This is a genomic window from Paludisphaera soli, from assembly GCF_011064595.1.
GTDB classification, from domain to species: domain Bacteria; phylum Planctomycetota; class Planctomycetia; order Isosphaerales; family Isosphaeraceae; genus Paludisphaera; species Paludisphaera soli.
In genome coordinates, this window is the sequence record NZ_JAALJI010000002.1 from 57,522 (window position 1) to 113,974 (window position 56,453).

50 protein-coding genes (2 of these 50 cut by a window edge) are annotated in these 56,453 nt (G+C 69.8%); 28 read left to right on the plus strand and 22 right to left on the minus strand.

Annotated elements, in window-relative coordinates; genetic code table 11:
• Together G6O68_RS03130 and G6O68_RS03135 are read right to left on the minus strand one after the other, a co-directional pair.
• A protein-coding gene (locus tag G6O68_RS03130; protein ID WP_165244739.1) for a hypothetical protein crosses the window boundary here: on the minus strand, window positions 1-117 show its start. 591 nt of this gene lie to the left of the window's left edge; only the first 117 of its 708 coding nucleotides appear in the window; its start codon is at window positions 115-117; the stop codon falls past the left edge of the window.
• A 37-nt stretch (window positions 118-154) separates the two neighbouring features.
• A complete protein-coding gene (locus G6O68_RS03135) occupies window positions 155-1,528 on the minus strand; it encodes an alpha-L-fucosidase (RefSeq protein WP_165244741.1) in 1,374 nt (457 codons plus the stop codon).
• Window positions 1,529-1,762: 234 nt separating this feature from the next.
• Here G6O68_RS03135 and G6O68_RS03140 point away from each other — a divergent pair, with 234 nt between their 5' ends.
• The 3 genes from G6O68_RS03140 to G6O68_RS03150 all read left to right on the plus strand — a co-directional run bounded on the left by G6O68_RS03140 (window position 1,763) and on the right by G6O68_RS03150 (window position 4,250).
• A complete protein-coding gene (locus G6O68_RS03140) occupies window positions 1,763-3,004 on the plus strand; it encodes a DNA polymerase Y family protein (protein ID WP_165244743.1) in 1,242 nt (413 codons plus the stop codon).
• A gap of 88 nt (window positions 3,005-3,092) precedes the next feature.
• Complete coding sequence (locus G6O68_RS03145) at window positions 3,093-3,515, plus strand: hypothetical protein (RefSeq protein WP_240911016.1); 423 nt, start codon at window positions 3,093-3,095, stop codon at window positions 3,513-3,515.
• 93 nt (window positions 3,516-3,608) lie between these two features.
• The gene (locus G6O68_RS03150) at window positions 3,609-4,250 is read left to right on the plus strand and encodes a hypothetical protein (RefSeq protein ID WP_165244747.1); all 642 of its coding nucleotides are present in this window, start codon (window positions 3,609-3,611) and stop codon (window positions 4,248-4,250) included.
• Window positions 4,251-4,273: 23 nt separating this feature from the next.
• Here the strand turns inward: G6O68_RS03150 and G6O68_RS03155 are convergent, their stop codons facing one another.
• Window positions 4,274-5,110 (minus strand): YHS domain-containing protein, encoded by an 837-nt coding sequence (locus G6O68_RS03155; RefSeq protein ID WP_165244749.1) that lies wholly within the window; start codon window positions 5,108-5,110, stop codon window positions 4,274-4,276.
• Between the two features lie 14 nt (window positions 5,111-5,124).
• Entirely contained in the window at window positions 5,125-7,086 is a 1,962-nt protein-coding gene (locus tag G6O68_RS03160; protein WP_240911017.1) for a redoxin domain-containing protein, read from the minus strand.
• Between the two features lie 295 nt (window positions 7,087-7,381).
• On the opposite strand from G6O68_RS03160, the gene G6O68_RS03165 reads away from it, so the two are divergent.
• From G6O68_RS03165 to G6O68_RS03195, 7 genes are all read left to right on the plus strand, one after another.
• On the plus strand, window positions 7,382-8,986 hold the full coding sequence (locus tag G6O68_RS03165) for a hypothetical protein (protein ID WP_165244751.1): 1,605 nt from the start codon (window positions 7,382-7,384) through the stop codon (window positions 8,984-8,986).
• Entirely contained in the window at window positions 8,983-10,671 is a 1,689-nt protein-coding gene (locus G6O68_RS03170) for a hypothetical protein (RefSeq protein ID WP_165244753.1), read from the plus strand. The genes G6O68_RS03165 and G6O68_RS03170 overlap by 4 nt, the downstream gene beginning before the upstream one ends.
• A gap of 124 nt (window positions 10,672-10,795) precedes the next feature.
• Window positions 10,796-11,128, plus strand: a complete 333-nt coding sequence (locus tag G6O68_RS03175) for a biotin/lipoyl-containing protein (protein ID WP_240911018.1) — start codon at window positions 10,796-10,798, stop codon at window positions 11,126-11,128.
• 17 nt (window positions 11,129-11,145) lie between these two features.
• Complete coding sequence (locus G6O68_RS03180) at window positions 11,146-11,661, plus strand: NUDIX domain-containing protein (RefSeq protein ID WP_165244755.1); 516 nt, start codon at window positions 11,146-11,148, stop codon at window positions 11,659-11,661.
• A gap of 90 nt (window positions 11,662-11,751) precedes the next feature.
• Window positions 11,752-12,444 carry a dTMP kinase gene (gene tmk, locus G6O68_RS03185; RefSeq protein ID WP_240911019.1) on the plus strand — a complete coding sequence of 231 codons (693 nt, stop codon included), beginning with the start codon at window positions 11,752-11,754 and terminating at the stop codon, window positions 12,442-12,444.
• Window positions 12,416-13,453 (plus strand): DNA polymerase III subunit delta', encoded by a 1,038-nt coding sequence (gene holB, locus G6O68_RS03190; protein ID WP_165244757.1) that lies wholly within the window; start codon window positions 12,416-12,418, stop codon window positions 13,451-13,453. Before tmk ends, holB begins: the two co-directional genes overlap by 29 nt.
• 128 nt (window positions 13,454-13,581) lie before the next feature.
• Complete coding sequence (locus G6O68_RS03195) at window positions 13,582-15,258, plus strand: alpha-keto acid decarboxylase family protein (RefSeq protein ID WP_165244759.1); 1,677 nt, start codon at window positions 13,582-13,584, stop codon at window positions 15,256-15,258.
• 104 nt (window positions 15,259-15,362) lie between these two features.
• Here the strand turns inward: G6O68_RS03195 and G6O68_RS03200 are convergent, their stop codons facing one another.
• A complete protein-coding gene (locus tag G6O68_RS03200; protein ID WP_165244761.1) occupies window positions 15,363-18,005 on the minus strand; it encodes a beta strand repeat-containing protein in 2,643 nt (880 codons plus the stop codon).
• A 444-nt stretch (window positions 18,006-18,449) separates the two neighbouring features.
• Between G6O68_RS03200 and G6O68_RS03205 the strand changes: the two genes are divergently transcribed.
• The 5 genes from G6O68_RS03205 (at window position 18,450) to greA (ending at window position 25,957) form a co-directional block, all read left to right on the plus strand.
• Window positions 18,450-21,167: a TolC family protein gene (locus tag G6O68_RS03205; RefSeq protein ID WP_165244763.1), complete on the plus strand. Its 2,718-nt coding sequence runs from the start codon at window positions 18,450-18,452 to the stop codon at window positions 21,165-21,167.
• Entirely contained in the window at window positions 21,073-22,944 is a 1,872-nt protein-coding gene (locus G6O68_RS03210) for an efflux RND transporter periplasmic adaptor subunit (protein WP_165244765.1), read from the plus strand. Before G6O68_RS03205 ends, G6O68_RS03210 begins: the two co-directional genes overlap by 95 nt.
• Before the next feature lie 80 nt (window positions 22,945-23,024).
• On the plus strand, window positions 23,025-23,777 hold the full coding sequence (locus G6O68_RS03215) for an ABC transporter ATP-binding protein (RefSeq protein ID WP_165245563.1): 753 nt from the start codon (window positions 23,025-23,027) through the stop codon (window positions 23,775-23,777).
• Window positions 23,778-23,830: 53 nt separating this feature from the next.
• Entirely contained in the window at window positions 23,831-25,108 is a 1,278-nt protein-coding gene (locus tag G6O68_RS03220; RefSeq protein ID WP_165244767.1) for an ABC transporter permease, read from the plus strand.
• Window positions 25,109-25,477: 369 nt separating this feature from the next.
• Window positions 25,478-25,957, plus strand: a complete 480-nt coding sequence (gene greA, locus G6O68_RS03225; RefSeq protein WP_165244769.1) for a transcription elongation factor GreA — start codon at window positions 25,478-25,480, stop codon at window positions 25,955-25,957.
• A 51-nt stretch (window positions 25,958-26,008) separates the two neighbouring features.
• On the opposite strand, the gene G6O68_RS03230 is transcribed toward greA, so the two are convergent.
• From G6O68_RS03230 to G6O68_RS03245, 4 genes are all read right to left on the minus strand, one after another.
• Window positions 26,009-26,743, minus strand: coding sequence for an RluA family pseudouridine synthase (locus G6O68_RS03230; RefSeq protein WP_165244771.1), 735 nt, complete (start codon window positions 26,741-26,743; stop codon window positions 26,009-26,011).
• Window positions 26,740-27,210, minus strand: a complete 471-nt coding sequence (locus G6O68_RS03235; protein ID WP_165244773.1) for a hypothetical protein — start codon at window positions 27,208-27,210, stop codon at window positions 26,740-26,742. Before G6O68_RS03235 ends, G6O68_RS03230 begins: the two co-directional genes overlap by 4 nt.
• 122 nt (window positions 27,211-27,332) lie before the next feature.
• Entirely contained in the window at window positions 27,333-27,953 is a 621-nt protein-coding gene (locus G6O68_RS03240) for a superoxide dismutase (RefSeq protein WP_165244775.1), read from the minus strand.
• A 186-nt stretch (window positions 27,954-28,139) separates the two neighbouring features.
• Window positions 28,140-29,690: a matrixin family metalloprotease gene (locus tag G6O68_RS03245; protein ID WP_165244777.1), complete on the minus strand. Its 1,551-nt coding sequence runs from the start codon at window positions 29,688-29,690 to the stop codon at window positions 28,140-28,142.
• Window positions 29,691-30,519: 829 nt separating this feature from the next.
• Between G6O68_RS03245 and G6O68_RS03250 the strand changes: the two genes are divergently transcribed.
• A complete protein-coding gene (locus G6O68_RS03250; RefSeq protein ID WP_165244779.1) occupies window positions 30,520-32,577 on the plus strand; it encodes an alpha/beta hydrolase family protein in 2,058 nt (685 codons plus the stop codon).
• A gap of 260 nt (window positions 32,578-32,837) precedes the next feature.
• The gene (locus G6O68_RS03255) at window positions 32,838-34,793 is read left to right on the plus strand and encodes an efflux RND transporter periplasmic adaptor subunit (protein WP_206108005.1); all 1,956 of its coding nucleotides are present in this window, start codon (window positions 32,838-32,840) and stop codon (window positions 34,791-34,793) included.
• On the opposite strand, the gene G6O68_RS03260 is transcribed toward G6O68_RS03255, so the two are convergent.
• A complete protein-coding gene (locus tag G6O68_RS03260; protein WP_165244781.1) occupies window positions 34,790-35,710 on the minus strand; it encodes an NAD-dependent epimerase/dehydratase family protein in 921 nt (306 codons plus the stop codon). The genes G6O68_RS03255 and G6O68_RS03260 overlap by 4 nt on opposite strands.
• Window positions 35,711-35,810: 100 nt before the next feature.
• Here G6O68_RS03260 and G6O68_RS03265 point away from each other — a divergent pair, with 100 nt between their 5' ends.
• The gene (locus tag G6O68_RS03265) at window positions 35,811-37,142 is read left to right on the plus strand and encodes an SGNH/GDSL hydrolase family protein (RefSeq protein WP_165244783.1); all 1,332 of its coding nucleotides are present in this window, start codon (window positions 35,811-35,813) and stop codon (window positions 37,140-37,142) included.
• On the opposite strand, the gene G6O68_RS03270 is transcribed toward G6O68_RS03265, so the two are convergent.
• Entirely contained in the window at window positions 37,105-38,127 is a 1,023-nt protein-coding gene (locus G6O68_RS03270; RefSeq protein ID WP_240911021.1) for an N-acetylmuramoyl-L-alanine amidase, read from the minus strand. The genes G6O68_RS03265 and G6O68_RS03270 overlap by 38 nt on opposite strands.
• 136 nt (window positions 38,128-38,263) lie before the next feature.
• Between G6O68_RS03270 and G6O68_RS03275 the strand changes: the two genes are divergently transcribed.
• Window positions 38,264-39,283 (plus strand): serine hydrolase, encoded by a 1,020-nt coding sequence (locus G6O68_RS03275; protein WP_240911022.1) that lies wholly within the window; start codon window positions 38,264-38,266, stop codon window positions 39,281-39,283.
• Window positions 39,284-39,356: 73 nt separating this feature from the next.
• On the plus strand, window positions 39,357-39,851 hold the full coding sequence (locus tag G6O68_RS03280; protein ID WP_165244787.1) for a hypothetical protein: 495 nt from the start codon (window positions 39,357-39,359) through the stop codon (window positions 39,849-39,851).
• A 26-nt stretch (window positions 39,852-39,877) separates the two neighbouring features.
• Here the strand turns inward: G6O68_RS03280 and G6O68_RS03285 are convergent, their stop codons facing one another.
• From G6O68_RS03285 to G6O68_RS03300, 4 genes are all read right to left on the minus strand, one after another.
• Window positions 39,878-40,264, minus strand: a complete 387-nt coding sequence (locus G6O68_RS03285; RefSeq protein WP_165244789.1) for an acyl-CoA thioesterase — start codon at window positions 40,262-40,264, stop codon at window positions 39,878-39,880.
• Between the two features lie 50 nt (window positions 40,265-40,314).
• The gene (locus G6O68_RS03290; protein ID WP_240911023.1) at window positions 40,315-40,908 is read right to left on the minus strand and encodes a phosphatase domain-containing putative toxin; all 594 of its coding nucleotides are present in this window, start codon (window positions 40,906-40,908) and stop codon (window positions 40,315-40,317) included.
• A complete protein-coding gene (locus G6O68_RS03295; RefSeq protein WP_165244793.1) occupies window positions 40,874-41,659 on the minus strand; it encodes a protein-tyrosine phosphatase family protein in 786 nt (261 codons plus the stop codon). Before G6O68_RS03295 ends, G6O68_RS03290 begins: the two co-directional genes overlap by 35 nt.
• A gap of 304 nt (window positions 41,660-41,963) precedes the next feature.
• Window positions 41,964-42,455 (minus strand): helix-turn-helix domain-containing protein, encoded by a 492-nt coding sequence (locus tag G6O68_RS03300; protein ID WP_165244795.1) that lies wholly within the window; start codon window positions 42,453-42,455, stop codon window positions 41,964-41,966.
• Window positions 42,456-43,332: 877 nt separating this feature from the next.
• Here G6O68_RS03300 and G6O68_RS03305 point away from each other — a divergent pair.
• Window positions 43,333-43,947 carry a hypothetical protein gene (locus G6O68_RS03305; RefSeq protein ID WP_165244797.1) on the plus strand — a complete coding sequence of 205 codons (615 nt, stop codon included), beginning with the start codon at window positions 43,333-43,335 and terminating at the stop codon, window positions 43,945-43,947.
• A gap of 31 nt (window positions 43,948-43,978) precedes the next feature.
• Here G6O68_RS03305 and G6O68_RS03310 read toward each other — a convergent pair whose 3' ends face one another.
• A complete protein-coding gene (locus tag G6O68_RS03310) occupies window positions 43,979-45,145 on the minus strand; it encodes a glycosyltransferase (protein ID WP_165244799.1) in 1,167 nt (388 codons plus the stop codon).
• A 96-nt stretch (window positions 45,146-45,241) separates the two neighbouring features.
• Between G6O68_RS03310 and queA the strand changes: the two genes are divergently transcribed.
• Complete coding sequence (gene queA, locus G6O68_RS03315) at window positions 45,242-46,288, plus strand: tRNA preQ1(34) S-adenosylmethionine ribosyltransferase-isomerase QueA (protein WP_165244801.1); 1,047 nt, start codon at window positions 45,242-45,244, stop codon at window positions 46,286-46,288.
• Between the two features lie 23 nt (window positions 46,289-46,311).
• On the opposite strand, the gene G6O68_RS03320 is transcribed toward queA, so the two are convergent.
• A complete protein-coding gene (locus G6O68_RS03320; protein ID WP_165244803.1) occupies window positions 46,312-47,169 on the minus strand; it encodes a sigma-70 family RNA polymerase sigma factor in 858 nt (285 codons plus the stop codon).
• 410 nt (window positions 47,170-47,579) lie between these two features.
• Here G6O68_RS03320 and G6O68_RS03325 point away from each other — a divergent pair, with 410 nt between their 5' ends.
• From G6O68_RS03325 to G6O68_RS03345, 5 genes are all read left to right on the plus strand, one after another.
• Window positions 47,580-47,951 (plus strand): hypothetical protein, encoded by a 372-nt coding sequence (locus G6O68_RS03325; protein WP_165244806.1) that lies wholly within the window; start codon window positions 47,580-47,582, stop codon window positions 47,949-47,951.
• A 19-nt stretch (window positions 47,952-47,970) separates the two neighbouring features.
• Window positions 47,971-48,141 carry a hypothetical protein gene (locus G6O68_RS03330; RefSeq protein ID WP_165244808.1) on the plus strand — a complete coding sequence of 57 codons (171 nt, stop codon included), beginning with the start codon at window positions 47,971-47,973 and terminating at the stop codon, window positions 48,139-48,141.
• Window positions 48,142-48,304: 163 nt separating this feature from the next.
• Window positions 48,305-48,652 (plus strand): P-II family nitrogen regulator, encoded by a 348-nt coding sequence (locus G6O68_RS03335; RefSeq protein ID WP_165071046.1) that lies wholly within the window; start codon window positions 48,305-48,307, stop codon window positions 48,650-48,652.
• A gap of 88 nt (window positions 48,653-48,740) precedes the next feature.
• On the plus strand, window positions 48,741-49,442 hold the full coding sequence (locus tag G6O68_RS03340; RefSeq protein ID WP_165244810.1) for an HAD family hydrolase: 702 nt from the start codon (window positions 48,741-48,743) through the stop codon (window positions 49,440-49,442).
• Between the two features lie 19 nt (window positions 49,443-49,461).
• Complete coding sequence (locus tag G6O68_RS03345) at window positions 49,462-49,866, plus strand: response regulator (protein ID WP_165244812.1); 405 nt, start codon at window positions 49,462-49,464, stop codon at window positions 49,864-49,866.
• A gap of 266 nt (window positions 49,867-50,132) precedes the next feature.
• On the opposite strand, the gene G6O68_RS03350 is transcribed toward G6O68_RS03345, so the two are convergent.
• The 5 genes from G6O68_RS03350 to G6O68_RS03370 form a co-directional block, all read right to left on the minus strand.
• Entirely contained in the window at window positions 50,133-50,936 is an 804-nt protein-coding gene (locus G6O68_RS03350) for a HEAT repeat domain-containing protein (RefSeq protein ID WP_165244814.1), read from the minus strand.
• Window positions 50,937-51,184: 248 nt separating this feature from the next.
• Window positions 51,185-51,793: a class I SAM-dependent DNA methyltransferase gene (locus tag G6O68_RS03355; RefSeq protein ID WP_240911024.1), complete on the minus strand. Its 609-nt coding sequence runs from the start codon at window positions 51,791-51,793 to the stop codon at window positions 51,185-51,187.
• Between the two features lie 265 nt (window positions 51,794-52,058).
• Window positions 52,059-53,204, minus strand: coding sequence for a protease modulator HflC (gene hflC / locus G6O68_RS03360; protein ID WP_165244818.1), 1,146 nt, complete (start codon window positions 53,202-53,204; stop codon window positions 52,059-52,061).
• Window positions 53,201-54,256: an FtsH protease activity modulator HflK gene (gene hflK, locus G6O68_RS03365; RefSeq protein WP_165244820.1), complete on the minus strand. Its 1,056-nt coding sequence runs from the start codon at window positions 54,254-54,256 to the stop codon at window positions 53,201-53,203. Before hflK ends, hflC begins: the two co-directional genes overlap by 4 nt.
• A 188-nt stretch (window positions 54,257-54,444) precedes the next feature.
• Complete coding sequence (locus G6O68_RS03370) at window positions 54,445-55,851, minus strand: MFS transporter (RefSeq protein WP_165244822.1); 1,407 nt, start codon at window positions 55,849-55,851, stop codon at window positions 54,445-54,447.
• Window positions 55,852-56,077: 226 nt separating this feature from the next.
• On the opposite strand from G6O68_RS03370, the gene G6O68_RS03375 reads away from it, so the two are divergent.
• Window positions 56,078-56,453, plus strand: partial view of a hypothetical protein gene (locus G6O68_RS03375; RefSeq protein ID WP_165244824.1) — the start only. It continues 1,124 nt past the right edge of the window; 376 of the gene's 1,500 nt are visible here — the first part of the coding sequence; the start codon lies at window positions 56,078-56,080; its stop codon lies off the right edge, out of view.

Consider the following 56,453-nt stretch of genomic DNA (forward strand, 5'->3'; position numbering starts at 1 on the left):
CACCAAGGCGACCGTCACGACGGCCAGGACGAGGCTCACCCGGTCGGGACTTCGGCCCTCGGGCTCGCCGCCGGTCCCGGCTTCGTCGTCGTCGGCCCACTCGGGAGCGTTCGCCATGGTCGGACTCCTCGGGCGCGGTTCGGCCTCGTCGTCGTCACTCGACCGGCATCGGCATCGGCACCGTCACCGTGAGGATCGTGTCGAACGGATCGCGGGCGTCTTCCGGGATCGTCAGCTTCACGCCGTCTTCCGCGGCGGTCGTCATCAGCGGGGTCATCCCTCCCAGCGGGAGGACGACGGAAGTCGCCAGGGCCTCGGGGAGCGTCAGGTCCTTCGCGTCGGATCGGAGGACGTGCAGGTAGATCGTCGGCACCTGGCCCTCCGACGCGTCCCGGGCCGTGGTCACGCCCCAGGGTTGCGGGGCGATCGGCCCCTTGCGGGTGCCGTAAATCGCCTTGCCGTGGCCTTCGAGCCAGCGCCCCACCTCCAGCAGCGGGCCGGCGAACTCCGGCCCGATGGTCCCGTCGGGCTTCGGCCCGACGTTGAGCAGCAGGTTCGCCCCCCGGCCGGCCGCCCCCGCGAGGGCCCGGACGACCTGTTCGGGCGTCTTGAAGTGGACGTCCCTGGAATTGTACCCCCACGAGTCGTTCATGGTCAGGCAGGTTTCCAGCGGCAGGGCCGTCGCGGCCTCGGCCTTGTTGAAGCCGGCCGAGTTCTCGCCGGGGAGGTCCTGCTCGAACATCTGGAAGTCCTCGCCCGGGAACGGCGCGACGTGGTGGTTGTTGCCCACCAGCGCGCCGGGCTGGAGTTCGTGGATGAGCTTATACGTCCCTTCCAGGTCCCAGGCGGCCTCGGGGGCGTCCCACCAGCCGTCGAACCAGAGGCCGCCGATCTCCCCGTAGTTGGTGCACAATTCGCGCACCTGCCCCTGGTAATAGGCGACGTACCTCGACCAGTCGCCCTTCTTCTCGCGGCCCGCGTCGTGGCCGGTCTTGCCCAGGGGGAAATAGTCGGGGTGATGCCAGTCGAGCAGCGAGTAGTAGAAAAACAGCTTGATCCGATTCTTGCGGCAGGCGTCGGCCAGCGCCTTGATCGGATCCCTGGCGTAGGGCGTGCCGTCCACCACGTCGTAGTCGGTCAGCTTGCTGTCGTACATGCAGAAGCCGTCGTGGTGCTTCGTGGTGACCGTGATGTAGCGAGCGCCGGCCGACTTGGCGAGCTTCACCCACTCCTCGGCGTCGAACTTGACCGGGTTGAACTGGGGGGGGAGCTTGCGGTACTCGGCGAGGGGGATCTTGTCGTTGTTCATGACCCATTCGCCCTTGCCCAGGAGCGAATAGACGCCCCAGTGGACGAACAGCCCGAACTTGGCGTCCTCGAACCAGCGTCGGGCGCGGGCGTTGGGGGATTCCTCCGGCCTCGGGGCGGGCTCCTCGGCCCGGGCCCTCGGGGCCGCAAGCAGGCCCGCGAACGCCGCCCCGATCACGAACGCCCGCCGGAAGCCGCCGATCCCGGATCGATTCGTCATGGCCGTTCCTCCTGACTCGAAGGCCCCCGCCGGTTCGGAAGGTCGAAGGCGGGAGGCCGCCGACGCTCGCCCATGATAACCCGCGCCGGGCGGCGAGTCGCGAGGCCGCCGACGGCCGCAGACTCGCCCCATCCGTCGCGACCCGCATCCCCGGGCGGCGGTCGCCCTCGTTTCGCGGCTTGTGGGGGGCTTTCCCGCTTGACCTGTTCAAACGTGCAAACTATGGTTTTGTCCATGAGCAAGGAAGGGCGAGAGACGGCGATCGGCCACCTCGACGCGGACTGTTTCTACGTGTCCGCGGAGCGGGTGCGGGACGCGTTCCTGAACGACAAGCCGGTGGGCGTGCTGGGGAACCAGGGGGCGTGCGTCATCGCCAAGAGCTACGAGATGAAGGGCCTGGGAGTGAAGACGGGCGAGCCGATCTGGGAGGCGATGGTGAAGTGCCCGGAGGGGATCTACATCAAGCGCGACTTCCGGTGGTACGAGGTCCTGAGCCGGATGATGCTCGACCTGATGCGCGACGCCTCGCGGAGGGTGGAGTACTACTCGATCGACGAGTTCTTCTTCCGGGCCGAGGTGGGGCGGGGCGAGACGTTCGAGGGCCTGGCGAGGTCGCTCCGGGATCGCATCCAGGAATGCGTCGGCGTTCCGGTGACGGTGGGGATCGCGCGGTCGCGGACGCTGGCCAAGCTGATCTCGGACGCGTCCAAGCCGCACGGCGCCCGCGCCGTGCTCGACGCGGCCGGCGAGGAGCGGCTGCTGGCCGACCTGCCGGTGACCGAGATCACCGGGATCGCCGGCCGTCGGGCGGAGCGTCTGTCGGCCTGGGGTATCACCACCTGCCTCCACCTGGCGCGGGCCGACCGGGCGCTGGTGCGCCGCCTCTTGACGGCCTCGGGCGAGGCGCTCTGGTGGGAGATCAACGGCGACCCGGTGCAGGCGATCAACTGCCGGCGGCCGGCGCACAAGACCCTCTCGCGCGGGGGGAGCCTGGGCGAGGCGACCGACGACCCGACGCTCCTCTACGCCTGGCTGGTGCGGAACGTGGAGCGGCTGATCGAGGAGCTGCGGTACCACCGGGTCGCCGCGGGGCGGTTGAAGCTCGTCGTCCTGTACAAGACCGGCCACTCCGCGGTCGGGCAGCGGACGCTGGCCCTCCCCAGCGATCGGTTCGACGTCCTGCTGGACGCGGCCCGCCCCTGCCTCCGCCAGGCCTGGGCGCGGGGGGCGACGGCCACGCACATGCACCTGATCGCCGAGGACCTCGCCCCCCCCGGCCAGGCCGCCCTGGCCTACTTCGACCCGCCCGACCGTCGCCTCCGCGCCGAGGCCGTCGCCCGGGTCAAGGAGCGGATCAACGGCAAGGTCGGCCGGTTCGCCGTCCGGAGCGCCGCCACCCTCTACCTGCCGGCGATCTACGCCGACGCGGCCAACGCCTACGACATCTGCGACGTCCGCGACAAGATGTGTTTCTGAACCCACCTTCCCGGAAGCCTTTCCCGATCGGTCGTACATCCCCGTGTGCGTCGGAATCTCCCTGGCATGGAGCGAGCTGCCCACGGAAATGATCGGGCGCCACGGACTGGAGCGCCGCCTCCACGAGCGCGGGGGCGAACGCGAGGTCCGCTTCCTGTACCGCGACCGCCGGCCCCGGATCCCGGTCTGGCGCGACGGCCGGCTCCAGGTCGTGCGCTGGGGGAACGGCCGTCGCCAGAGCCGCTTCCTGCCGGCGACCGGCTGGACCTGGCAGGCGACCGTCGAGCAGGGCTACTGGCGGAATATCGGCGCCGTCCGGGTCGAGATCCCCGCCACCCTCGGCTGCGACCGCGGGGTCTGGTTCCGCATCCGCCAGGGCATCCGCGGCATCCTGGTCCCGGACGAGCGCGGGATCGCGGTCGCCTACATGGTCTGCGTCCCGTCCACGCATTATTACCAGGTCATGACCCGCTCGCCGCGCATGCCTCTTTTGATCGACGAGCACATCTGAGCCGCCGGGCGTATCGAGCGCGGTCGTCGCCGGATAGGATGATGGGCGAACCGCGGCCGGGCCGGCCGGGGACACTTCATCGAGGGGCCGGACATGGCGGAATCAGCGGCGGATCAGGGCGGGGGCCGACCGGGCCCGACGAAGAGCGCACCCGTCGGCATGGCGGTCTCGGCGACGCCCGGCCCAGGGGGCCTCGTCACGGCGCGCCGGGCCGGCGAACTGCGCGACATGGGCCTGGACGTCGACCCCCGCAAGGTCGGCGTCCGCGGGGCGCTCCAGCACCTGGCCAAGGCGGTGAACATCGCCTTCCAGACCGACTACGGCGAGAACTACCTGGAGGCGGTCTACCAGGCGGCCGTCGTCAAGCGCGGCGAACTCCACATCATCCACCGCGAGTACTTCGGCTTCGGCGACACTTGGTTCGGCCAGTTCGGCCGCCTGCTCCGCTCGATGGGCCTGACCCTGGAAGGCCCCGACCCCGCCTCGCCCGAGGGCCGGGCGGCGATCATCGAGAAAGGCCCGTCGACGATCCGGGGGATCTTCAACCTCATCAACCGCAAGCTCGACCTCACCGCCGAATACGAGGACCGCGTCCCCGCCTACGTCGAGCAGATGTTCGACCGCCTGGAAGGCTCCGGCATCATCGTCGGCTGGAACCGAGATGACTGGGAGATCTGGACGACCCGCGTCGGCCTCGACATCCGCATCGCCCCTCGCGAGGCCGAGGCAGGCTGACCCGACCGCGCCATGGGGGAGGCTCAGGGCTTCGCCTTCGGCTCCTCCACGTCGCCGGCGAAAGCGTCGTCGTCGCCTCGAGGCCGCCGGGCGGGGGGGCTCGGCTTCTTATTCGCGTTCGCGTCCGGCGCGGGGGCGGCGGCCAGCTTCTTGAGGTACTTGTCGGGAGCGTCCAGGAACTCGTCGCGGCAGCCCGAGCAGCAGATGGGGAAGGTCCGCCCCTCGTACGAGACGGTCTGGGTCGCCGCGCCGCCGGTCACGACGCACTTCGGGGCCTCCGTCGCCGCCGAGCCCGCGGCGAACGTCTCCCCCTCCTTCGTCAGGCCGACCTCCATGGAGCGTGCGAAGGTGCCGCCCCGGGACGCCCGCCGCTCGAAGCCGAGGGTGTAGCGGACGTAATTGCTGTTGGCGCGGAGCGTCAGGCGCTCGGCCGGGCGTCCGGCCGGGACGCCGGTCCGATCCAGCGTCAGGAGCTTGCCCGAGCCGTCGAGCGTCCCCTCGAAAGCGATCGTCCCGCCCCCCGACGCGACGGGGTCCGCCTTGAGGACGTACTTCTTGCGGGCTTCGTCATACCCGAGCGACGCGGACTTGATCTGCTTGTTCTTCTCAAGCTTGACGGTCATCCCGGCCGGCTTGCCGTCGACGAAGCTCCAGGCCCAGGCGTGGGTCTCGGTCCACCCCCGGACGCGCTGCGTGGGATCGTCGAGCGACACCCCCTGCCCCTTCCAACTCCCTACGAGATACTCCAGTGGGGCGTAGGCCGGCGGGATCTCCCGGCCCTCGCCCCCGCGCGACGGCGACGCGAGGGCGACCAGGACGGAGAGGCCGGCGAGGACGAGGGGGGGGAGGGGGCGTCGCATCGTCATCGGTCTCCTCACGGGGTGGGCTTCGCCTCCGGGGTCTTCGCCCGAGGGCCTCGACCCAGGAGGGCCTGCAGGAGGCCGCCGCCGGGACGCGGCTCTTCGCGGAAGGTGCGGCGGTCGAGCGAGTCGCCGACGGGGACGTCGACGTCAATGTAGCCGATCATCATCTCCTCGAACGTCTGGTCGCCCCAGCGCACGGCCTTGGTCGGGTCGGGGTTGCTGGGGTTGTCGGCCGAGTTGTCGAAGTGGGCCAGGCAGTCGATCTTGGTCCCCTTCGGCAGGATCGTCGGCTCCTTCAGGGTGTAGTAGCTCTGCCACCCGAAATCATAGGCCGGGACCGAGAGCGCGACCTCGGGCTCGCCCCCCGGCTTGGTGATCGTGTACGAGAAGTCCTTGCCACGGACGTGCATGTGGGGCATGAAGCTGAGGAGCCGCACCTCCTTCGGCAGGGTCATCGAGGAGGAGACCGGCACGGCGGGCTCGCCGGGAGGGATCACGAAGCGAGGGTTGACGATCGGCAGGGTGAACGCCTCGCGGACGACGGGCTCCTTGGCGAACGAGAGGCCGAGCTTCGAACGATCCTGCCGCACCCGGCCGTTGGGCGTGTAGTGCAGCTCGAAGATCAGGTCGGAGCCGGCGGGGATCTTCTTGGCGGTCCCCGGCGGGAAGACCGACGGCATGTCCCCCGGCGCGTAGCCGCAGAGGTGCGAGCCGCCCAACCCCAGCCGACGCTCCTTCTTATGGTCGTCGACGTACATGAGGATGTGGTGGACGACCGACCGGTCGCCCGGCATGGCTTCGCCGCCACGGATCCAGACGTCCTCGGTGAAGTTGGTGGGGACGCGAAAGCGGACGTATTCGAGCACGCCCTGGGCCGGCACGGTGTAGGTCTCGGGGATCTCGAAGACGACGTCGGGCTCGCCGATCGACCAACCCTCGGGGAAAGTCTTCGGGGCCGGCACGTCCTTCGGGTCGCCCAGCGGGGCCCCCTGGTCGATCCAGGCCAGGAGCGTGGCCCGCTCCTTGGCGGAGAGGCTGCGGTCGTTGGAGAACGAGCCGTGGCGGGGGTCGGCGTGCCAGGGGGGCATGCGGCGGACGTCGACGACTTCGCGGATCATCGCCGAATGCTTGCGGGCGTCGTCGTAGCCGAGGAGCGAGAACGGCGCCACCTGCTTGGGGCGATGGCAGGACTGGCACTTCTCCTGGATGATGACGGCGGCCGAGGCGTAGGTCACCTGGCCGACCTCTTCCACCTTCCCCTCAATCGCCTCGCGCGCCGAGCGGATCTCGGCCGACGGGGCCCGGACGCGGGAGACGTTGGCCTTCTGCGCGGCCTTGGGCTCCGCCTTCTGGATCAGGCAGCCGGCGACCTCCGTGGCCGCGACCTCGATCGGCCCCTTGGCGACGACGGCGTCGAGCGCCTCGCGGAGGTAGTTGCGCTCGGGGGCCGGCTTCCGCGAGCCGACGACGTACTGGTCGTCGATCGCTCCCCGATAGCGGATCCGCGCCATGCCGTCGAGCACGAGGACCTCGGGGGTGCGCTCGGCCAGGGCGGAGTCGGCCACGACGTTGTCGCGATCCTTCAGGATCGGGAAGTCGACGTGGAACTCGCGGGCGTGGGCCGCGATCGACTCGGCGGAGTCGCCGGCGTTGGAATTGATCCCGAGGAAGACGATGCCCTTGGGGCCGTATTCCTTGTTCAACTCGACCAGGCGGGGGAGGTAGAGGTCGCCGACCGGGCACTCGGTGCCCAGGAAGACGAGGACCGCGCCGGGCTTGCCCGCGAAGCCGTAGAGGCGGTAGTCGCGCTGGGAGAGGAGGTCTGGGAGGGTGAAATCCGCCATCCGTTGGCCGACCAGGCGGTCGACGGCCAGGGTCGCGGGGGCCTCGTCGAAGGCGACGGCGGGCGACGCCGCGAGGGCGGCGAAGATCGCGAGGAAGGCCCCCGCCAGAACCCGATCGGAACGCAGCATCGATGACTCCCCAGGTACTTCGCGGCGGTCCCCGGCTCGGGACGATCGTAGTGGAGGATAGCCGGAAACGCCCTTGTGCGAAATCGTAATTCCCTATACATGCTTGAGGTGAACGCCCCCGGGAGGGTCCCGCGGGCGCCGTCGTCGCGATCGAACGAGCCGAATCGAGCCGAGCCGGATGGAACCGGAAAGGTCCCCCCGACAGACCGACGCCCCTCGTCCCCCGGCAGACGCCGGGCCGCCCCGGCCCCGCCTTCGCCGGCTCGTCGACGAGCCCCGGAGCGAGACGTCCCGGGTGCTGGGCCCGGTCGGCCGCCTGCTGGCGAGCCGGGCCGTCGGGACTTTCGTCGTCCTGGGCCTGGCCGCCCGCATCGTCCGCTACGCCCAGGGTCTACCCTTCTGGTCGGACGAATGTTTCCTGGCGGTGAATTTCATCCGGCGAGGCTACCTCGACCTGATGAAGCCGCTGGAGAACGGCCAGATCTGCCCCCTGCTCTTCCTCTGGATCGAGCGGACGGCGGCTTCCTGGCTGGGCTTCTCGGAGTGGTCGCTCCGGCTCTTCCCGCTGCTCTGCGGGCTGACTTCCGTGGTCCTCTTCGAACGCGTCGCCCGGCTTCACCTGCGCGGGACGTCGCTGGCGGCGGCCGTGGGGATCTTCGCCGTGAGCGTCCACCCGATCCGCCACGCGGCCGAGGCCAAGCCGTACGCGTCGGACCTCCTCGCCGCGCTGGTGCTGCTCGCGCCGGCGGCCGCCTGGCTGGCAGAACGCGACCGCTCGAGATGTCTCTGGGTCCTGTTGATGGCGCTCCCCCCCGCCCTGGCGGTTTCGAACCCGGCGCTCTTCGCGGCGGGCGGGCTGCTGCTCGCCCTGGCGTGGCCGGTCTGGAAGACGGGGCGCTGGGCGGACCGGACCGCGTTCGTCTGCTGCGGGGTGATGACCGGGGGCCTCTTCCTGGCGCTGCACGTCGGCTTCGGCTCGATCCAGGGGGCGGCGGCGATGGACGGCCTCCGCCGCTACTGGGCCGCCGGCTTCCCGCCGCTGGACGCCCCGACGAACCTCCCCGGATGGCTGCTCTCGGCCCTGACGGGGAGCGTTTTCGCCTATCCCGGAGGGGGTGCCCGAGGGGCGAGCGCGGCGACCTTCCTGACGTGCCTGGCCGGCGCCGCGGCGCTCCGGCGTCGAGGCCGGGCCGCCGTGGCGGCCGCCCTGGCGGCCCCGATCGGCCTAAACCTGATCGCCGCCGCCCTTCACCGTTATCCGTTCGGCCCCGAGGCGCGGCTGGCCCAGTATGCGGCCCCGGCGATCTGCCTCCTGGCCGGGGCCGGCTTCGGCTCGATCCTCGACGCCGTCCGCCGGCCGAGGCTTCGAACCGGCCTGACCTACGCCGGCGTCTCGGCGCTCCTCGCCTGCGCGGCGGCTCCGCAGATCGCGAGTTGGCGCCACCCGTACCGGATGCCCCACGACCGCGAGGCGCGCGAGTTCGCCCGGACCTTCTGGACCGAGGTCGGCCGGGATGCGGTGGCGGCTTGCGCCCATCTCGACTACAACCTCGATCGGCCGGGCTCCTGGCAAGGGCGGAGGGCCTGGTATCTCTGCAACCAGGCCGCGCACTCGCCCCAGCGCCGCGAGGCCGGCGGCCCCCGATTCGAAGAGGTGTCCGAAGCCCGTCCGCTCCGCTGCGTCGTCTTCGACGAGGACCCCTCGACCCCTCACGTCGCGTCGTGGCTGGCCCGGATGCGCTCGGAATACAACCTGCGCTCGATCAGGCCGGTGCCGACCCGATCGACGTTCGGCGACGATTCGAGGCCCGTGGTCGAGACCTACTGGATCTATGAGTTCACGCCGCTCCGCCCGCGGATCGGACGACTCGCACCGATGAACGGAGACCTCCCAGGATGAGCACGGAAGCTCGACGCCTCCCCTTCGAAGCACCGCTGACCCCCTTTCGCATCGGCGGAGGCGATGGCGCGGAGGCGGACGACCGCTGGTTCGAGCGCGTGAGTTGGATTCTAGTCGCGCTCGGGGTCCTGGTCCGACTGGTCCGGTATCTGGTCGACTATCCCATCTGGCACGACGAGGCGTTCCTGGCGGCCAGCCTCTGGGATCGGAGCTTCGCCGACCTCGCGAAGCCGCTGGAATACGGCCAGGTCGCCCCCTGGATGTTCCTGGCGATCGAGCGGCTGTTCGTGCTCGGGCTGGGCTACTCGGAAATGACGCTACGCCTGTTCCCCACGCTATGCAGCATCGCGAGCGTGGTCGTCTTCCGCCACCTGGCCTCGCGCGTGGTCCGGGGCTGGGGCCTCGTCCTGGCGACCGGCGTCCTGGCCTGTGCGTTCTACCCGATCCGCCACGGCAACGAGATCAAGCCCTACGGCTCCGACCTGCTGGCCGCGCTGCTGATCCTCACCTTCGCGGTCGAATACCTCCGAAGGCCGGAATCGAGCCGATGGTGGTGGATCGGCGCGGCGGCGATGCCCGTCCTTCTCGGCGTGTCGTATCCGGCGGTTTTCGTGGCCGGCGGCGTCTGCGCCGCGACGGCCCCCGCGGCGCTGCTCAGGGGGAACAACCGGGTCCGCGCGGGCTTCCTCGCCTACGGGCTGGCGTTGTCGGCGTCGTTCCTGACGATCTACCTGGCGGCGACGGTCTCCCAGCAACGGGCCATGGGGGAGCATTATCGGGTCGGCTACTGGCGCGAGTCGTTCCCGCCGCTCGATCGACCGGCCTGGATCCCGGTCTGGCTGCTCGACCAGCACGCAGGGAACATGATGGCGTATCCGGTCGGCGAGCGCCGGGGCGGGAGCGCGGCGACCCTGGTCTGCGCGATCGCCGGGGCGGCGGCCCTGTGGCGGAGCGGGCGGCGGACCCTGGCGGCGGCGCTTGCGGCGCCGTTCGGCCTGGGGTTGGTCGCCGCCTTCCTCGGGCGATATCCCTACGGCGGCGAGGCGCGAATCATGCAGTACGTCGCCCCCTCGGCCTGCCTGACGGCCGGACTGGGGATGGCGGTGCTCGCGAGCCGGATCCGGCGGCCGGGGCTGGCCCCTCGGATCCCCCGGCTCCTGCTGACGGCTCTGATCCTCCTGGGAGTCGGCCTGATCGCCAAGGACCTGGCCATGCCTTACCGGGTCTTCAAGGACGTCCGGACCCGCGAGTTCGCGCGCTCGTTCTGGACCGAGCAGGCGCGCGGCGCCGACCTGGCCTGTGCCAAGGCGGACCTGGGGCTGGAGATCGACCCGCATACGTGGGAGGCGGGGATGTCGGCCGTCTACCTGTTCCACCAACGGCTCTACTCGACACGACACCGGGCCAAGCAGCCTTTCCGGCTGGAGCCGGGCCGGCAATCGGAAGACCGCCCCCTTCGGCTGGTGCTCTTCCGCGACTACGAGGCCGACGAGCCGGCCGTGCAGTCCTGGCTGGCCGAGATGGGGCGGGACTGGACGCTCCGGTCCTCCCGGTCGTTCGTCGTCGACCCGGCCCCGTCGAAAGAGTCGTGGCTCCGCGACGCCTACGGGGTCTTCGACTTCGTCCCCCGCGGCCCCTCGGCGGCGAGTCGAGATGAAGGACCGGAGGTCGGCCGAAGGTTGTAATTGTGAACGGAACGGTCTGGCCAACGGGCTGACGCAAAGATAAGCTAGAGGATGAAGTGAGCGTGCGGCCGACTCCGCAAGGGGACGGCCTCGCGACTCGGGGCCGACGATATTAAAATTCGACGTGACGGGGTTCGCCATGCGTTTGGCGGCAGTGATCCTGCCCGAGCTGGGGACCGATCCGGACATGCCGATCATCGTCAGCCACTGGTACGCCGGGAGGGGTGACGACGTGTGGGAGGGGGACCGGCTGGTCGAGATATCGGCCGGCCCGCTGACCTTCGACGTCGCCGCGCCCGCGACCGGGCGCCTCGTGGAGATTCGCGGCCGAGAAGACGACCCGGTGACCCCGGGCTCGATCCTCGGCTACGTGGCTCCGAGTGAGGAGCAGGACGGTGGCGACGAGGATTCGGGCCGTAACCGGGGGACCGGCGGTCAGGGCGATGTCACGCGCTAGTCAGGTCGCCGCCGGTCATGACCACGTTTCACGAACGATCCGCCGGAGTCATCCCCTACCATCGCGGTGGGGACGGGACGTATACGTTCCTCGTCCTCCACTCGGCGACGGTGCGGAACCCGCGCGCCAAGTGGGAATTCCCCAAGGGGGGCGTCGAGGCCGGCGAGACGCCCCGGCAGGCCGCCGGCCGGGAGTTCCAGGAAGAGACCAGCCTCTCGGACTGGAGCTTCCGCGACGGCTTCGAGCGGAGCCTGTCGTACACGTACATCCGTCGCGGCCGCAAGGTCGTCAAGACGGTGACCTACTACGTCGTCGAGGTCCGCGAGCCGATCCTCCCCACCCCCTCCCTGGAGCATGTGGAGGACCCCCACGGCCACTGGTTCCACTGGGGGACCTTCGAGGAGATCAACCGCCTCCTCTACCACACCAAGATTCGCCAGGTCTTCGCCGAAGCCGAGGCGTGGCTCCAGGGCGTCGACCACCCCGCCCCGGCGGCCGAGCCCGAGGCCGAGCCCGCCCCCCCCTCCTCCTGAACGGCCAGAGGCCGGCCCGCGCTGCGAGGGCGGCGGGGGCTCGCGATCCGATCGGCGGGGCGTTAGGATCCTGTCAGGAGGACCCCCGACGTGACGACCCTGGACCCCGGCGACGCCACCCCCCCCAGGCCCCATCCCGGCTTCTTCCTCGTGTTCGAAGGCCCGGACGGCGGCGGCAAGTCGACCCAGGCGGCGCGGGTGGGCGACTGGCTCCGTGAAGAAGGCTTCGACGTCGTCGCCTGCCGCGACCCCGGCGGGACACCCCTCGGCGAGCGTCTCCGCTCCGTGATCCTCGCCGACGAGAGCGTCCACCCCTCCATGAGGGCCGAGATGCTCCTCTACATGGCCAGCCGCGCCCAACTGGTCGAGGAGGTGATCCGGCCCTCGCTGCAGGCGGGTCGCGTCGTGGTCTGCGACCGCTTCCTGCTCTCCAATCTCGTGTACCAGGGGGTGGCGGGGGGCCTGCCCCTGGACGAGATCGCCCGCGTCGGCGGCGTGGCGACCGGCGGGTTGCTCCCCGACCTGACCCTGATCCTCGACGTCCCCCCGGACGTCGCCCGCCGACGAACCGGCCCGGCCCGCGATCGGATCGAGAAGCGGCCGGCGGAATATCAGAAACAGGTCCGCTCCGGGTTCCTCGCGGCCGCCCGTCGGGAGGCCGGCCAAACAGCCTTCTATGGCGGCTCAACCGCCTTGATCGACGGCGGGGACGAGGCCGACGCGGTCTTCGCCCGGATCCGGAAGGAGGTGGAGGATGCCCTGGCGCTCGGTCCGAGGTCATGACCGCGTCGTCGATTCGCTGCGGTCGACGGTCCGGTCGGGACGCCTGCCGCACGCCCTGCTCTTCGTGGGCCCCGAGGGGGTCGGCAAGAAGACGTTCGCCCTGACTCTGGCCCAGGCGCTGTTGTGCGAGGAGCGGCCCGAGTCCGACCTCGAACCGTGCGGCACCTGCCCCGGCTGCGTCCAGGTCGAGGCCGGCACCCATCCCGACCTGCTGGTCGTCGGACGTCCCGAGGACAAGCAGGAGCTGCCCATCAAGGTCATCCGGGACCTCTGCGACGAGTTCGGCCTCAAGCCGGCGCGGGGTCTTCGCAAGGTCGCCGTCGTCGACGACGTGGACGCGATGAACGACGAGGCCGCCAACGCCTTCCTGAAGACCCTGGAGGAGCCCCCCCCGGGCGCGGTCCTGATCCTCATCGGCACGTCTCCCGAGCAGCAGCTGGAGACGATCGTCTCGCGCTGCCAGGTGGTCCGATTCGAGCCGCTGCCGCCGGAAGAGCTGGCCTCGTTGCTCCTGGAGAAGGGGGTGACGTCGGAGCCGGCCGAGGCCCTGAAGCTGGCGGCGCTGGCCGACGGCAGCGTCGGCCGCGCGGTGGGACTGGCCGACCCGGAGCTGGGCCGCTATCGCCGCGACCTGATCGACGGCCTGTGCAGCGAGCGCGGCTTCGACCCCGGGGAGCAGGTCAAACGGCTCGACGCGTTCGCGAAGCAGGCGGGCAAGGAGTCGTCCGCACAGCGTCGTCGCGTCCGCCTGATGGTCTGGGAGCTGGCGCGTCTCTTCCGGGGCGTGCTCTGGCAGACCGCCGGCCTGGAGCCCCCCTCGCCCGACCCCGAGGACCGTCGCGCGATCGCCAGGCTGGCCGAGCGCCTGGAGCCGGAAGACGTCTTCGTGCTGGCGGACCGCGCGATGGAGGCCGATTTCCACCTCCAGCGCAACCTCTACATGGCCCTCATCCTGGAGTCGCTCTTCCACGACCTGGCGAAGGTCATCAACCCCAGGGCGCAGTCCTGAGCCGCGGCGGATTTCCGGGCTCGCCGCGATCCGCCGCCTCGTCGGCGGCGTACGAAGCATGTAGCGAAGGCGGACCACCCCCTTCCGGTCGCGCCGACCTTTCCGATCCCGATCCGAGGAGACTCGACATGGCCGAGCCGCCCCTCCCGACGACCAGCGTCGGGCGTTACCTGGTCGACCGGATCGCCGGCCTGGGGGTCGAGCACGTCTTCGGGATCCCCGGCGACTACGTGCTGGGCCTCTACAAGATGCTCGAAGAGAGCCCGATGAAACTGATCGGGACCACGCGGGAGGACAACGCCGGGTTCGCGGCCGACGCCTATGCGCGGGTTCGAGGCCTGGGCTGCGTCTGCGTGACGTACTGCGTGGGCGGCCTCTCGACCGCCAACAGCATTGCGGGGGCCTACGCGGAGAAGTCGCCGGTGATCGTGCTCAGCGGCTCGCCAGGCATGGGCGAACGGGCGCGGAACCCGCTGCTGCATCACAAGGTGAAGACGTTCGAGACCCAGTTCGACGTCTTCCAGCACCTCACCGTCGCCTCGGCCGTGCTCGACCGCCCCGAGACGGCCTTCGCCGAGATCGACCGGGTCCTGGACGCAGCCCTCCGGTTCAAGCGGCCGGTCTACCTGGAGATCCCGCGCGACCAGCTGCACGTCGTCCCGGGCGCTCTCCACCACCGCCGCTCCACAGCCCATCCCAGCGATCCCGACGCGCTCCGCGAGGCCCTCGACGAGACCGAGGCGCTGCTGACCTCGGCGCGGCGGCCGATGATCCTGGCCGACGTCGAGATCCACCGCTTCCACCTCCAGGCCGAGCTGATGGAGCTGGCCGAGGCGACCGGGATGCCGATCGCCACGACGATCCTGGGCAAGAGCGTCGTCGCCGAGACCCACCCGCTGTTCGCGGGCGTCTACGAGGGCGGCATGGGTCGTCCCGAGGTCACCGAGCTGGTCGAATCGTCCGACTGCCTGCTGATGCTCGGCTGCTTCCTCACCGACATCAACCTCGGGATCTTCACCGCCAAGCTCGACCCGTCCCGCTGCATCGACGCGACCAGCGAGGATTTGCGAATCCGCCGCCATCACTACCGCGACGTCCGGCTCGACGACTTCATCCGGGGGCTCATCGAGCGTCGGCTCCGGGTGCAGCGGGTGACGATCCCGGCCAGGACCAATCCGTTCGCGGAGGTCGAGATCGGCCCCGGAGATTCGCCGGCGACTTCCTCCGCGGTCTTCGCCCGGCTCAACCGCCTGCTCACCGAGACCACGGGGACGACGGTCGTCGCCGACGTCGGCGATTCGCTGTTCGGGGCGACCGATCTGGAGATGGAGCGGCACACCGAGTTCCTCAGCCCGGCCTACTACACGTCGATGGGCTTCGGCTTGCCGGCGGCCCTGGGCGCGAACGTCGCCAACCCCGGTTCGCGGGTCCTGGTGATCGTGGGGGACGGGGCCTTCCAGATGACCGGCATGGAGCTGTCCACGATCGCCCGCCACGGCTTCAACCCGATCGTCGTCGTGCTCAACAACCACGGCTACACCACCGAGCGGTTCATGCTCGAAGGGGCGTTCAACGACGTCTTCAACTGGGCCTACCACCGCATCCCCGACGTGCTGGGGACCGGACTGGGGTTCGAGGTGCGGACCGTCGCCGAGCTGGACGACGCCCTGGCCCGGGCGTGGGCGAACACCGCGAGTTTCAGCCTGATCAACATCCACCTCGATCCGTACGATCACAGCCCCGCGCTGGAGAGGCTGGCCCTCCGGATGGCGACCCTGGTGGACCGTCGGCCCGAGGCCCCCTGATTTCTCGGCGGGCCGACCTTCGAAACGCCGACGGGCCGGCCCCTTCGAGAGGGGCCGGCCCGCGGTGTCTCGACCAATCGGATATCCCCGCGCGGGGGCGAGGGTCAGCCGGGGAGGGGGTTGTTGCGGGCGTTGTACTTCTGGACCTTGTTCTGGACCGGGACGACCCGGCCCTTGTGGACCCACTTGTACGACTCGCCGTTGCTGAACCGGCCGCGGGTGTAGACGTTGCGGCCGAGCGTCCAGACGCCGTTGGCCCGGTCGAAGTCCTGGGCGCCCGCCGGGGTGCGACCGTTGACCTTCAGCCCCTTGTAGGCCTGGAGCCGCTGCCGGAAGCCGGCGGGGGGCAGGTACTGCTGGATCGCCACGTTGACCGGGATGGGGGCGTAGTTGAGCTGCGACATCGCGGCCAGGGTCGGCACGAAAGAGCTGCCGAGCGGCGAGACATAGGTGGACGGGGTGAAGACGCCCGGAGGGATCGGGGCCGCGACGCCGCCTCCCCCACCGCCGCCCCCGCCGCCGCCCCCGCCGGTGTTGATCGGGGCGGAGGCGATCCACTGCTGGTTGGGGGCCGCCGCGGTCGGCAGGGTCAGGCCGGTCACCACCAGGGTGGAGGTCCCCGTCGGCAGGTTGAGCGACGACCGGGGCGAGATCGTGATGATCGCCTGGGTCGCGTTGGCCGGATTCGCCGTGACGGTCGCGTTCGCGAACAGGACGCCGTTGACCGTGACGGTCGTGGGGTCGATGTCGGTGACCGGGTTGAACGCCACGCCGCTGGGGGTGGTGGCGCTGGTGACGTAGATCTGCATCGCGTCGGGGGTCGTCCGGTTCACGGCGAACGGCGTGCTGGTCGAGTTGTCGATCTGCACGATGTTCGTGGTGATCACGTTCGACGCGGGCGGGATGCCGACCGAGACCCGAGCCCCCTCGACGATGAAGCCGGCGCCGGCGAGGTTGCCCGAGTTGATGATGGTGTAGCCGGGGGACCCGATGATGAAGTCGCCCAGCAGGTCCGAGTCCGCGGTGCGGGTCTGGCCCGAGTTGAACAGGCGGCCCGAGACGGCGGCGCCGAAGAACGGCGCAGAGGTCGCGACGGGGAAGCCCGGGGTCGACGCCGTGAGGAGCAGGCCGGCGAGGCTGGAGGCGTTCTCGGCCTGGGTCAGCGAGAAGGTGCCGGTGAAGAGCCCGGCGTGGCCCGGCAGGTAGTAGGCCGCCCCGCGATTGGAGTTGAAGCCGGGCGAGCCGATCAGGATGGCGCTGGGCTGGCCGCTGTTGACCGGCGCGGCGGAGGAGACCGCGTAGCCGGCCAGGTCGCCGGTGGTCGTACCCGTCAGGGTCAGCGAGCTGATCGAGTTGGGGATGGTGTCGGCCGTGAAGATCCCGTTGACGACGTTGTTGGCGCCGCCGTAGAGGAGGATCGCCCGGCCCGTGTTGGTGACGTACCCGGGGCCGCCGATCAGGACGTCGCCGAAGCCGTCGTTGTTGAAGTCGCCGCCGCCGGAGACCGCGAAGCCCAGCTGCTCGCCGGCCGAGCCGCCGATCACCGCCCCGGCGACCGGGGCGGGGGTCGAGCCGCTCGCCGTGCCCACGCGGGCGAGCGAGATGAAGCGGTAGCTGTTGGTGACGATCGTCTGGTTGATGAGGTTGCCGCCGTAGACCACATACGCGGCGCCGGCCCCGCCTCCCGCGCCGGCGGCCCCGATGATCAGGTCGGCCAGGCCGTCGCCGTTGACGTCGCCGCCTTCGCCGCCGACCGCGAAGCCGACCTGGCTGCCGCCGGTCGGGCCCGCGAGGACCAGGCCGGGGACGCTCCCCTGGCCGATCGTCGTGACGTCGATGGTCGTCGGCGACGCCGGCAGGTTGTTGCCGGTCATGACGTAGACGGCGCCCGAGGTGGCGACGCCGGCCACCGAGGCCGCCGGGGCGCCCAGGGCGATGCCGTTCGACCCGTCGTTCAGGAAGTTGCCGATCCCGGCCACGCCGCCGCCCAGCTGCGACCCGAGCGACGAGCTGACGAAGGTGATGACCGTCACGCCCGCGGCCTGCGCCGAGGCCGGGTCGTCCAGGTCGATCGTCTTGTTCGCCAGCGTGCTCAGGTTGCTCGTGCCGTACACGAGGTAGGCGCGACCGGTGCCGACGCCGCTGGTGAACGAGCCGGCGACCGTGCCGTTGGGGGCGCCGATCAGGAAGGCGGGCGTCCCGCGGATCGTCCCCGCGAACGCCACCGACTCGCCGAGCTGCGAGTTCGGCTGCTGGCTGGTGATGAACGTCACGCCGTTGAACGCGTAGGCGTTCGTCGAGCTGCCCGTGATCGGATTGGTCTGCAGATCGCCGCCCAGCGTGGTGAGGTCGCCGACCCGGCCGTTGGGGGCGTTGTTCAGCCAGTCCGCGGTGACGGGCCCGGAGTTGGTGACGGCCTGCGAGCCGAACACCAGGTAGGCCGACGGGACGGTGTTCGTCCCCGTGTTGTCGATGGCCGGGGCGCCGATCAGGAAGCTGTCGAACCCCGTGCCGTTGATGTTGCCGAGGTTGGCGACGCTGTAGCCGGCCCCTTGCAGGGGCGTGCTCGTCCCCACCATCGCCACGCCGACGTTGGCGGCGGCGATGTTGGGCAGGGCCGGCGGGGCCGTCCCGCCCAGGTCGATGGAGAGCAACACCTTCGCCTCGAGGTCTTCCGCCCGCGGGCGGAACTTCGCAGGCTTGTGCGCCGGGGCGCCGGACCGAGGACCGCGATTGCCAAACAGCATCTGGAGACTCCCTTCTCCCAGGCATCCTTCCGCGTCCCGCCACGAGACATCTCGCCACGGCGCCTCGCGGGGGGCCCCCTCATTGGAACCGGTCGGGCCGGGAGGCACCTGCCTCCGGTCCGGACGGGTACGGCGCGAATCCGCCGCCGAGGGTCCCTTATTACCACTGGGATTTCGGCCTTGACGCGGCCTTTTCTCCACTCCAAAGCCGATCCACCCCGGTTCGACGACTTCGGGCCGCTCGCGCTTTCAGTTCAACTCGGACAATCGGCAGGCCCGATACAAACGGCGTGAGAGTCGCCGCGAGTCGTCGATCCGTCGCACCGATCGTCCCCGCCAACCCGGCCGGGCCGTCGCGGACGGGTTCGAGCCCCGCCGGCGGCCCGGTGGTGCGCCCCCCCCGGGGCGGCGGTCCGAAGGGATGCCAGTCGTCGAGGCAAAAGCATGGCCGATAACAAGCTCAGGACCCCCAGGACGCCCCTCGCGCGGTACGGCGTCTTGCCGACCTTGCTCGCGGCGACGCTGGGCACCCAGCCGGGATGCACGCGCGAATTCTTCCGCGAATGGGCCAACCAGGACGTCTCTGAGGCGGTCTTCGAGAAGAGTCGCGACCCGCGATGGCGGCTGGACACGTTCTCGGTCGAGCCGCCGGCCCTCTCGCGGTTCGCCGACCCCTACGACCAGGACTTCCCGCCGGCCCCCCCCGACGACCCGGCCGCCGAGGCGCTCTCGCCCGTCCCCCAGGCGCCGAACAATCGGCTCCTCGTCCCGGCCGAGGGGAACGGCTACATGGACCTCCTCGAGCGCTGGGACCAGGAACGCGCCACCTATCCAAAGGCGGCCAGGCGGACGGCCCCGGCCTCGCCCGCTCGCGACCTGAACGAGCCGGCGACCCCCACCCCGCCGCCCGGCCCCTCCAACGCCCCCTCGCCCTTCCCCGGGCCGGCCGGGGCCGATGGGCCGACGACCCTCAAGCTCGACCGGCCCCGCGACCGCAAGGCCGCGCCGGTCCTCCTGGCCGACGCCCGGAAGTATCCGAAGGGGACGATCCCCCCGCCCCGGCCCGCCGAGAGCTTCGAGAAGTCGGCGGTCGACCCCGAGGCCCGTCGGGCCGGATTCCAGGGCCAGGAGCCGGACAGGGACCTCGGGCCGGCGCCCGCGACGCCGCTCGATCCCAACCCCGAGCGGCGCGACCTCGCCGACCCGGCCCTCCCCAGGCCCGGGGAGATGCAGCCGGAGCGCGGCGACGGGGCGTTCACCGAATCCCAGGCGGCCGAGCTGGCCGGCATCCTGGTCCCTACGATCCCCGAACTGGACGAGGCGGTCATCGCGGGGCTCCCCAGCGGCTCCAAGTTCTACCGGGTGAACATGCAGCAGGCGTTCACCCTGGCCCTCATCAACAGCCGGTTCTACCAGACCCAGTTGGAGAACCTCTACTCCTCGGCCCTCGCCGTCACGCTCCAGCGGTTCGCCTTCCAGCCCCAGTTCTATGCGGGTTCGACGCCTTCGACTTCGCCGCTGGGGGCGGGGTTCCCGGGCCTGAACCCCGGCAACGCCTTCAACTACGCGACGCGATACGCCCCGGGCGGCCAGGTCTCGAACCTCCAGCTGAGCGAGATCGCCGGCGTAGGCAAGCTCCTCAACTCGGGCGGCCGGCTGCTGCTGGGCTTCGCCAACCAGGTCGTCTTCAACCTCGTCGGCACCAACCCGATCCAGCCCTCCGTGCAGTCCTCCCTGCCGCTCAGCTTCGTCCAGCCCCTCTTGCGGGGCGGCGGCCGGGCCGTGACGCTGGAGGCGCTGACCCTGGCCGAACGCTCGCTGCTCTACCAGGTCCGCTCATTCGCACGATTCCGCCAGGAGTTCATCGTCTCGGTGCTGATCGGCGGCTCGGTGCAGAACCTGGGGTCGACCTTCGCCCTCGCGGGCTTCTCGTCGGGCGGCAACGTGGACCCGGTCGTGGGCTTCGTCCCGACCGTGGTCAACGCGGCCCGGATCGAGATCTCCAAGCGGAACGTGGCGACCCTGGAGCAGATCGTGAGCCTCTACGAGCAGCTCATCGACGGCGAGGCGTCGGGCCTCACGCAGCTCCAGGTCGACCAGGCCCGGAACCAGCTGGTCGGCGGCCGCAGCCAGCTCGCCCAGAACATCCTGAGTTTCCGCAACGGCCTGGACCAGTTCAAGCTCCAACTCGGCCTCCCCCCGGACACCCCGATGTCCGTGGACCTCAGCCTGTATGAGCCGTTCCTGGACGTTTTCCGTCGGATCGACGACTGGCAGCGCAACCCCAAGCGCGACCTCGACGAGCTGCCCCAGATCATCCAGAGCGTCCCCGAGCTGGAGGACGTCGTCATCGACGGCCGGTCGGTCCTGGCCCCCTACCGCCAGATCGAGGGCGAGGCGGACGAGAGCCGGCTCGAGGAGATCCTGCAGGCCGGCGTCCGGACCGCCATGGAATACCGGCTCGACCTCATGAACGCCCGAGCCCAGCTCTACGACGCCTGGCGACAAATTCGATTTCGGGCCAACGCCCTCCGCGGTATACTCAACGTCGGCCTGACCAATCAGGTCTTGACCCCGCCCACGACGACCAACCCGTTTGGCTTCATGTCCCAGGCCACCCAGTTCAGCCTGGTCCTGAACGCCGAGCTCCCCCTGATCCGGCTCTCCGAGCGCAACCAGTTCCGCCAGGCCATCATCGACTACCAGCGGCAGCGACGATCCCTGCAGAACCAGGAAGACGCCCTAAAATTCAATCTTCGTCAAGACATCAGGCAGATGCAAATCGCCTACTTCCAATACGAGATCTCCAAGCAGCAGCTGACCCTGCAGGCTCGGCTGAAGGACCAGGCGTTCGAGCAGATCGTGGCGCCGCCGCAGGCGACCTCGGGGCAGAACCTGGCCCAGTCGGCCAACGCCGCGGCCCAGACCCAGAACCTGCTCCAGGCCCAGGGCAACCTGATCCAGCAGCAGCTGTCGATCGTCCAGAACTGGCAGGCCTTCGAGCTCGCCCGACTGACCCTGTACCGCGACATCGGCACCTTGCCCTACGACGAATGGGAGGCGTTCAGTGAACTTTTCCCTGCAGAATACCGAGGCCCCAGCCTCGGGGCCGGCACCAGCGACCCGCGACCTGCCGCCCCTGCAGCGCCCGAAACGCCGTAAGGCGTCGCTGGGCAAGATCTTGGCCCTGGGCCTCGTCTCCCTCCTCGCGGTGGGGGGCGTGGCCCTGGTCAGCGTCCCCGGCATGAGCAAGCCGATCCGCGGATTCTTCGCCCCGACCAGCCTCGACATCATCCCATTCGAGATCAAGCGCGGCCCGCTGCCGATCACGGTCACCGAGAAGGGCTCGCTGGAGAGCGCCAAGAACGAGGACGTGTACTGCCAGGTGGAAGGCCAGACCACCATCATCTTCATCCTCCCGGAAGGGACCCGGGTGAAGAAGGGGGAGCTGGTCTGCGAGCTGGACTCGGCGACCCTCCGGGAGTCCCTGATCAACCAGAAGATCGCCACCCAGGGGGCCGACGCCGCCTATCAGCAGGCCAAGCTGACCCGCGAGGTCGCCGAGATCGCCGTCCGGGAGTATGAAGAGGGCATCTACGCCCAGGACAAGGCGACCATCAACGGCGAGATCAAGCTGGCCGAGTCCGACCTCGCCCGCGCCGCCGACCGTGTCGACTGGGCCAACCGCATGTTCGACAAGGGCTACGTCTCCCGCGCCCAGAAGGTCTCCGAGGAGCTGAACAATCAGAAGGCCAAGTTCGCCCTGGAGCAGGCCCAGAGCAAGCTCTCGGTGCTGGAGAACTTCACCAAGGCCAAGACCATCAAGGAGTTGAAGAGCGACGTCGAGAAGGCGCTCTCGGACGAGCTGGCCAAGAAGCAGACCTTCGAGCTGGAGCGCGAGAAGGAGGCCAAGTTCGAGAAGCAGATCGTCAACTGCAAGCTCTTCGCCCCCGGCGAGGGGCTGGTGGTCTACGCCAACGACCCCGGCCGCAACTTCGGCAGCAACACCCCGCAGGTCGAGGAAGGCGCCACGGTCCGCGAGCGTCAGAAGATCTTCAGCCTGCCGGACATCGCCAACATGCAGGTGAACGCCAAGATCCACGAGTCGCAGATCGACAAGATCCTGCCCAAGATGAAGGCCCGGATCCGGGTCGACGCCTTCGCCGACATGGAGCTGGACGGCAGCGTCGTCGACGTCGCCCCCCTGCCCGACCCGTCGAGCTTCTTCAGCTCGGACATCAAGGTCTACACCTCGCACATCCGGATCGAGAACCCCCTGCCCGGCCTCCGCCCCGGCATGAACGCCGAAGTCGTCATCCTCGTCGACCGCAAGGAGGACGTGCTGACCGTGCCGGTCCAGGCGATCCTCGAATTCAAGGGCAAGGACCACCTCGCCGTCCGCACCCCGAACGGCTACGACCGCAAGGAAGTCGCCCTGGGCGCGACCAACGACAAGTACGTCGAGATCGTCGAGGGCGTCTCCGAGGGCCAGGTCATCGCCCTCAACCCGATCGCCCTGCTGAGCGACGAGGAGAAGCGGGAGCTGTTCGCCGTCGGCCGCGCCGCCTCCAAGAAAGACTTCGCCAAGGGCGACGGCGAGGCCGCGGGACCGGGCGGGCCGGGAGTCCCCGGCGGGCCCGCCGTCCCCGGCGCCGCGCCCGACGCCGCCAAGGCCAAGGGCAAGGGCGGCCGTCGCGGCGGCGCGGGCGGCGGCATGGGTGCGTTCATGGCCAAGATGCAGAACGTCCCCGCCGAGGACCGGGCCAAGCTCAAGTCCGCCTCGGAGGAGGAGCGGGCCGAGATCCTCAAGAAGGCCGGATTCACCGACGCCGAGCTCGACCAGATGCGACAGATGCGGGCGGGCGGAGGTGGCGGCGGGCCGGGCGGGCCCGGCGGCGGCGGGCCGGGCGGCGGCGGCGGCCCCGGGGGAGGCAACTGATCGTGGACTTCCAAGTCGATTCCGCGAATCGGGCCGACAAGCCGCTGGTCTCCATCGTCGACGTCCGCAAGACCTACGTGATGGGCCACGCCCCCTCCGGCGGCGGGATCTTCCGCCGCAAGGGGGCCAGCAACACCGTCACCGTGCACGCCCTCCAGGGCGTGTCGGTCGACTTCTACCCGGGCGAGTACGTCGCCATCATGGGCGCGTCGGGCTCCGGCAAGAGCACCATGCTCAACCTGCTCGGCTGCCTCGACCGCCCCACCAGCGGCCAGTACATGCTGGGCGACCGCGACGTCTCTCGGCTGGACGACGACGAGCTGTCCGAGGTCCGCAGCCGCTACCTCGGCTTCATCTTCCAGTCCTACAACCTCATCCAGCAGTACACGGTACTGGAGAACATCCAGCTACCCCTCACCTATCAGGGGGGGGGCGAGCTGAGCCCGGAGGCCGTCGAGCGCTCGGTCGAGCTGGCCACCATGGTCGGCCTCGGCGAGCGCCTGGACCACCGCCCGACGCAGCTCTCCGGCGGCCAGCAGCAGCGCGTGGCCATCGCACGCTCGCTGATCAACGATCCCTACATCATCCTCGCGGACGAGGCCACCGGCAATCTAGACACCAAGACCAGCCATGAGATCATGGAAATGCTCCAGCGTCTCAACGACGCGGGCAAGACCATCATCATGGTGACCCACGAAGACGACATCGCCGAGCACGCCAAGCGGATCATCCGCATGCGCGACGGCCTGATCATCGAGGACGGCCCCAGCCCGCGGATGATCGCCGCCGGTCAGGCCGCCCAGGGCTCGCTCGCCGCCTCCGTCGAGGCCTGACCAACGTCCGTCCCGCTGCCCGCCCGAACCCCGACGGTCAAGGAATCCATCCCATGCGACGCATCTGGCGCGGCCTCAAACTCGGCATGAAGAGCCTGCTGCTGCACAAGCTGCGGTCGGGCCTGACCGTCCTCGGCATCGTCTTCGGCGTGGCCGCCGTCATCTCGATGCTCGCGATCGCCGAGGGCTCCAGCCGCGACGCCCAGGAGCGGATCCGCGCCCTCGGCGCCACCAACATCATCGTCCGCTCGGTCAAGCCCAGCGACGAGGCCCAGGCCACCGGCGGGCGGCCCTCGCGCATCCTCAACTACGGCATCAAGTACGACGACTTCGATCGGATCATGGCGACCGTGCCGACGATCCGCAAGGCCCTGCCCATCCGCGAGATCCGCAAGCAGGTCCGCCGCCTCCAGTACTACCTCGACGGCCGCGTCGTGGGCACCACCCAGGACTACGCCGAGTTCAACATGCTCCAGATCGAGCGGGGCCGGTTCCTGACCGCCGCCGACAACGAGAAGTACCAGAATTACGCCGTGCTCGCCTCGACCACCGCCAAGACCCTCTTCCCCTACGAAGATCCCATCGGCGAGTCGGTCAAGCTGGGGTCCGACTACTACACCGTCGTCGGCGTCACCAAGGAACGCGAAAGCTCGGCGGGCGTGGGCGGCAGCCTCGCGGCCCAGGACTTCAACAAGGACGTCTACATCCCGCTGAACACCTGCCGGGTGCGATTCGGCGAGAAGATCATCAACAACCGGTCGGGGTCGATGGAGGCCGAGGAGACCCAGCTCTCCCAGGTCACGCTCCAGGTCGGCGCCATCGACCAAGTCCAGCCAACCGTGCCGATCATCAAGGCGGCCTACGAGCGGTTCCATCCCAAGAAGGACGTCGAGATGACGGTCCCCTACGACCTGCTGCTGGAGGCCCAGCGAGCGGCCCGCCAGTTCAGCATCATCCTGGGGACGATCGCGGCGATCTCGCTGCTGGTCGGCGGCATCGGCATCATGAACATCATGCTGGCCACCGTCACCGAGCGGACCCGGGAGATCGGCATCCGCCGGGCCCTCGGCGCGAAGCGGAAGGACATCACCCAGCAGTTCCTGATCGAGACCGTCGTGCTCTCCGGGGTCGGCGGCCTGCTGGGCGTGTCGATGGGCATCGCCATCCCGCGGCTCATCGTCTACTTCATCCCCGACCAGAAGGCGTTCGTCACCGGCATGTCGGTGCTGCTGGCGTTCGGGATCTCGGTCGCCGTCGGCATCCTCTTCGGTCTCTATCCGGCCCGACGGGCCGCCATGATGGATCCGATCGAGGCCCTCCGCCACGAATGATCCTCCCGGAGCCCGGGCCCTCGGCGGGACGCTTCGCGACCCTCCCCACCCCCCCGGGTTCCCACGGGTTGGGCTTGCATACCCGTACAGGGATTACTAGGCTTGATGGCAGATGGACGTCACCGGATGCGGCTTACGCATCCGGCCGTCTCATTTTTTTTGCCTTGGGTTCAGCCTCGGCGTAACCCGGAGACCTGAGCCTCGACCTCGTCGCCCGCCGACCCGTCCCGCCAGGGCCAGAGCGACGTGCAACCTGAATCGGCCGGAGGCGACCGACGCCTCGGCGACGCGCGCGAGCCTCCACGACGAGGCGCCCCCCGGCGCGAACCGTGCATCCCGCACCAGTGTTGAGAATGGGAGCAGTTCGGCATGTCCACCGACCGAATTCCGATGTCGAAAGAAGGCTACGAGAAGCTCAAGGCCCAGCTCGACCAGATGAAACATGAGGACATGTCCCGGATCGCCGAGCAGATCGCCCAGGCCCGCGGTTACGGGGACCTTTCCGAGAACGCCGAGTTCGACGCCGCCGTCGAAGCTCAGGGAATGCTCCAGGCCCGGATCAACGACCTCCAGGACAAGCTGAGCCGGGCCTACCTCGTCGACCGGACGAACATGCCCAAGGACCGCGTGGTCTTCGGCTCCAAGGTGCGCGTCCTGGACGTCGACCTGGCCGAGGAGGAGGACTTCATCCTCGTCGGCCCCGGCGAGGAGGACTACGAGAACAATCGCATCCTCCTGACCAGCCCCATCGGCCAGGGCCTCGTCGGCAAGAAGGTCGGCGACGAGGTCGAGGTCCCCATCCCCAAGGGGACCCTCAAGCTCAAGATCGTCGAGATCGGCTGCGAGTGACCCGCACCCCGCGCCGGCCCCCCTCCCCCGGCGCGGACTCCCCCGGTCGCCTCAGACCGAACCCGGCGCGGGATCGACGCCAAGCTCCCGCCAGGACGCCGGTAGAGGCGCGACCAGGATCAACGGCGCCGACGTCGTCGGGTGCCGTACCTGCAAGGACCGCGCATGCAGCGCGATCCCCGGCGAGAACGCCTTGCGCGAGCCGTAGATCGCATCGCCGAGGATCGATAGGCCCCGGGTCGCCGATTGGACGCGGAGTTGATGCGTCCGGCCGGTCTCGGGCCAGAATCGAAGCCGAAGCATCCCTTCGGGAAGCCGGGCGTCGGGCTCGACGAAGACCCGGGTCCGCGACTCGCGGGCACGCGGCGTCCCCTCCGCGACCGATCGGACGACGCCTTCCTGGTCGGGAGCGGTGAGCCAGTCGATCCAGGTGTCGCCGATCGGCGGCAGCGGCGAAGGTCCGGGGTTCTCGACGGCGGCGTCGGCCGCCTCGACGACCGCCCAGTACTCCTTCACGGCCTGCCGCTTCTCGAATTGCATCGCCAGCCGACGCGCCGCCTTGGCGGTCTTCGCCCAGAGGAGCATGCCCGACACCGGCCGATCGAGGCGGTGGACGATCCCGACGTAGACGGACTCCGGCGCGGCGGGATTCAGATGCCGGCGCAGGTCCTGTTCGAGCGTGGTCTCGCCGGGGGGCGCCCAGGTCCCCTGGGTGAGCTGGCCGGCCGGCTTGAGGACCGCCAGGCAGTGCTCGTCCTCGAACATGACCTGAAGCCCGAGGCTCATTGCGGCCCCGATGCGGGGCTCACCTTCAGGTCGCGGGTGAGCGACTTGGCCGTGGACTCGCCGGTGTCGAGAAGTTCGTCGGCGATCACCCCCGGGCTCGGGCCCGCGGTCGGGTCGAGTCCCGACGTCCCCGGCGGGCCGTAGCCGTTGTCGGTCGGCCGCGCGACCTTCTCGCCCGCTGTGGGTGTGCCGTAGATCGGGGGCTTCGGCTTGAGCCCGCCGAACTGGTCGTCGGTCGACCCGCCCGGCCCGACGTTGAACGTGCCCGGAGAGCCGTTCGCGAGCGCGGGATGCGGCTCGGAGCTGAACCCGACGGCCGGCGGCTGGTCCCCCGTCCTGGCGTAGGGCCGGCCCGGCGGGACCTCGCTCTTCGTGCTCCGGCAGCCGGCAGACGCGACCAGGGCGACAGCGAGCGTCATGACGCCTGCGATGAGGCGATAAGGGCGGGGAACGCAGGGTCGATCCATCGACGAGACCTCCAACCATCCGCGAAAACGCAAACCGGACGCGACGGGCGCGAGCACCCGTGCGTCCGGATGATACCGATCCGGGGGGACCGGTCAAGGAGAGTCGCGGTGTCGCGGAGGGGTCACTTCCCCTTGGCGGCCTCGTAGCGACGGCCCACCTCGTCCCAGTTGACGACGTTCCAGAAGGCCGTGATGTAGTCGGGGCGCCGGTTCTGATACTTCAGGTAGTAGGCGTGCTCCCAGACGTCCAGGCCGAGGACCGGCGTGGCGCCGTCGGAGATCGGGCTGTCCTGATTGGCGGTGGAGGTCACGGCGAGCTTGCCGTCCTTGCCGACCGTCAGCCAGGCCCACCCCGAGCCGAACCGGGTGGTGGCGGCCTTGTTGAAGGCCTCCTTGAACGTCGTGAAACCGCCAAGCTCCGAGGCGATCGCCTCGGCGAGCGCGCCCTTGGGCTCGCCGCCGCCGCCGGGGCCGATGATCTGCCAGAAGAACGCGTGGTTGGCGTGCCCGCCGCCGTTGTTCCGCACGGCCGTCCGGATGGCCTCCGGGATCGCGTTGAGGTCGGCGATCAGGGCCTCGATCGGCTTGCCCTGGAGGTCCGGGTGATCCTTCAGCGCCGCGTTGAGGTTGTTGACGTACGCGGCGTGGTGCTTGTCGTGGTGGATCTCCATCGTCTTGGCGTCGATGTGGGGCTCCAACGCGCCGAAGTCGTACGGCAGCGGGGGCACGGTGTATTCAGCCATTCCAGTCGCTCCTGATTCCCTGTGTCTGTTCGGCGCGCGGACGAGGAGGTCGCCGCCGGCTGTCCCAGCCCGCGGCGACCCCCCGAGGGTCCGGGCGCGTCGCCCGTGTTCGGATCCGCACAAGCTACCACAGCCGGGGCTTGCGCTCAAATTCCGGAGACGCAAGTCGCGTACCGGGGCGGGGCGTCACACTGCGGCCGGCTTCAGCGCCGAAGCCCACACGGGAGCCTCGTACGCATAGAGGGTCGCCAGCCTGGGGAGGGGGGCCTGCCGGGCGGGCGGCCTGCGGAAGACCGGCCTCCGCGCGGGGGCCGCCTGGGCGAGGGAGAGCGTATAATCGGCGACGCTCGACGTGCCGACGGCCTGAAGCCGCACGACCAGCGCGGCGTTGCGGCCGGCGGAGACGCTGACCGAGTCCGTCCCCTGGGCGACGACCCGGCCTCGATTGTTCAGAACCTGGATGGTCGCGCCTCCGGCCGAGACCTGCACGACCCCCTGGGCACCCGCCTGGAACGAGAAGAAGTCCACGTCGCCGGCCGCAAGCGTCAGGCCGGGGAGGCTCGCCTGCGAGATCCTTCCGATCCGCGTGGCCGTGCCGATGGAGTTGTTCAGCTCGAAGCGGTCCGGAGCAATGACCACGGTGGTCGGATAGATCGGCCCGGAGGGCGGGATCACGGTGTTGGGCGGGGGCGTCGCAGGGCTCGGCGGGGGCGTCGGGGTGACGGTCGGCGGCGTGATGGTCCTGGGAGCCTGGGAGAGCGCGACCGTCAAGTTGTAGGTTCCGACCGCGAAGACGTCGTTGGTCGCCCCCATCACGGCGGCGTAGTAGCGACGTCCCGGCACGATCGAGCCCACCGAGGCCGTCACGTCGGCGCTCCACTTGCCGGGGTCGGACGCCTGGGCGAGCGGAGACCCGGCGGCGTCGTAGATCGTGACCTTGGGGCTCAGCATGCTGGAGTTCGACGCCGAGGCCGTCACCTGCCAGGAGCCGCTCGCGTAGTCCGGCGCGACGAAGCTGAACCATTGCACGTCGCCGACGGAGTCGAGCGACGCCGCCGAGGCCGTGGAGAACTGGGCGGTGGACAGGACGGAGGTCAGGTCGATGGGCCTCTGGGCGGTCTCGCCGTAGCCCTGGGCCTGGTAGATGTCGGGCTGTCGGGCGCCGTAGATCGCCTGGATGCCGGCGATGTCGCCGGCGTCGAGGGTGGTGACGGCGCCGCCGTAGACGGGCCGCATCACCACTCTGCCGCTCGTGGGGTGATCGAGGCCCAAGGAGTGGCCGGTCTCGTGGAGCACGACGCTGAACAGGTCGAAGTCCGACCCGATCGCGTACTTCATGTTGAGGTTGACCTCGACGTCGCCGCCGGCCGTCGAGCCCTGCGGGGGCGGGAAGTAGGTCTGGGCCAGCGTCTGCTGATTGCCGGCGATCGCGGTCCCGCCGATTCGGATGTCGCCGAACCGCGCGTCGCCCTGGGAGGCGCCCAGGGCGTTGACGCGGTAAGGGCCGTCGGCGATCGGGACGATGTTGATGTTCGCGACCGACTGCCAGGTCGCCAGGGCGCGGGCGACCTCACGCTGCCAGACGCCCTGGCCGAACTTGGCGTCGAACGTGGCGTTCAGCGCATTCGTGCCGCTGATCCAGGAGACGCCGTCGGGCGCGATGCTGTAGGTGATCCGCGAGGGGTTCGCCCAGCGGAACCCGTTCTTGATCAGGTAATCCGAGCCCGCGCTCGCCATCAGAGTGCGATCCTCGAGCGCCTCCAGGAGGGTCGGGCGTCGCCGCCGCAGGGACCGAGGCCCCCCTCCTCTCCGCATCAGAATGCCGAGGCGTCGTCCGACTTCCTTGCACCCCATCCAGGAACGCTCTCCGAGCGATCCGTTGGGTAGCCCAAGCATGGTGCACTCCGCTGATCGTTGGGCGCGGCGGGGGCCGGCTCGGCGCGAGGAGCGAACCTCCCGGTCGTTCGGGATCCGGCTCGTCGATCACCTGGATCGCGGCCGTTCCTTCGCGAGTCTCGGGCGGTCGTCCCCGACCTGATGGGCCCTTCGCTTGCTCCCCCGTCTGCCGCCTTCGTCCATCCCTCCGTGGTCCAAACCCCTCTTCCTTGGCGAAGTCGGCCGCCTTCTCGGGCGCCTTGCCGCCGCGTTCTCGCGGCGCTCCCCCCGGGGGATCCCCTGATCGTCGAGGAGAGTCGACGAGCGTCGAGTCTGCCAGCTGTGACGGCGAACCTCGATGTAAGGCTTGCCGCGAACGTGCTGGATGTCGCAGAGACTCCTCCGATACCTGAAACCTAGGTTGCGATTCCAGGGATTTCCTCAAGATTCGAGAAGTCCCGGCCGGTACAGGCGGGACGACCGGTTCCGTCGGTATGAATTTCGTCGGATTCAGCGGTTGGAGCAGTCGGAACGAATCGTTGAGATCTTCGGACCATTGATCCAAGCATCCGCACGCCTTCCACTTCCGAAACGACGCGGCGACCTCGACGGCTTGTGGCGGAAGATCGCGACCGATACGCTCGTTGAGACCGCGAAAAACACCCCCACCCGCCCCTGCCGAGGATTCCGCATGCAAACGGCGAACGACCCGGCCGACCCCGCCGCGTCCTTTGGGATTTTCGTCCGGCGAGCCGTCCCCTCCGCCCGCCGCCCGACCGCCCCTCCCGCCACGCCGGAGGGCTGGGAAAAGCGGCTCCAGGGCGTCGCCGCCGGGCTGCGGACCTCCTTCGGCCTGGCCCTGATCGAGCCCTGCGACCTGGCCCCCGAGATCCTCGGGGTGGTCGAGCGCGACGATTACATCATCGAACGGCTGACCTTCCAGAGCCGGCCCGACGTGCGGGTGACGGCGAACCTCTATCGCCCCCGGAACTCGGACGCCCCGGCCCCGGCCGTCCTGAGCGTGCACGGCCACTGGGCCTGGGCGCGGATCGATCCCACCGTGCAGGCCCGCTGCATCGCGCTCGCCCGGCTCGGCTACGTCTGCCTCTGCGTCGACGCCTTCGGCGCGGGGGAGCGGGCGATCGTCCCCGGGCCCGGGACCTATCACGGCGGGCCGACCGGGGCTTCGCTCTGGGCGGCCGGCGTGCCGCTGATCGGGCTGCAGGTCCACGACAATCGCCGGGCCGTCGACTACCTCGCCTCGCGTCCCGAGGTCGACCCGACCCGTCTGGCGATCACGGGGGCTTCCGGGGGGGGCAACCAGACGCTCTACGCCGGCGCGACCGACGACCGGCTCAAAGCTGTCGTGCCGGTCTGCGGGGTCGGCGCCCTGGAAGCCTACCTGGACACCGCTTGCTGCGTCTGCGAGGTCAATCCGGGGGGGCTGACCTACGCCACGACGGGAGACCTGCTGGCGATGATCGCCCCCGGGGCCTTGCTGGTCGTCAGCGCCAGCCGAGACGCCCCTCAGTTCGGCGCTGAGGCGGCCGCCAGGAGCCTGGAGCACGCGCGCCCGCGGTTCGAGCAGCTCGGGGCCGGCGATCGCATCCGCCAGGCGACCGTCGATTCCGGACACGATTACAACCGGCCGATGCGCGAGGCCCTCTACGGCTGGCTCGACCGCTGGCTCCGCGATCGCGGCGACGGCGGGCCGATCGCCGAGCCGGAGGTCCAGCCCGAGGACCCCGCCCGGCTCCGGTGCTATCCGGACGCCGGATCCCGCCCGGCGTCGATCGTCACGATCCCGGAATTCTTCCGCCGCGAGGCCCTCGCGAGGATCGCTGCGCTGCCCGCCGCCCCCGACCACCGTCAGGCCTGGGAGGCGGAGGCGGTCTCGCTCAAGGCCGGACTGGCGAAGGACGTGCTCGGCGGATTGCCCCAGACCGACCCGCCGCCCCTCCGCGTCGGCTTCGATGCGGGGCGAGGATGCTGGACGCTCGTAATGGAGCCCGAACCGGGCCTGGCCCTCTCCGGATTCCTGAGGACGCCCGATTCGGGTGCCCGGCGCGGGCTGGTGATCCTGTCTGGAGAAGAGGCGATCGACGCAGAGGTGGCCGCCGCCTGGGGGATGCCATGGCACCGCGCCGGTTACGCCACCTGCGCGGTGGAGCTTCGGGCGCTGGGGCGGCTGAAGCCCGACACGCCGACGATCGCCGAGGCCGTCGACCACAATGAGGCCGAGTGGGGCGTCTGGATCGGCCGTCCCCTGCTCGGCCAGTGGGTTTTCGACCTGATGCAGTGGGTGGAGGCCCTCGGGAAACTCCTCGGCACCCCTCCCTCGCCCTTTGCCGACCTCCCCCGCGACCTGCCGATGCTCCTGCACGGCCGGGGGGCGGCGGGGACGGCGTCGATCCTCGCGTCGGCGTACGCCCCCCGCGTTGCGGAGGTCGTCGCCGAGTCCACCCCGGCGCGGCTCGTGGCACCGGAACCCGTTGCCTGGAGCCGCGTCCGGATGGGTCTCCTCGCGCCCAATTTGTTGAGGTACGGCGACATCGGTCGACTCGCGAGCCTGACGGCCCCACGTCGCCTGGTGATCCTGGCGGGCGTCGGGACGGATGGGACGGCCGTTCCCGTGGCCGACCTGGAGTCGGCTTTCTCGCATTGCCGGGCGATTTACCGGCTCCATGACGCCGAAACGTCGCTCGTCCTGGCGTCCTCCCGCGCCGAGTCGGGGCTCCCCGAGGCCTGATCGTCGGGGAACCAGGCGAACGCGGGTATGGACAGGGCCGGAGGCCGGGGTTTTGACGCTCTTCTAGAGGAGAATCGCATCCCTAGATGCGTTGACCCCGGTCCGGGACTTCCGATAATCCAATGAACCGAGACATTCGGCGCCGCGTAACGGTCCAGAGGATCCCTCGCCCTCTCGAACCCGATCGCGACGCTTGACGCGGATTCGGCCGGACTCCCGGCCGCGATCGGCTCGGTCGCGCCTTTCCCCTCGGACGACACATGCAAGCTCAACCGAACGCGGTCCCTCGGATCGAACTGGAACGCCCGAGCCGACGCGGGTCGATCGGGAAGCGGCTGACGGCCCTCGTCGTCGTGCTGGCGGCGGTGGGGGGCGCGTCGTGGGCCTGGGAGCAAGGGTATCGCCCCTCCTGGCTCGATCGTCGCGAGGCCGTTTCGTACAAGCTCGCCGAGGTCGACCGCGGCGACATCGTGCAGTACGTCGTGGAGTTCGGCACGCTCGAAAGCGCGACGGACGCGGTCGTCCGGTGCCAGGTCGAGGCCCTCATCGGCCTGGTGGGCGGGTCGAACTCGAGCGGCTCGGGGAACCGGTCCGGGGGCTCCAGCAGTGGGGCGGCTTCGCAGGCATCCGCCGCGCCGGCCCCCGCACCGACGAAGAGCGCCGCGGGGACGGCCAAGGCCGGGACCGCGACCGCCAAGGGTGGTGCGGGGTCGACCGCCAAGGGGGGGGCGGGGTCGGGGTCCGCATCGGGATCCTCGGGAACGGCGACGGCCGCCTCGGGTACGTCCGCGAAGCCCTCCATCAGGAGCTTCACCTACACCGTCGCTCCCTATTCCCCCCTGAAGCGGACGACGAAGGCGACGACCGCCTCGAATTCCCGGGGCGGCGGGGGCAGCGGTGGAAGCGGCGGTGGAGGCGGCAGCGGTCGAGGCGGCGGGGGAGGCGGCATGGAAGAGAAGCCGGGCTCCACCCGCATCATCTCGATCCTGCCCGAGGGGACGGCCGTGAGGCAGGGCGATGTGGTGTGCGAGCTGGATTCGGCGGCCTTCCGCGACGAGCTCAAGGCCCAGCAGATCCGCTGGCTCCAGGCCAAGTCGTTCGTCGAGCAGGCGACCTCGCTGCTCGCCGTCAACGAGATCACGCTTCGCGAGTATCGCGATGGCATCCTCCCTCAGGACCTCCAGCTCATCCGCCAGTATGTCCAGACTTGCGAGATCGACCACGATCGGGCCGCGAAGAACGTCGAATGGTCGCGGGGCGTCACCCAGAAGGGGCTGCGCACCAGCTCCCAGCTACGCGCGGACGAACTGGCGCTCCAGCAGGCGGAATTCGTCCTGAGCGAGGCTCAGGGCATGCTCCTGCGGTTGGAGAAGTTCACCGGTCCCAAGATCCTCAAGTCGCTCGAAGCGAAGCTGGCCTCGATCCTGACCGACAAGCTCGCCCAGGACGCGAGCTTCGCCCTGGAGGCGGAGCGGCTCGCACGCCTGGAGAAGAACGTCGCCGCCTGCATCCTCCGCGCACCTCGCGACGGCGTGGTCGTCTACGTGAATGAAACCAACGGCTGGGGGCGGGTGGAGTCGGTGATCCAGGAAGGGACGACCGTCCGGCAGGATCAGCCGATCTTTCAGCTCCCCGACCCCAAGCGGATGCGGGTCAAGGCCCGCATCAACGAGACCAAGGTCTCGTACCTCCGCAACGGCCAGGCCTGTTCGATCCGCCTGGACGCCTTCCCCGACCGGCTTCTGCGCGGGCGGGTCACCGACGTGACCGCCATCTCCTCGCCGGTGAACGGGCCCTTCTCCGACGTCCGCGTCTACTTCGCCCTGATCGCGATCGACGACGCTTTCGCCGACCTCCGCCCCGGCCTCAGCGCCGAGGTTACGTTCCTGTACGATCGCCGGTCGCAGGTCGACCGCATGCCGCTCGCGGCCGTTCGCGACATCGGCGACGACTCCTACGTGGCGATCCTCGACCGGACCCCGGCTCCCGAAGCCAAGACGCCCTACCGCTGGCAGAAGGTCGAACTCGGCCTCAGCGACTCGGACTTCGTCGAGGTCCTCTCCGGGGTCCAGCCCGGCGACCGGGTCATCCTCGACCCGTTCACGCTGGAGGCGCCGACGATCGCGCCGACGCCCCCCGCGGCCTCGCAGGTCGCGGCCGTCGCCCCCGACCCTCAAGAGGCGGTCGGAGCCGTCCCCGCTCGGCCCGGATCCTAATTGGCCGTGTTCGCGGCGGCGAGTAGTTGGGCGATCGTTTCCTCAAGCCGGGCCTCTCGGCCGAAGGTCATCCCCAGCGAGCGGATCCGGTCGGTCGCGATCTGGTGCTTGGGATGCGTCTCCGCACCGCCGATGGGGCCGTCCGACCCGGCGAGTCGACGGGCGATGTGCGCGACTTCGTAGTCGGAGACGTAGCGATCGCAGCAGTTGTACATCCGGCCCGACACCGCCTGGGCGTCTGCGTTCAGCAGGATCTCGACGCCCCGGGCGACGTCGGTCGCGTGGACCTCCTTGCCGCCCCCCCGGCATTCGACCGGCTCGCCGGCGGCCACCTTTCGCACCAGGTCGAACCACTTGCTCGCCTTCGGCGGACGGGCCAGGCCGTAGACGCCGCAGGGCCGTATGGCGCAGATGGGCATCCGCGAGCCCAGGCCGTAGCTCGACACGAAAGCCTCGATCGCCGCCTTGTGGGCCCCGTAGTGGCTGGCGCTCCAGGTCGGGTGGGCCTCGTCGAGCGGCCGATCGTCCAGGATCAGGTCGTGCACGGCGCAGGTGGAGATGAAGACGAACCGTTTCAGCTCCCGGCGGCGAGCCTCCTCGATCAGCCGCAGCGTCCCCATAACGTTCCGCTCGAAGAACTCCAGGAGGTTCCCCTCGCCCCCCCGAAAGCGTCCGCCGGGGTGGTCGATCGCGGCGTGGACGACGGCGTCGGCCCCGTCCAGCAGGTCGCGGCCGGCGCGTTCGTCGCCGAGGCTCCCCTCGACCCAGTCGATGCCGCCCTCGGGGATCGAATCGGCGAGGCCCGAGACGTCGCTGCTCGGGCGTCGCCAGCAGACGAGCCGGTGTCCCGCCTGGGCCAGATGTGAGACGATGTAGCGGCCGACGAATCCCGTCGCCCCGGTCACGGCGATTCTCATCGATCCTGTCTCCTTAGACAGTCAGTCGCGCCCCACGCGCCGAGCGGCCCCCGGATCCCGCGAGGCGGAAGCCGGAGGGCGACTCGGCGGAGCTCCCCGAATGAATCAGGCCCCCGCCCCATCAAGCCCCGGTCGTGCCGACGCCCGCGCCCGATGGTTCAAGCGTTTCATCATACTCGCCACGCTCGCGACGGTCGCCGGAATCGTCGCCGCGTTCCCCGTCGGGCGATTCTACGCGATCCAGGGGGCCGTCGCGGCCCGCACCGCCACGATCCGATGGGTGACCGGCCTGGAGCCGGATCGCACGGAGATCGAGGCCGATTGGGCCCGTCGCAGGCAGCGAGCGGTCGATTCGACGACGGCGACCTTGACGAAGTTCTTCAACGGCACGGACGAGCCGATGCGCGATTTGTTCCGGGTCGCCGGCATGGATCCGGAGCACGGCCTGGTCCGCTTCGGACGCGCCGACCAGTCGTTCCTTCTCTCCTCGCAGGTCTTCGAGCCCGACGACCGCGGCCGATCCTACCGGCTCCGACCGAACACCCGGTCGGTCTGGCTGCGCCAGGTCACGCTCCACGACGGCCCCTTCGGGCTGTTCCAGATCCTGGACACGCCGGAGCATCGCGAGGCCGCGTCGAAGGCCGGCGCGATCGTCGACGAGTCCTCGGCCACGACGACCAACTCCTGGGGCCTGCGAGGGCCGGAACCGGACCCCTCGGCCGCGCTCCGGGGCGTCGTCCTGGGGGACTCCTTCATGCAGGGCATGTTCAACGGCGACGAGCAGACACCGCCGTTCTACCTGGCGAACCGCCTGACGGATCTTTACGAAGGGTCCGTCTCGCTCGCCAACACGGGGCACATCGCCTACTCGCCCGAGCAGTATTACTACACGCTTCTGGAGTACGGCGAGCGGATGACCCCGCAATTCGTCGTCGTCAGCGTCTGCCCGAACGACTTCGGCGAGGGCTTCGACATCCTCCAGGGCCGGCCCGACTGGATGGACGAGGCGGCCTACTGGATCGACCGCATCCACGGCTGGTGCCGATCGCGGGGGGCGATCTGCCTGCTGGTCCCGGTCCCCACCTTCCCCCAGGTGGAGAGCCGGCGCAAGGACGGATTCTACCCGGGCCTGGTGAGCAACATCTTCCCCGGCCCGCCAGCCTACTTCTGCGACCCGCTGGAGGCGTTCCTGGACGAGCACCTCAGGCTGAGGCGCGAGGCGAGCGAGGGGAACTCGACGCTCTCGCGGAGCCCGCTCTACAACCGCCACATCGACGACGACCATTTCTCGCCGGTCGGAGCCGACTTGTGGGCCGAGGTCGTCGCGAGGCGGCTGGTGCTGCTGCTGGAGACGGTCGGGAGGGGCTCGAACCCCTCCCTCCCGAAGGCGAAGCTCACTTCCCGGCCATCTTCGAGCGGGCCCCGTCGATGAGCAGGTCCCACTGGAAGGCCGGGCCGGGGTCGGTCTTGTTGGTCTGGACGTGGTAGTGGCCGAGCAGCCCCTGGTAGGCGTCGAACTCGGCGGGCGAGAGGGTGTCGAGCCGCAAGGCGCCCGAGTCGTCGCGCGGGTAGTCGGCCTTGATCTTGGGGAAGACGGTGCAGAGCGTGGCCGTCAGCTTGGTCAGGGCGTCGTACTGGGCCTGGGTCAGGTCGTACTGCTCCAGCTCCTGGCCTCGGATCTTCCCCTTCACCAGCTCGTTCCGGGCGGGGGCCAGCAGGGCGTCGGGGTTGTGGATGCCGTTGGCCTCCGGGGCGCCCGGGAGCTTGATCTTCACGCGACCCTCGGCGTCCTTCTCGTACCAGCGGTCGAGCGACGCGGTCCGGCCGGGGGAGTAGGCGCCCATGTTGGCGATCTCGATGCCGATCGAGCGGCCGTTGGCCTTCGTGGCGTGCCAGGCGGCCTCCTTGAGGTCGAGCGTCTGGTAGATCGTGCCGTCGACGTCGAGCATGAAGTGGACGCTCAGGCCCCGCTCGTCGTGCAGGACGCGGAAGCAGCGCTGGCTGGTCCCGCAGACGTCGTAGTGGATCACGAACTGGTCGACCACGCGCTGGAGCAGCGGCAGGTCCCAGCCCCCGGCCTGGACGCGGGCCAGTTCGGGCTCGGACAGCCCGTTCTTGCGGAGGCCGAAGCGGGTCGGCGGGAGGTCCGGCTTCTTGTCCGCGGGGCTGAAGTGCGGGGCCACGCGGTAGGCGTCGTATCCCTCGGGGTCGGTCCAGAGGACGACGGGGGTGGTGGTGTGGAAGAGCTGGCCGCAGACGACGATCTCGTCGCCCCGGCGTTCGAGCCGATCGCCCGGCTTGGGTTCGTCTGCCTTCGCCGAACCCGGAAGGGCGAGCAGGCACGAGGCGGCGAGGCCGAGGAGCCCCAGGGCGGTGCGAGGACGTCGGGGCGAGGGGCGATGCGGGGACGAGGGCAAAGGCGATCTCCTTCCACAGGCGCGGGCTTGAGGCGGGTCGGGACGTGGAGAGGGTGGGGCTGGACTCGCGGAGCGAGGCTGAGCACAATGGATTTTGAGCCGGCCGGAACGACGACACAAGCGGAAACCCCCACTCATGACCGAATCGAAGATTCTGGATATGTCTCCTCGACTCCGCCGACCGGCCGCGCGCCTCCGGCTCGCCGCGGCCGCGCTCGCGACGCTCGCCCTCGCCTCGGTGGCGCTCGCCGACGAGCGGCCCGGCTCGCCGCCGGCCGACCTCGCGGGCCGCATCGAGGCCCTGGCCAAGGCCCACAAGGGCAAGGCGGCGGTGGCCTTCAAGAACCTCCAGACCGGCGAAAGCTACGCCCTGGACGCCGACGCGCCGATGCCCACGGCCAGCCTCGTCAAGTTCCCGGTCATGATCGAGGCCTACCGCCAGGCCGCCGAGGGGAAGGTCGACCTGGATTCCCCGGTCATGCTCACGAAGAAGGACAAGGTCCCCGGCTCCGGCGTCCTGACCTCGCACTTCTCCGAAGGCGCCCGGTTCCCCCTCCTCGACGCGGTCCACCTGATGATCACCTACTCCGACAACACGGCGACCAACCTCGTCCTCGACGCGATCGGCATCGGGTCGACCGCCGCGACGATGGAGGCCCTGGGCTGCCCCAACACCAAGATCCACTCCAAGGTCTACCGCCGCGACACCTCGGTCTTCCCCGAACGCAGCAAGGTCTACGGCCTGGGCAGCACCACGGCCGCCGAGATGATCCGGCTGTTCGAGGCCCTGCACGCCCGGAAGCTCGTCGACGAGAAGGCCAGCGAGGCCATGTGGAAGCACCTGCTGACGTGCGACGACAGGGCCAAGTTCCCCCGCTTCCTGCCCCCCGGGACCAAGGTCGCGTTCAAGACCGGCAGCGTCGACGCGAGCCGGACCTGCGCAGGGGTGATCGAGACCAAGGGGGGCCCGGTCGCCCTCTGCGTGCTCACCGACGAGAACGAGGACAAGAGCTGGTCCGACGACAACGCCGGCAACCTGCTCTGCGCCAAGATCGCGCGCGAGGTCTACGACCACTTCACGGCCCAGGCCGAGGCCCCCAAGCCCGAGCCGACGGCCGCCAGGCCCGAGGAGGCCGCCGCGCCGGCGTCGAAGTAAACGGGTCGCGTCCGCAACATCCGGAGCCGGCCGCCCCGATGGGGGGGCCGGCTTCCCGACGGAGGCCGTCATCATGGGTTTCCTCAGCGCGTTGCGTGGGTTCCTCGCCGACAAGTCCCGCCTCGACGCCTCCGAGGAGTCGCGGGAGAAATTCCGGAACGCCTGGGGCCTCGACCCCGAGCCGGAGCCCGACGAGGAGGCCGGTGCGTCGGCCCCCGGGCCCGACGCCGACGCCGCCTCGGAGTTCGACAAGACTCAGTGGCGGCGCAAGCTCCACCACATCTTCGAGAAGTATCCCGCGTCGAGCGACGAGTGGCCCCTCCTCATGCGCGAGGCGCGGGCGCTCCGGCTGGACGACGCGTGGGTCGCCCAGGGGATGAAGGAGGAGTTCACCATGATGATCCGGGGCCTGATCGCCGACCGGAGGCTGACCGAGGAGGAGCAGGCCCGGCTCGAAGCCGTCCGCAAGCTGATGGGCCTCACGGAGGAGAGGGCCGCCGCCCTCGTCCGCTCGGTCGTGGCCGAGGCGGAACGTTTCTTCGGCGGCGACGTCGTCGTCGACCACTGAGCTCCGCGAGCGGGGTCGGGGTCGGATCAGCGGAGCTTTTCCGGCAGAGCCTGCGGCTTCCCCTCGCGGTCGACGCAGGCGAGCGTGGTGCGGCCCTCGGCGAGCAGGACGCCGTCGCGCATGAGCTTGTACTCGTGCACGATCTTGACGTGCGTCACCCGGGCGACCGAGGTCTTCAGGGTCAGCAGGTCGTCGTACCGGGCGGGCTGGCGGAATTTGCATTCCAGGTCGACGATGACCAGGAAGAACCCGGCGTCCTCGATCTCCCGATAGCTCTCGCCGCGGGCCCGCAGCAGCTCCGTCCGGCCGGCCTCGAAATAGACCGCGTAGTTCGCGTGGTGCAGGAGCCCCATCCGGTCGGTCTCCGCGTACCGCACCCGGATCTGCGTGTCCCAGCTGTCGACCTGACTCATCGCCTCGTCCCTTCGGGATTCCCGGACCTCGCCGCCGCCGCCGTCCGCCGTCATCGCCGGATCGCCCCGGATTCGGATCCGGGAACGGCCGCCGCTTTCGACTCCCCCCCCGGCGGCGAGACGACGATCAGCGGGTAGGGGTCGTAGGGCCACGCCTCGCGACTCGGGTTCCCGGGCTTGTAGCCCGAATCGGCCCAGCGGCGGAACGTCTCGGGTCGATGTTGCAAACCTTCGGCCGCCAGCCAGGCCTCGTACTGGTCGAGGGCCTCCGACATGATCCGGCCGTCGCCGAAAGGGACGTAAAGATACTTCAACGCCAGTTGTTCGCGAGCGTCTCCGAGCGTCGAGCCCTCGCGGAGAAGCTCGGCGAAGGCGGAGACCAGGCCGGTGCGCTCCGACCCCCAGGCGCAGTGGATCACGACGGGGTAGCTCATCTCGTCGAGCGCCTTGACGAGGGTGCGGAGCTGGACGCGGGACATCCAGACGCAGGAGGAGAGCGAGACGTCGACCTGGGTGGCCCCGGCGGCGAGCGTCGCGGAGCGCTCGTCGCGATACCAGGCCTTGGCCGGATTGGGGCCCCGGAGGTTCAGGACGGTCCGGATGCCTCGGTCACGAAGGGTCCTCGCCAGATGGCCCGCCGACATCTGCGCCGAGCGATAGATCCGCCCCGGCTGCACGATCCCGAAGTTGTCGTTGGCCTGATTCCACCCGATCCAGGCCGTCGGGATCAGGAGCAGCAAGGCGACCGTCGCCAGGGTCCGCCGGACGATCCGTCTTCGCGTGCTTGCCACTCCCGACCTCCCAGTAGCCGACGCCGGGTTCGGGCGACAGCGTCGCCTGGACCCGGGCGAATTCTTCAATCAGGAACTGATCGTTGCGATCCACGAGGGCGTCGGGGCGGGCCCAGGAATAGCTGGACACCGTATCCCAGGCCTGCTTCGCCGTGTACCCCTCGTGCCGGATCAGGTACGCCGCGTGAGCGAGGCTGGTGCGGTGATGGCCGGCCACGCAATGGAAGAAGACCGGCTGCCGCGCGGGGTCGGCCAGCAAGTCGGCCGCGATCACCATCTGCTCGATGGTCGCGCGAGACCCGCGCATCGGGATGATGACCCAGTCGAGGCCCCGTTCCCGGACCACTCCGCTCTGATTGACGAACTTCCCGTCCGTCGAGTTGATCGCCGTGAGGGTCACGATGGTCTTGATCCCCTCGCGCGAGACGAGCCGGCGAAGGGGGGCCGGCTGCTGCCAGGCTCCGCGTACCAGGCGGCCGGGATGGATCACCTGGACGCGCTTCTCGAACAGCTCGTCGCGAAGCAGGATCAGCCCGGCCGCCAGGCCCGCGATCAGCAGGCCGACCGAGGCGAGCAACCAGGGACGATGAAGGCGACGGATCACGCAGGCTCCTTCCCGGCGGGGGCGCACGGCTCGGGCGGGACGAGGGCGACCAACTCACCGCTTCCCGGCCCGAATCGAGTCGGATTGTAGCCGCGACGTCTTACGGGGCAAGAGCAACCCGGCGAGCGACGGGCTCTCGGAGGGACGAAGACGCAGGCCGATCGACGCGTCACCCCGACCCGGCGGTCGGCGCGGCGTGATCCCGGCCCATGGTGGCGATGGCAAGTTTGCGGAGGAGGTTCGGACGGCAAGGCGGGGGGGGTCGGCCTTCGAAATGGAAGGCTTGGGGCGGCTCAGTCGGCGATTACTCGCCGGAGGCCTGGGAGCGGGAGCGACGCCGGGCCGTGGGCTCCGCGTCCATCGCCGCGAGGTATCGAGAGGTCTCGCTCTGGGCCGGCGGCGGGATGATCGGCAGGAGCCGGAACGACTCCTCGACGATTCGCGCGATGCCGTCCGCGAGGGGCGACCCCAGCAGCAGCCGGAACTTCTCCATCAACTCTTCGCCCCGTTCGGTCGCCGGAGAGCGATCGCCGATCAGACTCCCGAGCGAGGGACCGGCCACGGCCGCTTCCTCGACATCGCTCTCGCCGAGCAGCGGGGTGGAATCCAGCAGGACTTCCAGCGGCACTCCCAGGGCCCGGGAGATCCGGCGAAGCGTGCCGGCCTGGGGCTTCGAGGTGTTGCCTCGCTCGATCTGATAGAGGGCGGTCCGGGAGATCTTCGCGCGGTTGGCGAGCTCGTCGGGCCCCCACCCCTTGGCATATCGCAAGTCGCGAATCCGTTTCGCAAGGTTCATGGAAATACTCGTTTCTGACAGCAGGTCGGACGGCATCAATTCGAGATGATCCAGAGGCGTGCGACCGGAATCGACCGCGAAGATCCTCGACTAAGGAGAATGATACGTGATCAGCAAACAAAATCAATTGCGAAATGAGCATGTCGGCCTAGATAAGAATTTCCAGTTCTGATCACGCGTCTCCTGGCGATTCTACCGCCCTCGCACACGGGGATCGTCAGTTCCGAAATCCTGCAACCTTCTGATCATGCACGCCCCCCCCGGCGACGATCGTCGATCGGCGGCATCGACGGTCCCGACTTTCGCAACCGTCCGAAAATCGAGAGCAAGGCCTTGCGCCTCAAGGTGATCACACGGACTAACCGATTCGGTCAGGCTCGATTCGATGAATTCCTTCGCCGGATCAGAATGCGTCCCGACAGGCTTCCGCGAATCGCTTGATCGGGGGATGTCACGACAGTTCGGCAGGATCAACAAGCTTTCAGGATCATCAACCGAAAAGATCTGTTTGCATAAGCTCGACTCGCGAACCGATCGGCATAAATCATATCGAAATCCAACGACGTCTTGACGCGGATGTCGTCTGCTTGCCTGAAGCGGCCTGGAGAGAAGGGCCTGCCCACCGGCGTCCGAGAAATCCGCATCTTTGGCAGTAAGATTCTGGCCCGACTCTCGTCTACTCGACGGAGAGGGGCCGAGGCTGGGCACCACGATCGAGGCCGACCCTTGGGTGTCCGGAACGGCGATCGATCGCCAGGCTTCTTGCAAACCGGATGCCATCGCCGCAATTCGGGCGATGGCCGGGCCGTCCCGATGAAACCGGCCGGCGTCGTCCAACGTGGGGCGGACGACTCATCCCAGTGAGATCGAGGCCGAGATGACCTCAAGCAATCGGATGATGGCGACTTTCCCGTGGACCCGCGAGACGATGGAGGCGGCGGGGCAAAGCCCTGCTCCCAGCTATCGCGTCGGCGAGATCCTCCTGGACGGCCGGACCTCGTGGCCCGAGGGGGCTCAGTACGGTTACGGGCCCGAAGGGCACTCCTTGACCATTTTCGCCCCGATCGAGGAGCGGCCGTTGGTCGACGAGGTGCGGCGGGGAGACGCCCACTTCGCCCTGACGACGCTGGGACCGGTCCTCTACCTGGCCTTCCGATTCGGGAACTCCGGCGGCTGGGACGACGTCCCTTACGCCTGGCATCTGCAGCATCCGACGGCCCGGGCCGTCCCGCCTCCCGATCTCTCGCCGGAGAGCCGGGCGCTGCTCTGGATCTCGCTGGTCGGCACGAAAGACGGCGTCGTCCACGCCCAGCGCGGGGTGACCCTGAGCCCCGGATTCACCCAATCCCTGCACCGGGCCATCCGCCGCCAGGCCGCCGCCCCCTTCGACCCGCTCGAGTGTGCGTTGGCGATCGCCGAGGCGACCGCCGGGCGGCCGAGCGCCGCTCAGCGGCTGTTGCAGGCATCGGCCTGGACGAAAGGGAACGCCTGAGCGTCCCCGGTCTCCTACCCGGCGGCGGTGCTCAGGCGAATCCGAGGACCTTCGACCACAGTTCCTCGTAGCGGGCGACCATCCGGCGAGTCGAGAACTCGGCCTCGACCCGCAGCCGCCCGGCCTTGCCTTGCGACCTCTCGATTTCGCGGTCCGTCAGCGCCTCGAAGATCGCCGCGGCCAGGCCGGGGGGATCGCCCGCCGGGACGATCCGGCCCGTTCGACCGGGGATGACGAGTTCCTCGACGCCCTCGACGGCCGTCGAGATCACCGGCAGCCCGGCGGCCATCGCCTCCAGGACGACGTTCGGCATCCCCTCCCAGTGGGCCGCGTGGACGAGCAAGTCGGCCGATCGCAGAAGCGACGGCACGTCGTCGCGGCGGCCCAGCACCACGACCCGGCCCGCGAGCCCCGACCGCTCGGCGACCTGGGCGTCGAGCCAGCCCCGCATCGGGCCGTCGCCGACGATCGCCAGCCGCCAGGGGGCCGGCCCGTCGCCGACCCGCTCGACGGCCTCCAGCAGGTCGGGCAGCCCTTTCTGGACGTCGAGCCGGCCCACCGTCAGCGCCAGGACGACGTCTTCCGGCACTCCCAGGCTCTTTCGAGGCGTCGGCTCGGCCTCGTCGAACCGCGACGGGTCGACGCCGTTGGGGATGACCGTGAGCCGATCCGGGTCGAGCCCCCCCCGCTCCACGCTGAACCGCCGGACCCCCTCGGACACGCAGACCGAGCCGCACGCCAGGCGGTTGGTCATGCGGTCGAGCGTCAAGTGCCAGCCCTTCTGATGCTCGGCGACGCGGAGCCCGCCGAGCATCCAGGGCGAACCGGCGAGCGGCCCCGCCAGCCGCGACAGGACGTTGGCGTGGAAGAGGAAGCTCTGCACCAGCGCGGGCCGATGCCGCCTCAACGCCTTCGCCAGCCGGAGGACCGCCAGATCGGGCCTTCGTCGGCTCAGGCCCAGGCTCTCGCAGGGGACGCCGGCCGACCGGATGGTCGCCGCCAGCGCGCCTTCCCCGCTCAGGTTCAGGACCAGCGGGGACCACCGCCGTCGATCGAGGCCGACGGCAAGGCTGGTGAGGGCGCGTTCGGCCCCGCCGACGTCCAGGTCGGTGATCGTCAGGGCGATCGGGACGGGGGCGTCGGGCCGGGGCCTGGGACTTCGTCGCGCGATCTCCAGGCGTCGCTTCAGGCTCTGCACGGTATACTCGTCGACTGGATGGCCGGAGCGGCGACGTCGGCGACCGCCACCGCCGATCTTACCCCGGAACCGCGACGAGAGAGAGCCCTGGCCGCCGTGTTGACCTCGGAATACGACTTCGACCTCCCCGACGAGCTGATCGCGCAGCACCCCGTCGAGCCGCGCCACGCCTCCCGCCTCATGGTGGTCGACCGCCGATCCGGGACGATCGCGCACCAACAGTTCGACGAGCTCCCCGACCTGCTCGACCCCGCCGACGTCCTCGTCCGGAACGACTCGCGCGTGGTCCCCGCCCGCTTGATCGGACGCCGCGAATCCACCGGGGGCAAGTGGGAGGGGCTGTTCCTCCGCGATCACGAGGACGGCCGCTGGGAGATCCTGGCCCGCACCCGGGGCCGGCCGGACCCGGGCGAGGTCGTGGTCGTCGGCGACGCCCCGGGGCTCCGGTTGATCCTGGAAGGCCGCGGGCCGGGAGGGTCCTGGATTGTGCGGCCGGCGGGCGAGGATCCCGCGGCGACGACGCTCGGCCTGCTCGAACGCCACGGCCGGACGCCCCTGCCCCCCTACATCCGCCGAGGCGCGGCGGCCGCCGACGACCTGCTGCGCTACCAGACCGTCTACGCGCGTCGGCCCGGCTCCGTCGCCGCCCCCACGGCGGGCCTGCACTTCACCCAGGACGTGTTCGCGAGGCTCGCAACCCGGGGGATCGCCACGGCCGACGTGACGCTGCACGTCGGCGTCGGCACGTTCCGGCCGATCGAGGCCCCGACGATCGACGCCCACGTCATGCACGCCGAATGGGCCGAGGTCCCCGCCGAGACCGCCGAGCTGCTCAACGCCCGGCGCGACCGGGGCGGCCGGATCGTGGCCGTGGGGACGACCTCGACCCGGACGTTGGAGACGGCGGCGGCCTCGGGTCGGGTGGAGGCCTACCAGGGGCGGACGGACCTGTTCATCCGCCCCGGCCACGCCTTCCGCGCGGTCGGGGCCCTGGTGACGAACTTCCACCTGCCGAGGAGCAGCCTGCTGGTGCTGGTCTCCGCCCTGGGAGGGCTCGAACTGGTCCGGGAGGCCTACGCCGAGGCCGTCCGCGAACGCTACCGATTCTACAGCTACGGCGACGCCATGCTGGTCCTCGCGTGAGCGTCGGGGAGGGCGCGCCGCGGTCAGCGGCGGACCAGCTCGCTGGCGTCCTCCAGGTCGTGGATCAGCTTGCGGATGGCCTGGCCCTCGAGTTGCCGGACTCGCTCGCGCGTCAGGCCGAGGCGCTCGCCGACCTCGCGCAGGGTCATCGGCTCGTAGGGCTCCAGGCCGAACCGCATGCGGACCACGGCCGCCTCTCGGTCGTCGAGCGCGTCGAGGCGGTCGAAGACCCGCTCCAGGTCGTCGGTCTCGATCATCACGTCCTCGACCCCCTTGCCGCGATCGTCGGTCAGGATGTCGTCGAGGATCTGCTTGTCGTCCTCGGAGTTCTCCATCTGGTGGGTCAAGCTGTTGACCCGGATGGCCTTGGCGACGATGCCGATCTTCTTCTTCGAGAGCTTCAGGGCCTTGCCGACCTCGTCGATCGTGGGCTGGCGGCCGAGACGCTCGGCCAGGATGTTGGACGCCCGCTTCCACTTCGCCAGCAGGCTGACCATGTAGGCGGGCAGGCGGATCGGCTTGCCGTTGTTCATCACGGCGCGGCGGATGGACTGCTTGATCCAGTAGCTGGCATAAGTGCTGAAGCGGGTCTCCATCAGGCCGTCGAAGCCCTCGACCGCCCGCATCAGGCCGAGGTTCCCTTCCTCGATGAGGTCCTCGATGTTGAGGCCCTTGCCCAGGTATCCCCGGGCGATGTTCACCACGAGGCGGAGGTTCGCCTTCACCATATGCTCGCGGGCGTAGGGATCGCCCGCCGCGACCTTCTCGGCCAGCTCGCGCTCCTCCTCGGCGGAGAGGAGGGGCGTCTCGTTGATCTCCATGAGGTAGATCTGGAGCGGCGACCCGCCCGGCTCGCGGCGATTCGAGTTCTTGGAAACCATCTGAGGATGCTCCTGGTGTGCCCGCGACGACGGGGCGGCGACCCCGCCCCTGCCGGGCGAGTTCCGGGCGCGCCCGGCCCTGATCGACGACCCCGCGAATCGTCCCCGACGGGGCCGTCCGAGATAACCTAAGACGTCTCGGATCGCAGTCAACAAACCGGTCGCATGGGGGGATGGAATGGGTCCGCGCGGCCGACGAAGGGGGAGCGACGGAGCGTGTCGCGCGGGGGGCGGGGGCGGTCCGCGATGGGCCGGCTCGGCGAATTCGGCTCATCGTGGGGCGCGGGCCTTGCCGATGATCGTTTCGTCGCCGGGCCGAGCAACGGCCGGCCCCATCCCGCCGGGAAGGCTTCCGGCCGGGCGGGGGAGGAACGGATTTCTCGGGGCGGACTTTGGAGAAGGGATTCGTCATGTTCAGGCTTCGTGACGCGGTGGCGGCCGTCGCGCTGGTTTCGTCCGGGATCGGCTGCGCGACGTTCTGCGACGAATGCGACGACTTCCCGGTCCCGGGCCGATACGCGGCGATCCCCGGGTCGTACACCGGCCCGCCGCTGGGCGGCGACTCCCACCACGGCCAGTTCGGGACGACCTCGCTCCCCTCGCCGACGGCCACGCGGGAATCCAACACGACTCCCGCCCCCCCCTCCGGGGACGACACGGCGGGCGAAGCGTCGGAGAACAGCCCGTCCGAGGGCGTCAGCCCGCCTCCCCCCCCGTCGCAGTCCGGCGCGGCCCCGTTCGCGCCCACGTCCGGGGACGCCCCCCTGCCCCAGCTCCCCTGACCCAGGAAGGAACCGACCCATGGCCAGGAAGGCCGCCCTCGGGCTCGCATGCCTCTTGCTCGCGTCCGGGCTGACCGGATGCACCTGGACGGAGACCAAGCGGGACTACCCGCCGTCCATCGACCGGCCCCCGCTCGCCTCCGGCCACGATCACGGCCACGCCCACGGCCATGAGCACGACCTCGACTGATCGCCGGCCGCGCGGTTTTCGACCGAGCCCCGGTTGACGCCGGGTGCGGCCCTGATCGAAAATCGAGGCCCGCGGGCGCGAAGCGCCGCGACGCCGCCTCCCCCCGGGGAGTCGCGGCGTCGAGCCTGCGCGCCGACCTCCTCAACCGCGAGCCGGGACCTCCATGAAGCTCATCATCGCGATCATCCAGCCCACGAAGCTCGAAGCCGTGAAGGAGGCCCTCTCCAAGGTCGAGGTCTTCCGGCTGACCATCATGGACGTCCAGGGCTTCGGCCGGCAGAAGGGCTACACCGAGGTCTATCGCGGCCACGAGGTCACGGTGAACCTGCTCCGCAAGATCGAGCTCCAGATCGCCGTCAACGAGGACTTCGTCGAGCCCACCGTCAGCGCCATCCTCGAAGCCGGCCGCAGCGGCCCCGACGGCAAGATCGGCGACGGCAAGATCTTCATCCTCCCGCTCGACGACTGCATCCGCATCCGCACCGGCGAGCGCGGGCCGGAGGCCATCTAGCCCCCCTCGCCAACGCCGATCGGTCGTCCGCCCCCCCGGCTCGGCCTCGCCCCGACGCCGCCCCCGCATCCCCTGGTGACGAGACCCCATGATTTCCGCAGTGATCTTCGATTTCAACGGCGTCCTCGTGGACGATGAGTCGGTCCATTTCGACCTGTTCCGCGAGGTCCTGGAGCAGGAAGGGGTGGTCATCACCTACCAGGACTACCACGACCGCTACCTCGGCTACGACGACGCCGGCTGCTTCGAGCACGTCCTGGAAGACGCCGGCCAGTCGTACGACGACGCCCGGATCGCCGACATGATCGCCCGCAAGGGGAAGCGGTACTTCGAGGTCGCCGAGCAGGGGCTGAAGTTCTTCCCCGACGCCGCCGGGACGATCGCACGCCTGGCCGACCGCTACCCCGTGGCGATCAACTCGGGCGCGCTCCGGGCCGAGATCCTCTTCTCCCTGGAGCGCCTGAACGTGCGCGACCGGGTGGCGTTCATCGTCTCCGCCGAGGAAGCCGAGCGCTGCAAGCCCGACCCGGCCGGCTACGTCCAGGCCCTCGACGGCCTTCGCGCGATGTTCCCGGGCCTGGAGCTGGAGGCGGCCGACTGCCTGGTGATCGAGGACAGCCTGGCCGGGATCCAGTCCGCCAAGGGGGCCGGCATGAAGGCCGTGGGCATCACCCAGACCTACCCGGCCGACGAGTTGACCCGCTCCGGGGCCGACGCCGTGATCGACGGCCTGTCGACCCTGACCCCCGCCTGGATCGACGAAACCTTCGCCGACGTCCCCGCCAAGTGACCCCTCCCCGAGAGACGTCATGAGCACCGACCCGACCCCGCCCGCGACGCCCCCCGAGGCCGTCGCAGGAGTCCTCCTCAGCCGCGACCTGATGTTCACGGTCAAGATCACCGGGACCGCCCGCGAGCTGGGCTGCAAGGTGCAGGTCGCCGGCAACGTCGAGCTGGCCTCCACCCTGATCGCCGAGCACCGCCCCCGGGCGGTCTTCGTGGACCTCGCCGCCGGACCTCTCGTCTCGCCCGAGACCCTGACCCGGCTCCAGGCCGAGGCCGGTCCCGAGACCCCCTTCATCGCCTTCGGCTCCCACGTCGACGTCGACGCCCTCGCCGCCGCCCGAGAGGCCGGCTGCCGCGAGGTCATGCCCCGGAGCAAGTTCACCGCGCAGCTCCCCGACCTCATCCGCCGCTACCTCCTCGAAGCCTGAAGCCAGGCCATCCGGGACTGGCTTCGATTGGGTTCGTTCGTCGGCCGAAAATCGGACCCATTTCCTCCCTAAAACCAGAATCGGGAAAGCTTTACAAACCGTCCGAAAATTGGGTTCGTTCGGCGCGTTTCGTGTGTGTTTCCGACGCCGGATCCCTGGAAGGCAAAACGCACCGGCGACCTCGGAGGGTCGCCGGTGCGTCGAAGAAGCCATCTTATACTGTGCATCCGTTCGCCGAGTTCGAGACGGATGTGGCCGAGAAGCCACTACCGGGGCCATTCGGCCCGGGGCGGGAAGGCTTCGCGGCCCAGCGGCACCGGCGGGGGCTCGGCCGGGTTCGGATTGTAGCGGTCGATCGGGACCTCCGGCGGCGACAGCGGCAGGGCGTCCTCGGGGTGCGACCGAGGCAGGCCCACCGGGGGCCGCGCGGGGATCGGGGACTCGGGAACGGGCAGGAACGGTGAGGGGGCCGGCGGGACCGGGACGGGGACCACGGTCGACGTCGGCGCGAGCGGTTCCAGAAGGCTCCCCGGCGCGTCGGGCACCAGTTCGGGGAAGGTCGGCTCGATCGGCGTCCCCAACTCCCGATGGATCGTGGGCAGGAACTCCACGTCGCCGTCCATCTCGGGCCCGCACACGTCGCAGGGCTCGACGCACCCCTTGCCGACCGACTTGAGCGCCTTCTTGGCCGCGAGCCGGGCGATCAAGCTGGAATCCCCCTTCGCGGCGCAGGACAGGGCCTCGTGGGCGACCGGCAGGCAGGGCTTCATCTTGCCGAGCGACTCGGCCGCCTCCTGGCGGACCAGGCACTGGCGGTCACGCCGCACGGCCTCCGACAACGCCTCGACGGCGTCGGGGTGCTGCTTCCAGTCGTAACTCCGGAGCGCGCGAGCCGCCTTACGCCGGGCGATCCAGTGCGGGGCGGTCCGCAGTTTCACGACCTGCTCCTCGACCGCCGCGAAGTCCGCGCCGCAGTCCGAGCACTCGACCTGTCGGCTGGCATGGCCCGCATGGATCGTCCCCACCGAGGCCGCCAGCACCACGTAAAGACTCACCGTCGCCGCCATCATCGGATAAGCTCACTCGAAGACAGGGGGATCCTGGCGAATACGCCACCTGGATCAACCTTAGCGGAGCAAATCACTCAATCAACCCATTTTACCTAAAGCTCCACAAACTTGAGTCCGAGTTGGGACGGCTGAGGTGACCGACGACGATTGCGGCAGTCGCGCGGATATTGAGCCTGGCAACGATGCTGGCGACGAACTCGTGTCCGGGTCGACCACGTTCCAGCGAAATGATCAGGGCCGGCGAGGGGTCAGCTTCGCCGGGCCAGCCACACCGTCGCCCCGCCGCATTCCTGGTCTTCGATCGCGTGTTCGACGACTTCAAAGCCATGGGAGGCGAGCAGTTCGCGGTATTCGTCCGGATCGAGGCTGGCGTGGTGGAGCGGCTCGCCTTCGAACGAGCCGATCGCCGTCCCGTGCGCCGGCCCGGTCGTGAACAGCAACGGCGCCCCCGGCCCGGCATGGGCCGCGAAGACTTCGAACATCGCCCGCTGGTCGTCCCAGGAGAGGTGGAAGAAGCTGTTCCAGGCGAGGACGCCGTCGAACCGTCGCCCCAGGTCTAGCCCCCGCATGTCCTGGACGATCCACTCGTGTTCGGGGAACCGCGTGCGGCCGAGGTCGACGAGCGGCAGCGAGGCATCGACGCCCGTGACTCGGCATCCCCGTTCGATCAGGTATCGCGCGATCGGCTCGCCGCCGCCGCAGCCGAGGTCGAGCACGGCCGCCCCCGGCAGTCGGTCGAGGAAGCGGTCAAGCCACGGACGCTCGACAAGCCCCCGGCCCCGATCTCGGTCGAAGGCCGCCGCATGGCGCCGGTAGATCGAGACCACGCGGTCGGCGGGATCCAGGTCTTCGGTCACTGCATGACTCCTCCGAGATGGGAAGGGACTCCCTCGCCCAACTCCACCGATACGAGATGGAAGAGCGGCGGGTGGCACCGGTTCGGAGAACCCGTGGACCGGCCCGGGACCTCGGCCAAGGCTCGGGAGCGGCCGGACGCCGATCCACGGGTGCGGGGAGCCCTTGGCACCCAGGCGAGGCGTGTCGACGCGAAGGCTTCGAAAGGACGCGGGACGCCCCTTCCGAGTCGGGGCGTCCCGCGGCATGGATGGCGAGCCGAGTCCGTCAGGGCTTGGCCGGGGCCTCGGCGGCGGTGACGGAGGGGGAGTCGGCCTTGGGGGTCTTGGCCGGTTCGAGGGCCTTGATCATCTTCAGCAGCTCGCCGTCGGTGGTGAGGATGAGTCGGGTGTTCCCCGTGAAGGCCGTCTTGTAGGCTTCGAGGGTGCGGCTGAAGTTGTAGAAGTCGCCGGACTCGCGGATGGCCTTGGCGTAGTCGTCGATGACCTCGGCGTCGACCTTGCCGCGGATTACGTTGGCCTCCTGCTTGCCCTGGCCTTCGATCTTCTGGACCTCGGCCTCGGTCTTGTTGATGATCTCCTTCTTGCGCTGCTCGCCCTCGGCGATCGCCTTGGCGGCGATGGCTTCCATCAGGGAGATGGCGCGGTCGAAGGCGGCCTCGCGAACCTGGGGGACGAATTCGAGGCGGGAGATGCCGACGTCGACCAGCTCGATGCCGCGCCCCTGGGATTCTCCCTCGGAGCCGCCGTCGGCCGCGAGGGCGCGGCGGGCGGTCTCCTTGATCTGCTCCATGATCTTGAGCCGGCCGAGGGCGACGGGCTCGCGCGCCTCGGGGGGGACGAGGAATCCGGGGACTTCCAGGTCGTCGGCGTCGGCGGGCGCGGGCTTGCCGGCGGCCTCGGCCTTCTCCTTCGCGTCGCGGGACGCGGCGGCGACGACTTCGGGGGGGAGGCCCAGGGTGTAGGTCATCTTGCGGTCGGTGCTGCGGATCAGCTCGGCGAGGTTGTGGGTGGTGATCGTGTCCCGCGCCGTGCTGCGGACGAAGGCCTGGACGCGGGACTCGCCGTTCTCCAGGGTTCGGAGGGTCCGGACGAACTGCGCGGGGTCGGTGATCCGCCAGACGGCCCAGAGGGTGACCTCGATCTTCTTGCCGTCGGACGTGGGGACGTCGACGAGCTTGGCCTGACGGTCGCCGTGCCAGATCTGGAGGGTCTTCGGCAGGCGGAGGACCTCCTGGACGAGCGGGAGCTTGAAGTAGAGGCCGGGCTTGGTCCGGCTGGCGACCGGCTCGCCGAACTGGAGCAGGACGGCCAGCTCGCGCTCGGTGACGACGTAGCAGACGCTGCGGGCGGCCAGGGCGACGAAGATCAGGGCGATCCCGAGGGTGAGGGCGAGGCGTTGGCGGGGCGTCATTTGGCGACCTCCCCCTTCTCGTTGAGGTTCAGGATCGGCAGGGCGCGGTTGAGGTCGGCGTCGATGATGGTCTTGTCCTTGACCGACTCGAACAGGCCCTGCATCGCCTCGATGTAGAGCCGCTGGCGGGTGACGTCCGGGGCGCGCTCGTAGGCGTGGAAGCGGGCGAGGAGGGCCTCGATCTCGCCCTGGGCCTCGGCCTTGGTGCGGGAGGCGTAGCCTTCGGCCTCGCGGATGAGCTTGTCGCTGTTGGCGCGGGCCTCGGGGATGAGCTTGTTGCGGGTCGATTCGGCCTCGTTCTCCGCCTTCTGCTTGAGCTGGATCGAGGCGTTGACGCGGTCGAACGAGGGCTTCACGCGGTCGGGCGGGATCACCCGCTGCATCTGGAGGGCGGTCACGGTGATGCCGCAGTCGTATGCGTCGAGGATCCGCTGCGAGTCCTCGCGGGCCTGCAGGGCGATGTCGCCGCGCTTGGGGCCGATCATCTCGTCGAACGAGTAGTCGCCGACGAGGCGGTTCATGACGGTCCGGGCGACGTAGGTGAGCAGCTCCTGGGCGGACTGGTCGTCCTCGCCGCCGGGGAACCGGAAGAGGTAGCTCGAAGGCTCGGTGACGCGCCACTGCACGGTCCACTCGACGGAGGCCGTGTTGAGGTCGCCGGTGAGCATCAGGGTCTCGTCGTCGTCGGGGTCGGCCTGGGCCTGGCGGGCCCGCAGGCCGTTGGCGTCGAGGCGGTTCGGGCCGGACTGGCCGACGGGGCTGAACGGGAGCGAGAGGCCGTGCTCCTCGACGCTGACCTTCATCACCTGGTCGGCGATCGGCAGCTTGAAGTGCAGGCCCGGCATGGTGGTCGCCTTGTAGGCGCCGAACCGGAGGACCACGGCCTGCTCGTGGGGCTCGACGGTGTAGCTGAAGTCCGAGATCAGGAAGACGGCGATCAGGGCCCCGAGCACCCAGGGGATGAACGGGACGTATCGCCGCCAGGCGTCGCTGGGGGGGCCGCCGCGGCGAGGACGCCCGCGCATCCCGTCTTCGAAGGAGAACGTTTCCATGGGGAGGGCTTACCTTCCGGGGTTGGGGCGGCCCCGGGCGTCGCGCCCGAGTCGGGCCCGCCCGTTCGTCGGTCGTGTATTCGCCGGCGGGGCCGCCTTCTTGGCGAGGACCCGGCGCGGCTCGGCGACGGGGCTCCCGCATCCATTGTCGGGCGGGCGGGCGCCCCCGGCAAGGCGCGCGTCGCGGATCACTCCGGCAGCGGCTGGCCCTTGGTCTCGGGGGCGAAGGGCAGGACCATCAGCCCCAGCAGGAACACGGCGCACATCGTGATGCCGGCGTAACGCATCGGCTCGGGGTAGTCGGCGTAGACCGACTTCGTCAGGAACCCCAGGGCCAGCGGGCCCGACGCCGCCACGAACCGGCCGACGTTGTAGCAGAACGAGATCCCCGTGCTGCGCAGGCGGGTCGGGAACAGCTCGGGGAAGTAGATCGCGTAGCCGCCGAACAGCGAGAGCTGGCAGAAGCCCATGATCGGGCCGAAGACGAAGATGTGCCAGAACTCGTCGAGGAGCCAGAAATACGTCGCGGTCGACAGCCCGGCCAGGACGAACGCGATCGCGAACGCCGGCCGGCGGCCGATCCGCTGGGTGAGCTTGGCGAACCCCTGGATGCCGAAGAAGGCGCCGGCGTTGAACATGACCAGGGCCATGCTCGCCCAGAACGTCAGCTTGCCGCCGATCTCCTTGGGCGTCAGGCCGCTGTCCGCGTAATGCTTGCGGAGGACCGTCCGGGTCAGGTCGGCGTTGAAGACGCCGATGCCCCAGAGGCCGACGACGCCCGAGAACGCCAGGATCATGCCGACGATCGTGTTCCGCCGCCACCGAGGGTCTGTGAACAGCTCGGAGATCGAGCCCAGCTTGCGAGCCGACTCGGGGCCGCCGGCGGTCTCCTCGGCCTCCTCCTCGCGGACGGCGGCCTTCCAGCGCTCGGGCTCCTTGAGCTTGAGGAAGATGGGGATGGCCAGCAGGGCCGGGAGCAGGCCGACGAGGAACATGGTCCGCCAGGCGCTCTCGACGATCTCGGCCTCCTGCATCCTGCCGAGGCCGATCCCGATCAGGCCGGCCATCATGTTCCCCACGGCGGAGAGGGCCTGGAGCCAGCCCAGGGCGTGCGGCCGGGTGCGGTCGGACATGACCTCGGCCACAAGGGCCACACCGACGGCGAACTGGCCGCCGACCCCCAGGCCGGTCAGGAAGCGATAGGCGGCGAAGTCCCAGACCCCCACGGAAAGCGCGCTCAGGCCGGTGAAGGCCGAGTACGAGAGGATCGTGAGCATCATGGTCTTCGCCCGGCCGATCTTGTCGCCGAGGATGCCGAAGAAGATGCCGCCCGTGGCCCAGCCGATCATGAAGATGCTGGTGGTGAGCCCGGAGTAGTAGTCGACCTGGCCGGCGGAGGCCGGGTCGCCCGGCGTGGCCCCGATCAGCTCGGTCACGGCGGGGTTCCGCGCCAGGTTGAAGAGCTGCTGATCCATCGTGTCGAACAGCCAGCCGAGCGTTGCGACGAGGAAGACGAACCACTGGTAGCGGTCGAGGTCGCGCCACCAGGGGGCGCCGGCCGGGGCTTCCGCGGCGGGGACGTCGGGCACGTGCATGAATCTTCCTCGATGGATCGGAGGGGGCGGATCGGGGCCGCTCGCCGCGTCTCGGCGAGGCGGGGGAGGTCTGGCGGGCCGTCGGCGCGCGGGGACTCGCCGCCGGGTCGCGGACGCCGTCCCCCGATCAAACCACGGACGGGACGCTGGGGCAACCGGGAGACGCCGGACGCGGCGGGGAAAAGGCCCCTCGCCGGACGCCTCGCCGGCCGCTAAGATCGTCGGCATGAAACGGAAGATCGGACCGGCGCTGGCGGCCTCCGCGTTCCTCGTCGCGGGATTGATCGCGGTCGTTTACTCGGGGAAGGTCCCGCTGGGCGTGCCCGGCGAGTGGGAATGGCTGCGCGTGAAGGCCGCGCCGCCGGTGCTGGGGATGCTGCTGGCCGCCGCGGGGGTCGCGGCCTACGCGGGCTACGCGGCGCTCGGCTATCGCGCGCTGGGCGTCCCCTCGCGGATCGGCCTGCGCGAGACGAGCTGGGTGGCCGGGCTGGTCGCCTCGGCCGTGGCCCTCCAGGTCCTGATCCCCATGGGTGCGGCCGACGAATACGACCTGACCAAATGGGCTTACGTCCACTACTTCCACGCGTCGACCGGCTACTACC

Coding starts and splice junctions, on each gene's coding strand:
- G6O68_RS03135 (WP_165244741.1), bottom strand. CDS start 1,528: ATGACGAATCGATCCGGGATCGGCGGCTTCCGGCGGGCGTTCGTGATC.
- G6O68_RS03140 (WP_165244743.1), top strand. CDS start 1,763: ATGAGCAAGGAAGGGCGAGAGACGGCGATCGGCCACCTCGACGCGGAC.
- G6O68_RS03145 (WP_240911016.1), top strand. CDS start 3,093: ATGATCGGGCGCCACGGACTGGAGCGCCGCCTCCACGAGCGCGGGGGC.
- G6O68_RS03150 (WP_165244747.1), top strand. CDS start 3,609: ATGGCGGAATCAGCGGCGGATCAGGGCGGGGGCCGACCGGGCCCGACG.
- G6O68_RS03155 (WP_165244749.1), bottom strand. CDS start 5,110: ATGCGACGCCCCCTCCCCCCCCTCGTCCTCGCCGGCCTCTCCGTCCTG.
- G6O68_RS03160 (WP_240911017.1), bottom strand. CDS start 7,086: ATGCTGCGTTCCGATCGGGTTCTGGCGGGGGCCTTCCTCGCGATCTTC.
- G6O68_RS03170 (WP_165244753.1), top strand. CDS start 8,983: ATGAGCACGGAAGCTCGACGCCTCCCCTTCGAAGCACCGCTGACCCCC.
- G6O68_RS03180 (WP_165244755.1), top strand. CDS start 11,146: ATGACCACGTTTCACGAACGATCCGCCGGAGTCATCCCCTACCATCGC.
- holB (WP_165244757.1), top strand. CDS start 12,416: ATGCCCTGGCGCTCGGTCCGAGGTCATGACCGCGTCGTCGATTCGCTG.
- G6O68_RS03195 (WP_165244759.1), top strand. CDS start 13,582: ATGGCCGAGCCGCCCCTCCCGACGACCAGCGTCGGGCGTTACCTGGTC.
- G6O68_RS03200 (WP_165244761.1), bottom strand. CDS start 18,005: ATGCTGTTTGGCAATCGCGGTCCTCGGTCCGGCGCCCCGGCGCACAAG.
- G6O68_RS03205 (WP_165244763.1), top strand. CDS start 18,450: ATGGCCGATAACAAGCTCAGGACCCCCAGGACGCCCCTCGCGCGGTAC.
- G6O68_RS03215 (WP_165245563.1), top strand. CDS start 23,025: ATGGGCCACGCCCCCTCCGGCGGCGGGATCTTCCGCCGCAAGGGGGCC.
- G6O68_RS03220 (WP_165244767.1), top strand. CDS start 23,831: ATGCGACGCATCTGGCGCGGCCTCAAACTCGGCATGAAGAGCCTGCTG.
- greA (WP_165244769.1), top strand. CDS start 25,478: ATGTCCACCGACCGAATTCCGATGTCGAAAGAAGGCTACGAGAAGCTC.
- G6O68_RS03230 (WP_165244771.1), bottom strand. CDS start 26,743: ATGAGCCTCGGGCTTCAGGTCATGTTCGAGGACGAGCACTGCCTGGCG.
- G6O68_RS03235 (WP_165244773.1), bottom strand. CDS start 27,210: ATGGATCGACCCTGCGTTCCCCGCCCTTATCGCCTCATCGCAGGCGTC.
- G6O68_RS03240 (WP_165244775.1), bottom strand. CDS start 27,953: ATGGCTGAATACACCGTGCCCCCGCTGCCGTACGACTTCGGCGCGTTG.
- G6O68_RS03245 (WP_165244777.1), bottom strand. CDS start 29,690: ATGGCGAGCGCGGGCTCGGATTACCTGATCAAGAACGGGTTCCGCTGG.
- G6O68_RS03250 (WP_165244779.1), top strand. CDS start 30,520: ATGCAAACGGCGAACGACCCGGCCGACCCCGCCGCGTCCTTTGGGATT.
- G6O68_RS03255 (WP_206108005.1), top strand. CDS start 32,838: ATGCAAGCTCAACCGAACGCGGTCCCTCGGATCGAACTGGAACGCCCG.
- G6O68_RS03260 (WP_165244781.1), bottom strand. CDS start 35,710: ATGAGAATCGCCGTGACCGGGGCGACGGGATTCGTCGGCCGCTACATC.
- G6O68_RS03265 (WP_165244783.1), top strand. CDS start 35,811: ATGAATCAGGCCCCCGCCCCATCAAGCCCCGGTCGTGCCGACGCCCGC.
- G6O68_RS03275 (WP_240911022.1), top strand. CDS start 38,264: ATGACCGAATCGAAGATTCTGGATATGTCTCCTCGACTCCGCCGACCG.
- G6O68_RS03280 (WP_165244787.1), top strand. CDS start 39,357: ATGGGTTTCCTCAGCGCGTTGCGTGGGTTCCTCGCCGACAAGTCCCGC.
- G6O68_RS03285 (WP_165244789.1), bottom strand. CDS start 40,264: ATGAGTCAGGTCGACAGCTGGGACACGCAGATCCGGGTGCGGTACGCG.
- G6O68_RS03290 (WP_240911023.1), bottom strand. CDS start 40,908: ATGTCGGCGGGCCATCTGGCGAGGACCCTTCGTGACCGAGGCATCCGG.
- G6O68_RS03300 (WP_165244795.1), bottom strand. CDS start 42,455: ATGAACCTTGCGAAACGGATTCGCGACTTGCGATATGCCAAGGGGTGG.
- G6O68_RS03305 (WP_165244797.1), top strand. CDS start 43,333: ATGACCTCAAGCAATCGGATGATGGCGACTTTCCCGTGGACCCGCGAG.
- G6O68_RS03320 (WP_165244803.1), bottom strand. CDS start 47,169: ATGGTTTCCAAGAACTCGAATCGCCGCGAGCCGGGCGGGTCGCCGCTC.
- G6O68_RS03325 (WP_165244806.1), top strand. CDS start 47,580: ATGTTCAGGCTTCGTGACGCGGTGGCGGCCGTCGCGCTGGTTTCGTCC.
- G6O68_RS03330 (WP_165244808.1), top strand. CDS start 47,971: ATGGCCAGGAAGGCCGCCCTCGGGCTCGCATGCCTCTTGCTCGCGTCC.
- G6O68_RS03335 (WP_165071046.1), top strand. CDS start 48,305: ATGAAGCTCATCATCGCGATCATCCAGCCCACGAAGCTCGAAGCCGTG.
- G6O68_RS03340 (WP_165244810.1), top strand. CDS start 48,741: ATGATTTCCGCAGTGATCTTCGATTTCAACGGCGTCCTCGTGGACGAT.
- G6O68_RS03345 (WP_165244812.1), top strand. CDS start 49,462: ATGAGCACCGACCCGACCCCGCCCGCGACGCCCCCCGAGGCCGTCGCA.
- G6O68_RS03350 (WP_165244814.1), bottom strand. CDS start 50,936: ATGATGGCGGCGACGGTGAGTCTTTACGTGGTGCTGGCGGCCTCGGTG.
- hflC (WP_165244818.1), bottom strand. CDS start 53,204: ATGACGCCCCGCCAACGCCTCGCCCTCACCCTCGGGATCGCCCTGATC.
- hflK (WP_165244820.1), bottom strand. CDS start 54,256: ATGGAAACGTTCTCCTTCGAAGACGGGATGCGCGGGCGTCCTCGCCGC.
- G6O68_RS03370 (WP_165244822.1), bottom strand. CDS start 55,851: ATGCACGTGCCCGACGTCCCCGCCGCGGAAGCCCCGGCCGGCGCCCCC.